This window comes from Pseudomonas sp. GW821-FHT02B10 (assembly GCF_059421865.1).
This window is the reverse complement of record NZ_JBWKVU010000015.1, coordinates 112,822-168,541: the sequence shown is the minus strand read 5'-3', so window position 1 is coordinate 168,541 and position 55,720 is coordinate 112,822. Positions and strand designations below refer to the sequence as shown.

Annotated in this window: 53 protein-coding genes and 1 pseudogene (2 of these 54 running past the window's edge); 28 read left to right on the top strand and 26 right to left on the bottom strand. The window is 65.1% G+C overall.

The features are described 5' to 3' along the window. The 6 genes from AC07VU_RS26680 to AC07VU_RS26655 all read left to right on the top strand — a co-directional run. On the top strand, positions 1–1,773 hold the 3' portion of the coding sequence (locus AC07VU_RS26680) for a TonB-dependent receptor (protein WP_277588371.1). Its footprint begins 951 nt before the window's first position; 1,773 of the gene's 2,724 nt are visible here — the last part of the coding sequence; the start codon falls outside the window, past its left edge; it ends in the stop codon at positions 1,771–1,773. Positions 1,774–1,908: 135 nt separating this feature from the next. Continuing rightward, entirely contained in the window at positions 1,909–3,789 is a 1,881-nt protein-coding gene (locus AC07VU_RS26675) for an extracellular solute-binding protein (protein WP_495030798.1), read from the top strand. A gap of 1 nt (position 3,790) precedes the next feature. Next, entirely contained in the window at positions 3,791–4,855 is a 1,065-nt protein-coding gene (locus tag AC07VU_RS26670) for a microcin C ABC transporter permease YejB (RefSeq protein ID WP_009043169.1), read from the top strand. After that, positions 4,855–5,877, top strand: coding sequence for an ABC transporter permease (locus AC07VU_RS26665; protein ID WP_495030797.1), 1,023 nt, complete (start codon positions 4,855–4,857; stop codon positions 5,875–5,877). The genes AC07VU_RS26670 and AC07VU_RS26665 overlap by 1 nt, the downstream gene beginning before the upstream one ends. Before the next feature lies 1 nt (position 5,878). Continuing rightward, on the top strand, positions 5,879–7,489 hold the full coding sequence (locus AC07VU_RS26660) for an ABC transporter ATP-binding protein (protein WP_495030796.1): 1,611 nt from the start codon (positions 5,879–5,881) through the stop codon (positions 7,487–7,489). Positions 7,490–7,622: 133 nt separating this feature from the next. Further along, positions 7,623–8,219, top strand: a complete 597-nt coding sequence (locus AC07VU_RS26655) for a phage infection protein (protein ID WP_495030795.1) — start codon at positions 7,623–7,625, stop codon at positions 8,217–8,219. A gap of 100 nt (positions 8,220–8,319) precedes the next feature. On the opposite strand, the gene AC07VU_RS26650 is transcribed toward AC07VU_RS26655, so the two are convergent. Next, positions 8,320–9,417, bottom strand: coding sequence for a DUF1615 domain-containing protein (locus AC07VU_RS26650; RefSeq protein ID WP_053260519.1), 1,098 nt, complete (start codon positions 9,415–9,417; stop codon positions 8,320–8,322). Between the two features lie 186 nt (positions 9,418–9,603). Here AC07VU_RS26650 and AC07VU_RS26645 point away from each other — a divergent pair, with 186 nt between their 5' ends. From AC07VU_RS26645 to AC07VU_RS26635, 3 genes are read left to right on the top strand one after another with little or no spacing between them, the layout of a single operon-like run. Continuing rightward, complete coding sequence (locus AC07VU_RS26645; protein WP_277588367.1) at positions 9,604–9,972, top strand: VOC family protein; 369 nt, start codon at positions 9,604–9,606, stop codon at positions 9,970–9,972. Positions 9,973–10,005: 33 nt separating this feature from the next. Further along, a complete protein-coding gene (locus AC07VU_RS26640; RefSeq protein ID WP_274306328.1) occupies positions 10,006–10,620 on the top strand; it encodes a LysE family translocator in 615 nt (204 codons plus the stop codon). A 52-nt stretch (positions 10,621–10,672) separates the two neighbouring features. Continuing rightward, positions 10,673–12,193, top strand: coding sequence for an FAD-dependent oxidoreductase (locus AC07VU_RS26635; RefSeq protein WP_087088298.1), 1,521 nt, complete (start codon positions 10,673–10,675; stop codon positions 12,191–12,193). 138 nt (positions 12,194–12,331) lie between these two features. Here AC07VU_RS26635 and hemB read toward each other — a convergent pair whose 3' ends face one another. Further along, positions 12,332–13,306 (bottom strand): porphobilinogen synthase, encoded by a 975-nt coding sequence (hemB, locus tag AC07VU_RS26630; protein WP_053260515.1) that lies wholly within the window; start codon positions 13,304–13,306, stop codon positions 12,332–12,334. Positions 13,307–13,805: 499 nt separating this feature from the next. On the opposite strand from hemB, the gene AC07VU_RS26625 reads away from it, so the two are divergent. Next, on the top strand, positions 13,806–14,348 hold the full coding sequence (locus AC07VU_RS26625; protein WP_495030794.1) for an Hsp20/alpha crystallin family protein: 543 nt from the start codon (positions 13,806–13,808) through the stop codon (positions 14,346–14,348). A 66-nt stretch (positions 14,349–14,414) separates the two neighbouring features. Here AC07VU_RS26625 and AC07VU_RS26620 read toward each other — a convergent pair. After that, positions 14,415–14,819 (bottom strand): annotated as a pseudogene (locus AC07VU_RS26620) (DUF1801 domain-containing protein). Positions 14,820–14,922: 103 nt separating this feature from the next. Here AC07VU_RS26620 and AC07VU_RS26615 point away from each other — a divergent pair. From AC07VU_RS26615 to AC07VU_RS26605, 3 genes are all read left to right on the top strand, one after another. Next, positions 14,923–15,237 (top strand): alpha/beta fold hydrolase, encoded by a 315-nt coding sequence (locus AC07VU_RS26615; RefSeq protein WP_274306324.1) that lies wholly within the window; start codon positions 14,923–14,925, stop codon positions 15,235–15,237. Positions 15,238–15,487: 250 nt separating this feature from the next. After that, the gene (locus tag AC07VU_RS26610; protein WP_495030793.1) at positions 15,488–15,973 is read left to right on the top strand and encodes an Hcp family type VI secretion system effector; all 486 of its coding nucleotides are present in this window, start codon (positions 15,488–15,490) and stop codon (positions 15,971–15,973) included. After that, positions 15,970–16,692, top strand: coding sequence for a DUF4225 domain-containing protein (locus tag AC07VU_RS26605; RefSeq protein ID WP_495030792.1), 723 nt, complete (start codon positions 15,970–15,972; stop codon positions 16,690–16,692). Before AC07VU_RS26610 ends, AC07VU_RS26605 begins: the two co-directional genes overlap by 4 nt. 526 nt (positions 16,693–17,218) lie before the next feature. Here the strand turns inward: AC07VU_RS26605 and AC07VU_RS26600 are convergent. From AC07VU_RS26600 to AC07VU_RS26570, 7 genes are all read right to left on the bottom strand, one after another. Then, complete coding sequence (locus AC07VU_RS26600; protein ID WP_092305147.1) at positions 17,219–18,454, bottom strand: saccharopine dehydrogenase family protein; 1,236 nt, start codon at positions 18,452–18,454, stop codon at positions 17,219–17,221. A 26-nt stretch (positions 18,455–18,480) separates the two neighbouring features. Continuing rightward, positions 18,481–19,578 (bottom strand): carboxynorspermidine decarboxylase, encoded by a 1,098-nt coding sequence (gene nspC, locus AC07VU_RS26595; RefSeq protein ID WP_495030791.1) that lies wholly within the window; start codon positions 19,576–19,578, stop codon positions 18,481–18,483. A gap of 236 nt (positions 19,579–19,814) precedes the next feature. Next, a complete protein-coding gene (locus AC07VU_RS26590) occupies positions 19,815–21,323 on the bottom strand; it encodes a tripartite tricarboxylate transporter permease (protein WP_053260512.1) in 1,509 nt (502 codons plus the stop codon). Between the two features lie 23 nt (positions 21,324–21,346). Next, positions 21,347–21,841, bottom strand: coding sequence for a tripartite tricarboxylate transporter TctB family protein (locus AC07VU_RS26585; RefSeq protein WP_277588361.1), 495 nt, complete (start codon positions 21,839–21,841; stop codon positions 21,347–21,349). Between the two features lies 1 nt (position 21,842). Beyond that, complete coding sequence (locus tag AC07VU_RS26580; protein WP_097136590.1) at positions 21,843–22,814, bottom strand: Bug family tripartite tricarboxylate transporter substrate binding protein; 972 nt, start codon at positions 22,812–22,814, stop codon at positions 21,843–21,845. 255 nt (positions 22,815–23,069) lie between these two features. Further along, positions 23,070–24,005: a Ppx/GppA family phosphatase gene (locus tag AC07VU_RS26575; RefSeq protein ID WP_150050107.1), complete on the bottom strand. Its 936-nt coding sequence runs from the start codon at positions 24,003–24,005 to the stop codon at positions 23,070–23,072. A 338-nt stretch (positions 24,006–24,343) separates the two neighbouring features. Continuing rightward, entirely contained in the window at positions 24,344–26,845 is a 2,502-nt protein-coding gene (locus AC07VU_RS26570) for a flavin-containing monooxygenase (RefSeq protein ID WP_495030790.1), read from the bottom strand. Between the two features lie 195 nt (positions 26,846–27,040). Between AC07VU_RS26570 and AC07VU_RS26565 the strand changes: the two genes are divergently transcribed. Beyond that, positions 27,041–28,072 carry an AraC family transcriptional regulator gene (locus AC07VU_RS26565; RefSeq protein ID WP_495030789.1) on the top strand — a complete coding sequence of 344 codons (1,032 nt, stop codon included), beginning with the start codon at positions 27,041–27,043 and terminating at the stop codon, positions 28,070–28,072. 39 nt (positions 28,073–28,111) lie between these two features. Here AC07VU_RS26565 and AC07VU_RS26560 read toward each other — a convergent pair whose 3' ends face one another. Both AC07VU_RS26560 and AC07VU_RS26555 read right to left on the bottom strand, forming a co-directional pair. After that, entirely contained in the window at positions 28,112–28,954 is an 843-nt protein-coding gene (locus tag AC07VU_RS26560) for a PhzF family phenazine biosynthesis protein (protein WP_495030788.1), read from the bottom strand. Between the two features lie 208 nt (positions 28,955–29,162). After that, positions 29,163–29,867 (bottom strand): glutathione S-transferase family protein, encoded by a 705-nt coding sequence (locus tag AC07VU_RS26555; RefSeq protein WP_087088322.1) that lies wholly within the window; start codon positions 29,865–29,867, stop codon positions 29,163–29,165. A 329-nt stretch (positions 29,868–30,196) separates the two neighbouring features. Between AC07VU_RS26555 and AC07VU_RS26550 the strand changes: the two genes are divergently transcribed. Beyond that, positions 30,197–30,871 carry a hypothetical protein gene (locus tag AC07VU_RS26550; protein WP_062822882.1) on the top strand — a complete coding sequence of 225 codons (675 nt, stop codon included), beginning with the start codon at positions 30,197–30,199 and terminating at the stop codon, positions 30,869–30,871. Between the two features lie 10 nt (positions 30,872–30,881). On the opposite strand, the gene AC07VU_RS26545 is transcribed toward AC07VU_RS26550, so the two are convergent. The 4 genes from AC07VU_RS26545 to AC07VU_RS26530 are packed head-to-tail and all read right to left on the bottom strand — an operon-like array spanning position 30,882 to position 34,389. Continuing rightward, entirely contained in the window at positions 30,882–32,171 is a 1,290-nt protein-coding gene (locus tag AC07VU_RS26545) for an NAD(P)/FAD-dependent oxidoreductase (RefSeq protein ID WP_274306316.1), read from the bottom strand. Further along, a complete protein-coding gene (locus tag AC07VU_RS26540; protein ID WP_210688289.1) occupies positions 32,168–32,914 on the bottom strand; it encodes an amino acid ABC transporter ATP-binding protein in 747 nt (248 codons plus the stop codon). The genes AC07VU_RS26545 and AC07VU_RS26540 overlap by 4 nt, the downstream gene beginning before the upstream one ends. Beyond that, positions 32,911–33,567 (bottom strand): amino acid ABC transporter permease, encoded by a 657-nt coding sequence (locus AC07VU_RS26535; protein ID WP_009043142.1) that lies wholly within the window; start codon positions 33,565–33,567, stop codon positions 32,911–32,913. The genes AC07VU_RS26540 and AC07VU_RS26535 overlap by 4 nt, the downstream gene beginning before the upstream one ends. Positions 33,568–33,627: 60 nt before the next feature. Further along, on the bottom strand, positions 33,628–34,389 hold the full coding sequence (locus tag AC07VU_RS26530; RefSeq protein ID WP_495030787.1) for an ABC transporter substrate-binding protein: 762 nt from the start codon (positions 34,387–34,389) through the stop codon (positions 33,628–33,630). Positions 34,390–34,555: 166 nt separating this feature from the next. On the opposite strand from AC07VU_RS26530, the gene AC07VU_RS26525 reads away from it, so the two are divergent. Both AC07VU_RS26525 and AC07VU_RS26520 read left to right on the top strand, forming a co-directional pair. Beyond that, positions 34,556–35,332 (top strand): IclR family transcriptional regulator, encoded by a 777-nt coding sequence (locus AC07VU_RS26525; RefSeq protein ID WP_495030786.1) that lies wholly within the window; start codon positions 34,556–34,558, stop codon positions 35,330–35,332. Positions 35,333–35,540: 208 nt separating this feature from the next. Then, the gene (locus AC07VU_RS26520) at positions 35,541–36,596 is read left to right on the top strand and encodes a permease (RefSeq protein ID WP_007932609.1); all 1,056 of its coding nucleotides are present in this window, start codon (positions 35,541–35,543) and stop codon (positions 36,594–36,596) included. Positions 36,597–36,719: 123 nt separating this feature from the next. On the opposite strand, the gene mnmH is transcribed toward AC07VU_RS26520, so the two are convergent. Continuing rightward, entirely contained in the window at positions 36,720–37,823 is a 1,104-nt protein-coding gene (gene mnmH / locus AC07VU_RS26515) for a tRNA 2-selenouridine(34) synthase MnmH (protein WP_007932608.1), read from the bottom strand. Further along, positions 37,823–38,857 carry a selenide, water dikinase SelD gene (gene selD / locus AC07VU_RS26510; RefSeq protein WP_495030785.1) on the bottom strand — a complete coding sequence of 345 codons (1,035 nt, stop codon included), beginning with the start codon at positions 38,855–38,857 and terminating at the stop codon, positions 37,823–37,825. The genes mnmH and selD overlap by 1 nt, the downstream gene beginning before the upstream one ends. A gap of 423 nt (positions 38,858–39,280) precedes the next feature. Between selD and AC07VU_RS26505 the strand changes: the two genes are divergently transcribed. Together AC07VU_RS26505 and AC07VU_RS26500 are read left to right on the top strand one after the other, a co-directional pair. Continuing rightward, positions 39,281–40,237 carry a nucleoside-specific channel-forming protein Tsx gene (locus tag AC07VU_RS26505; RefSeq protein ID WP_053260500.1) on the top strand — a complete coding sequence of 319 codons (957 nt, stop codon included), beginning with the start codon at positions 39,281–39,283 and terminating at the stop codon, positions 40,235–40,237. Between the two features lie 23 nt (positions 40,238–40,260). Continuing rightward, complete coding sequence (locus AC07VU_RS26500) at positions 40,261–41,304, top strand: purine-nucleoside phosphorylase (protein WP_277588356.1); 1,044 nt, start codon at positions 40,261–40,263, stop codon at positions 41,302–41,304. Between the two features lie 149 nt (positions 41,305–41,453). Here AC07VU_RS26500 and AC07VU_RS26495 read toward each other — a convergent pair whose 3' ends face one another. The 3 genes from AC07VU_RS26495 to AC07VU_RS26485 form a co-directional block, all read right to left on the bottom strand. Continuing rightward, on the bottom strand, positions 41,454–42,410 hold the full coding sequence (locus AC07VU_RS26495) for a quinone oxidoreductase family protein (RefSeq protein WP_495030784.1): 957 nt from the start codon (positions 42,408–42,410) through the stop codon (positions 41,454–41,456). A gap of 43 nt (positions 42,411–42,453) precedes the next feature. Beyond that, positions 42,454–42,627: a DUF1427 family protein gene (locus AC07VU_RS26490; protein WP_007930748.1), complete on the bottom strand. Its 174-nt coding sequence runs from the start codon at positions 42,625–42,627 to the stop codon at positions 42,454–42,456. Between the two features lie 400 nt (positions 42,628–43,027). After that, positions 43,028–43,807: an AraC family transcriptional regulator gene (locus AC07VU_RS26485; RefSeq protein ID WP_495030783.1), complete on the bottom strand. Its 780-nt coding sequence runs from the start codon at positions 43,805–43,807 to the stop codon at positions 43,028–43,030. A 236-nt stretch (positions 43,808–44,043) separates the two neighbouring features. On the opposite strand from AC07VU_RS26485, the gene AC07VU_RS26480 reads away from it, so the two are divergent. After that, complete coding sequence (locus AC07VU_RS26480) at positions 44,044–44,271, top strand: DUF6555 family protein (protein ID WP_007930743.1); 228 nt, start codon at positions 44,044–44,046, stop codon at positions 44,269–44,271. A 149-nt stretch (positions 44,272–44,420) separates the two neighbouring features. Here the strand turns inward: AC07VU_RS26480 and AC07VU_RS26475 are convergent, their stop codons facing one another. Next, positions 44,421–44,591, bottom strand: a complete 171-nt coding sequence (locus tag AC07VU_RS26475) for a metallothionein (RefSeq protein WP_007930741.1) — start codon at positions 44,589–44,591, stop codon at positions 44,421–44,423. Positions 44,592–44,694: 103 nt separating this feature from the next. Further along, entirely contained in the window at positions 44,695–45,459 is a 765-nt protein-coding gene (gene glcC / locus AC07VU_RS26470; protein WP_277588353.1) for a transcriptional regulator GlcC, read from the bottom strand. Positions 45,460–45,484: 25 nt separating this feature from the next. Between glcC and AC07VU_RS26465 the strand changes: the two genes are divergently transcribed. Genes AC07VU_RS26465 through AC07VU_RS26445 form a run of 5 tightly spaced genes read left to right on the top strand, consistent with a single transcriptional unit; the run spans position 45,485 to position 49,937 of the window. Next, positions 45,485–45,664: a hypothetical protein gene (locus AC07VU_RS26465; RefSeq protein WP_053260495.1), complete on the top strand. Its 180-nt coding sequence runs from the start codon at positions 45,485–45,487 to the stop codon at positions 45,662–45,664. A gap of 29 nt (positions 45,665–45,693) precedes the next feature. Further along, complete coding sequence (glcD, locus tag AC07VU_RS26460) at positions 45,694–47,193, top strand: glycolate oxidase subunit GlcD (RefSeq protein WP_495030782.1); 1,500 nt, start codon at positions 45,694–45,696, stop codon at positions 47,191–47,193. Further along, entirely contained in the window at positions 47,193–48,257 is a 1,065-nt protein-coding gene (gene glcE / locus AC07VU_RS26455) for a glycolate oxidase subunit GlcE (protein WP_274306308.1), read from the top strand. Before glcD ends, glcE begins: the two co-directional genes overlap by 1 nt. Positions 48,258–48,272: 15 nt before the next feature. Continuing rightward, a complete protein-coding gene (gene glcF / locus AC07VU_RS26450; protein WP_495030781.1) occupies positions 48,273–49,523 on the top strand; it encodes a glycolate oxidase subunit GlcF in 1,251 nt (416 codons plus the stop codon). A 12-nt stretch (positions 49,524–49,535) separates the two neighbouring features. After that, complete coding sequence (locus AC07VU_RS26445) at positions 49,536–49,937, top strand: heme-binding protein (protein ID WP_053260491.1); 402 nt, start codon at positions 49,536–49,538, stop codon at positions 49,935–49,937. 100 nt (positions 49,938–50,037) lie between these two features. Here AC07VU_RS26445 and AC07VU_RS26440 read toward each other — a convergent pair whose 3' ends face one another. Further along, positions 50,038–51,357 carry an Nramp family divalent metal transporter gene (locus AC07VU_RS26440; RefSeq protein WP_053260490.1) on the bottom strand — a complete coding sequence of 440 codons (1,320 nt, stop codon included), beginning with the start codon at positions 51,355–51,357 and terminating at the stop codon, positions 50,038–50,040. A gap of 254 nt (positions 51,358–51,611) precedes the next feature. Between AC07VU_RS26440 and AC07VU_RS26435 the strand changes: the two genes are divergently transcribed. The 3 genes from AC07VU_RS26435 to AC07VU_RS26425 all read left to right on the top strand — a co-directional run bounded on the left by AC07VU_RS26435 (position 51,612) and on the right by AC07VU_RS26425 (position 54,079). After that, positions 51,612–52,388, top strand: coding sequence for an AraC family transcriptional regulator (locus AC07VU_RS26435; RefSeq protein ID WP_150050081.1), 777 nt, complete (start codon positions 51,612–51,614; stop codon positions 52,386–52,388). A 60-nt stretch (positions 52,389–52,448) separates the two neighbouring features. Then, on the top strand, positions 52,449–53,378 hold the full coding sequence (gene yddG, locus AC07VU_RS26430) for an aromatic amino acid exporter YddG (protein WP_495030780.1): 930 nt from the start codon (positions 52,449–52,451) through the stop codon (positions 53,376–53,378). Between the two features lie 125 nt (positions 53,379–53,503). After that, positions 53,504–54,079 carry a DcrB/PsbP domain-containing protein gene (locus AC07VU_RS26425; protein ID WP_097138983.1) on the top strand — a complete coding sequence of 192 codons (576 nt, stop codon included), beginning with the start codon at positions 53,504–53,506 and terminating at the stop codon, positions 54,077–54,079. A 36-nt stretch (positions 54,080–54,115) separates the two neighbouring features. Here the strand turns inward: AC07VU_RS26425 and AC07VU_RS26420 are convergent, their stop codons facing one another. Further along, positions 54,116–54,832: an alpha/beta hydrolase gene (locus tag AC07VU_RS26420; RefSeq protein ID WP_495030779.1), complete on the bottom strand. Its 717-nt coding sequence runs from the start codon at positions 54,830–54,832 to the stop codon at positions 54,116–54,118. A gap of 129 nt (positions 54,833–54,961) precedes the next feature. Further along, positions 54,962–55,720, bottom strand: the 3' portion of a protein-coding gene (locus AC07VU_RS26415; protein ID WP_495030778.1) for a succinylglutamate desuccinylase/aspartoacylase family protein. Its footprint extends 354 nt past the window's final position; the window shows 759 of its 1,113 coding nt (coding positions 355–1,113); its start codon lies off the right edge, out of view — the gene reads right to left on this strand; its stop codon occupies positions 54,962–54,964.

Sequence of the window (55,720 nt, the reverse complement as noted above, 5' to 3'; positions counted from 1 at the left end):
CGCGAGTACATCGACCTGGTGCCGGAGACCGAAAAGACCTCGTTCTTCGGCAAGAGCACCGCCAAGCTGGCCGACGACCACAACGTCAACCTGGAGTACTTCTGGTCGCGCAACAACAACGCCACGGCGGTCGGCCCGGCCCCCCTCACCGGCCTGAGCCTGGACGCTTCCTCGCCCTACTACCCGGGCAACGGCATCACCCCGGCGCCGACCGGTTTCAGCCTCGACCCGAGCCAGCCGATCGGCGTGAACTGGCGCGAAACCGCCGCCGGTGCGCGGGAATCCAAGGACCAGAACACCAGCCAGCGCTTCGTCCTGAGTTTCGACGGCCTGGTGGCCGGCTGGGACTACAACCTCGGTGCCTCCTACAACCAGAACAAGGTGGTCTCCAGCGTCACCAACGGCTACGTCAGCGACCGCGCGATGATCGCCGGCCTGGCCAGCGGCCTGCTCAACCCGTTCGGCCCGCAGACCCAGGCCGGCCAGGACTACATCGAGCAGGCGGCCTACCACGGCGCCTACTCCACGGCTGTCGGCCGGGTCGTCGGTTTCGATGGGCGCGTCAGCCGCGAAATCGGCGACTGGTTCGGTGCCGGTCCCTCCGGCCTGGCCCTGGGCGGCGAGTACCGCAAGGAGAAATTCCACCAGGACTACGAAGAGTTCGCCGGTGACATCCAGAGCCTGGGCATCGACCCGTCCGGCAGCGTCGAGGGCAATCGCAGTGTCAGGGCGGCCTACGCCGAACTGAACGTACCGGTGCTCGACAGCCTGGAACTGTCCGTGGCCATCCGCCACGACAAATACAGCGACTTCGGCAGCACCACCAACCCGAAATACTCGTTCCGCTACCAGCCGCTCAAGGAACTGGTGGTGCGCGGTGCCTACAGTGAAGGTTTCCGCGCGCCGTCGCTGTACGAACTGTATGCGCCGCGCAGCATCACCTACACCCAGGGCTACTACAACGACCCGGTGCTCTGTACCGGCGGCGTGGTGCAACCCGGCGGCAACGGCGGGCGTGACTGCGGCCAGCAGTTCCTCAACCAGATCGGCGGCAACACCGACCTGGCCCCGGAAAAGGCCCGCAACGTGACCCTGGGCTTCGTCTATCAGCCGATCCGTGACCTGTCGGTGGGCCTGGACTTCTGGTGGATTCACATCTCCAACCAGATCCAACCGTTCCCCGAATCCACGGTATTCGACCAGTCCGGCGCCTATGCCGACCGCTTCGTGCGCAACGCCGACGGTTCGTTGAACTACATCGTCACCGGCAACGCCAACCTGGGCATAGTCGAAACCAATGGTGTCGACGTGTCCCTGGACTATCGTTTCCCCAATACCCCCTACGGCCAGTTCGGCCTCGGGCTGCAAGGCACCTACGTCAAGAGCTACGACTTCCAGAGCACCATCAAGGGGCCGTTCACCGACAAGGTCGGCGACTTCGAGGGCGATGGCGTGATCGCCCGCTGGAAACACAACCTCACCGGCACCTGGACCCTGGGCGCCGCGCGGGCCTCGCTGAGCAACCGCTTCACCACCGGCTACAACGACTACGACCGCAGCACCAACGCCCGCGTGGCCTCGTACTCGGTGTGGGACCTGGCGGCCGGCTACACCTTCGACAAGGTGCTGGACGTCGACGCCGGGGTGAAGAACGTCTTCGACCGCGACCCACCGTTCTCCAACCAGGCCTACAACTTCCAGAGCGGCTACGACCCTCGTTACACCGACCCGCTGGGCCGCACCCTGTTCGCGCGCATGACGTACCACTTCTGAGTCACCGCCGGGGCCGCGCAAGACTCCGGCCGGCCCCGGCCGCATTGCGAATTCGCGCCCCATGGCGGCCCGCCGCCGTGGGTCTTTTCGCCCTGCCGACCCAGGCTTTCCGGCATCACGAGGAACCTTTCGATCATGTCTGCACTGACCCGCACCCTGGCTGGGCTGGCGCTGGCCGCCGCGCTGCTTGGCGCCGCCGGCGGGGCCCTGGCCGCCGCCCATGGCAGCTATGCCATGACGGTCTATGGCGAACCGCCGAAGTACCCGCCGGGCTTCCAGCACTTCGACTACGTCAACCCCGATGCGCCCAAGGGCGGCTCCCTGAGCCGCGCCTCGATGGAGATCGGCCAGTTCAACTACATCACCCCCTATGCCGACCAGGGCATCGCGGTGGCCCAGGTCAACGACTGGGTGTATTCGCCCCTGGCCTTTCGCTCCCTGGACGAGCCCTACACCGTCTACGGGCTGGTGGCCGAACGCATGGAGCGCGACCCCGACGGCCTGTGGGTGCGCTTCTACCTCGACCCCAGGGCACGCTTCGCCGATGGCACGCCGATCACCGCGCAAGACGTGCGCTACACCTTCGACCTGCTGCTGAGCAAGGGCAGCCTGAGCTATCGCCAGCTGTACGGCGACGTGCGGGACGTGGTGATCGAAGGCCCCGGGCAGGTGCGCTTCGACTTCAAGAACAACCTCAACCGCACCCTGGCCCTGGACCTGGCGACCCTGCGCGTGCTGCCCGAACACTGGTGGAAGAGCCGCGACTTCGCCAACGGCGGCGGTTTCGAGCCGCCCCTGGGCAGCGGGCCATACAAGGTCGGCAAGGTCGACGCCGGGCGCAGCATCAGCTTCGAGCGCGACCCGAACTGGTGGGCCAGGGACCTGCCGGTCAGCCGCGGCCTGTACAACTTCGACCGCCTGACGGTGAATTTCTACGGCGACACCGACGTCGCGCGCCAGTTGCTGCAGGCCGGCGCCTTCGACTACAACCGCGAGTTTTCCTCGTCCGGTTACGTGGTCGGCTACGACAGCCCGGCCCTGCGCGACGGCCGCCTGCAACAGGCGATCCTCGCACCCGACAAGCCCACCGCCGCCCAGGGCTTTGTGTTCAACCTGCAGCAGCCGGTCTTCCACGACCGCCGGGTGCGCCAGGCGCTGACCCTGCTGTGGGATTTCGAGTGGACCAACAAGCAGATGATGCGCGGCTTCTACGTGCGCCAGCAGAGCTACTGGCCGAAAAGCGAGATGGCCGCCACCGCCCTGCCGGACGCCCGCGAACGGGAGATCCTCGAACCCCTGCGCGGACAGATCCCCGACGAAGTCTTCACCCAGGTCTACCGGGCCCCGCAGACCGACGGCAGCGGCCGCATCCGCGACAAGCAGCTGCAGGCCCTGCGCCTGCTGGCCGAGGCCGGCTGGACACCCCGGAACAACCGTTTGGTGAACGCCGCCGGCGAGCCACTGGAGTTCACCTTTCTCGATGGCCAGGGCGGCTTCGACCGCATGCTGCTGCCGTACAAACGCACCCTGGCGCAGATCGGCATCACCCTCAACCTGCGGCGCATCGATTCGGCGCAGTACATCAACCTGCTCAACGCCCGGGACTACGACATGATCGTCACCAGCTTCCCCCGCAGCGGCGACCCCATCGTCTCCCCGGGTCGCGAGCTGTACAGCCTGTACGGTTCGCAAAGCGCGACCCAGGTCGGTAGCTCCAACTCCATGGTGCTGGCCAACCCGGCAGTGGACCGCCTGATCGATGGCCTGGTCCAGGCCAATAGCCGCGACGAGATGGTGCATTACGCCCGGGCCCTGGACCGGGTGCTGCAATGGGGCCAATACATGATTCCCAATTACTACTCCAAGGGCACGCCCACGGTGTTCCAGAACCGCTTCGGTCGGCCGGCCATCGCGCCGATCTACGACGAGGGCCTGAACACCTGGTGGGAGGTCAGCCCCAAGGCCCTGACCAGCCGCCAGATGAGCACCCTGCGCGGCACCGTGGAGGCGCACTGACATGGGCCGTTACCTGAGTCGTCGCCTGCTGCTGATCATCCCCACCCTGCTGTGCATCCTGGTGGTCAACTTCCTGATCGTCCAGGCCGCGCCCGGCGGCCCGGTGGAACAGGCCATCGCCCGCCTGCAAGGCTTCGGCGGGCATGCCATGGGCGGTGGCGCCGAGGTCGCCGCGGTGGGTGGCGGCGGACGCAGCAGCCGTGGCCTGGACCCGGCGCTGATCGAGGAGATCAAGCACCACTACGGCTTCGACAAGCCAATGCACCAGCGCCTGTGGCTGATGCTGAAGAACTACGCGCAACTGGACTTCGGCAACAGCTTCTTCCGCGGGGCCAAGGTCACCGACCTGATCCTGCAGAAACTGCCGACCTCGCTGTCCCTGGGCCTGTGGGCGACCCTGATCACCTACCTGGTGTCGATTCCCCTGGGAGTGCGCAAGGCGATCCGCAATGGCAGCGCCTTCGATGCCTGGACCAGCAGCGCCATCGTCCTCGGCTACGCCATGCCGGCGTTCCTGTTCGCCATCCTGCTGATCGTGGTGTTCGCCGGCGGCAGCTACCTGGACTGGTTCCCGGTGCAGGGCCTGGTCTCGGACAACTTCGCCAGCCTCGGACCCCTGGCCAAGGTCGGCGACTACCTGTGGCACCTGGTGCTGCCGGTGTCGGCGCTGGTGATCGGCGGCTTCGCCACCCTGACCCTGCTGACCAAGAACAGCTTCCTCAACGAGATCAGCCGCCAGTACGTGGTCACCGCCCGGGCCAAGGGCCTGAGCGAGCGTCGGGTGCTCTACGGCCATGTGTTTCGCAACGCCATGCTGCTGGTGATCGCCGGCATTCCCACGGCGCTGATCGAGGTGTTCTTCGCCGGCTCGCTGCTGATCGAGACCCTCTTCAACCTCGACGGCCTCGGCCGCATGAGCTACGAGGCGGCGGTGTCGCGGGACTACCCGGTGGTGTTCGGCGCGCTGTTCCTGTTCACCCTGTTCGGCCTGCTGATCAAGCTGATCGGCGACCTGTGCTACAGCCTGGTCGATCCGCGCATCGACTTCTCGGCGAGGACTGCCTGATGTTCACACTCTCTCCCCTGGGCCGTCGTCGCATCGAGCACTTCAAGGCCAACCGCCGGGGTCGCTGGTCGCTGTGGCTGTTTATCGGCCTGTGCCTGGTCTGCCTGGGCGGCGAGCTGATCGCCAACGACAAGCCCCTGGTCATCCGCTATCACGGCGCCTGGTATTTCCCGATCCTCAGCGACTACGACGAAACCGAGTTCGGCGGCGAACTGCCGTTCCAGCCCGACTATTCCAGCAGCTACGTGCACGAACTGATCGAGGGCCAGGGCGGCTGGATGCTGTTCCCGCCGATCCCCTTCAGCTACGACACGGTCAACTACGACCTCAGCCTGCCGGCCCCCAGCCCGCCCTCGGCGCAGAACTGGCTGGGCACCGACGACCAGGCCCGGGACGTGCTGGCGCGGGTGATCTTCGGCACACGGGTGTCGATCCTGTTCGCCCTGGTGCTGACCGCCATCAGCGCGCTGATCGGCATCACCGCCGGCGCCCTGCAGGGTTATTACGGCGGCTGGGTCGACCTGTTCGGGCAGCGCCTGCTGGAAATCTGGTCGGGGCTGCCGGTGCTGTACCTGCTGATCATTCTCTCGGGGTTCGTCTCGCCGAGCTTCTGGTGGCTGCTGGGGATCATGGCGCTGTTCTCCTGGCTGGCCCTGGTGGACGTGGTGCGCGCCGAGTTCCTGCGCGGGCGCAACCTGGAGTACGTCAAGGCCGCCCGGGCCCTGGGCCTGAGCGACGGCGAGCTGATGCGCCGGCACATCCTGCCCAACGCCATGACCTCCACCCTGACCTACCTGCCGTTCATTCTCACCGGCGCCATCGCCACCCTCACCGCCCTGGATTTTCTCGGCTTCGGCATGCCCGCCGGCACCGCCTCCCTGGGCGAACTGATCGGCCAGGCCAAGCGCAATCTGCAAGCCCCCTGGCTGGGCCTGACGGCGTTTTTCGCCCTGGCGCTGATTCTCTCGTTGCTGGTGTTTATCGGCGAAGCCTGCCGCGACGCCTTCGATCCCCGGAGCTGACATGCACGACAACCTGATTGAAATCCGCAACCTCAAGGTGGCCTTCGCCGGCACCGAAGTGGTCCATGGCCTGGACCTGGATATCCGCCGTGGCGAATGCCTGGCCCTGGTGGGCGAGTCCGGCTCGGGCAAGTCGGTGACCGCCCACTCGATCCTGCGCCTGCTGCCGGCGCAGAAGGTGCAGACCCAGGGCAGCATCCGCTACGCCGGCCTGGACCTGGTGCAGGCCAGTGACGCCCAGTTGCGCACCCTGCGCGGCAACCGCATCGCGATGATCTTCCAGGAACCCATGACCTCGCTGAACCCGCTGCACACCGTGGAGAAACAGATCGGCGAAGTGCTGGACGTGCACAAGGGCCTGCGCGGTCGCGCGGCCCGGGCGCGGACCCTGGAACTGCTGGAGCTGGTGGGTATCGGCGAGCCACACAAACGCCTCAAGGCCTACCCGCACCAGTTGTCCGGCGGCCAGCGCCAGCGGGTGATGATCGCCATGGCCCTGGCCAACGAGCCGGAATTGTTGATCGCCGACGAGCCGACCACGGCGCTGGATGTGACGGTGCAGCGCAAGATCCTCGAACTGCTGATCGCGTTGCAGCAACGCCTGGGCATGTCGCTGCTGCTGATCAGCCACGACCTCAACCTGGTGCGGCGCATCGCCCAGCGGGTGTGCGTGATGCGCCAGGGCGAGATCGTCGAGCAGGCCGAGTGCGAGGCGCTGTTTAGCGCCCCACGGCATCCCTACAGTCGCTTGCTGATCGAAGCCGAGCCCAGCGGCGCCCCGGTGCCCAGCGCCTATTCGCACAATCTGCTGGAAGTGAGTGAACTCAAGGTCTGGTTTCCCCTGCCCAAGGGCCTGTTCAGCCGCCAGCGCGACTACATCAAGGCGGTGGACGGCGTCAGCCTGAGCCTGCACCGGGGCAAGACCCTGGGCATCGTCGGCGAGTCCGGCTCGGGCAAGTCCACCCTCGGCCAGGCGATCCTGCGGCTGGTGGAGTCCGAGGGTGGCGTCCGCTTCGGCAACAAGGAGCTGAGCATCCTCAACCAGCGCCTGATGCGCCCCTTGCGCCGGCAGTTGCAGGTGGTGTTCCAGGATCCGTTCGGCAGCCTCAGCCCGCGCATGTCGGTGCAACAGATCATCGCCGAAGGCCTGCTGACCCACGGTATCGGCACCGCCGAGGAACGCGAGGCGGCGGTGATCCGCGTGCTCGAGGAAGTCGGCCTCGACCCGCGGAGCCGCCACCGCTACCCCCACGAATTTTCCGGCGGCCAGCGCCAGCGCATCGCCATCGCCCGCGCCCTGGTGCTGGAGCCGGCGCTGATCCTGCTGGACGAACCCACCTCGGCCCTCGACCGCACCGTACAGAAGCAGGTGGTCCAGCTGCTGCGGGAGTTGCAGGTGCGCCACGGCCTGACCTACCTGTTTATCAGCCACGACCTGGCGGTGGTCCACGCCCTGGCCCACGACCTGATCGTGATCAAGGACGGCAAGGTGGTGGAACAAGGGCCGTCGCAGGCGATCTTCAGCGCGCCGCAACACCCCTATACCCGGGAGCTGTTGCAGGCTTCGGGGCTGCAATGGAGCCCGCCGCAGGCCTGCGAAGAACCGGCCTGAGGCTCTGTTCCGGGGGTTGGCGCAGCTATCATTGGCGTCGATGGTCACCATCGACCCAATGAAATTCTCAAAAAAAATCCGCCGCGTAACATCTGCTCCATACCAACCAAACAACACCCCGGAGCACACCACCATGAAACGCCAAATTCTTCTCAGCATCGCTTTCTCGGTTCTTGCAGCAAACGCTTTTGCCGCGTCCTCGGCCTACCCGGTGGTCGCCGAAGGTGGCTCGGATCGCCTGATTGAAAAACGTGTCGCCGAAGGTGGCGCCGATCGCTTGATCGAACGTCGCGTTGCCGAAGGTGGTTCCGACCGTCTGATCGAGCGTCGCGTTGCCGAAGGTGGCTCCGATCGCTTGATCGAACGTCGCGTTGCCGAAGGTGGCTCCGATCGTCTGATCGAGCGCCGTGTTGCCGAAGGTGGCTCCGATCGTCTGATCGAACGTCGCGTTGCCGAAGGTGGTTCCGACCGTCTGATCGAGCGTCGCGTTGCCGAAGGTGGTTCCGACCGTCTGATCGAGCGTCGCGTTGCCGAAGGTGGCTCCGATCGTCTGATCGAACGCCGTGTCGCTGAAGGTGGTGCTGATCGTCTGATCGAACGCCGCGTTGCCGAAGGTGGCTCCGACCGTCTGATCGAACGTCGTGTTGCCGAAGGTGGCTCCGACCGTCTGATCGAACGTCGCGTTGCCGAAGGTGGTTCCGACCGTCTGATCGAGCGTCGCGCCGTATGATTGCGCGGTCCGCAGTACTCGAAAAAAAGCCCGGCCTTATCAGCCGGGCTTTTTTCATTTCAGGGCATCGGGATTCCCCGATCGATCGCTTTCACCCTGCTCACTTCGCCATGCAGCGCTGATACCGCTCGTCCACCCGTTTGGCGAACCAGGCGGTGGTCAGTTTGCGGGTGATCTTCGGGCTCTTCAGCTGGATGCCCGGCAGGATCTGCCGCGGCAAAGCCTTGCCCTGGGCCTGATCGGCCAAGGCGAATACCCGCTTGTACAGCTTGGTGTCTTCGAACTCGAGGCTGTTGCCCTTCTCCAGCTGGTTGCGAATGGTCGGGTTGCGCATGTCCAGGGATTTGCCCAGGGCGCGCGCCGCCAGCTCGGTGCTGCCGGGCATGATCGAGTCGTAGCGGATCAGGTCGCCGTCCAGCGCCAGGGAAATCCCCGAGGCCACGCTCAGGGCGTTCTGGAACGCGGCATTGCGGCTGGCGTACCAGCCGGCGTTGAAATCGGCGAAGCGGTACAGCGGCTGCGGGTAATTCACCGGGTAACCGAGCAAGTGGGCGATGCCGAAATACATGCCGCCACGCCGGCTGAACACCTCGCGGCGGATCGAGCCGTCCACGCTGTAGGGGTAATTGCGTGCCTGCTGCTCGGCGAAGTCGATGCTGACCTGCATCGGCCCGCCGGTGTGCACCGGGTTAAAGCCGCCGAACAGGGTCTTGCCCATGGGCACGCTGCCGATGAAGTCGTCGAAGATCGTGCTCAGTTCCTTCTCCGTGCGCGCCCCGGCCAGGCGCTCGCTGTAGGACTTGCCGTTCGGCGAACGCACCTGTAACGCCGCGCTGACCAGCATCGACGGCACATGCACCTTGGCCGCGCGGCGGTCGATTTCGCTGCGGGCGATCTTGCCCAGCCCCGGCACCGGCGGGTCGACCTGATAGGTGGACTCCTGCTCGGCCACCGCCAGCACCGCGCAGAGGTTGCTCTTGCTCGGCTCGATGCCCTGGGCGGTAAAGGCCACCTGGATATCCCGGGCCCAGCCCTGGCGATCGGCGACCTTGGCCGGCAGCAGGCGCGCCACCTGGGCCTGGACCTGGGCCGGGCTGGGCGCCGGCGCCTTTGAACCGAACTGACCGGCACAGCCGGCCAGGGCCAGCGAGGCCGCGACAGCGGCCCAGCGAAGTGAATGCAGAGGTTTTATAGACATGGCTTCCCAGTAATTCCGAAGGTGGCCCGCGCTTGAGGTGCATGCGTCGCCGCGGATATCGACCCTCAAGGCGCCGCGCTGTTCCGTGCCAGCGACAGGCCATTTGAGCATTCCCCGTGACCGACGGCGAATTTCACCTAATCTGAAACCTCATCGCCCACAGAAAAACAACACAGGGGGCCTATCGTGAGCGTGCAACTCAACCACACCATCGTCTGGTGCCGCGACAAGCAACGGTCGACGGATTTTCTCGTGCAGGTGCTCGGCCTGCCGCCACCTGTGCCCTTCGGCCCGATGCTGGTGGTGCAACTGGATAACGGCGTGTCCCTGGATTACTACGACAACGACCCGCCCATCGCCTCCCAGCACTACGCCTTTCTGGTCGCCGCCGACGACTTCGAACCGATACTGCAACGCATTCGCCAGCGCGGCCTGGTGTTCTGGGCCGACCCGGGCAAGCAGCGCCCCAATGAAATCAACCGCCACGAAGGCGGACGCCGGGTGTATTTTGATGACCCCGACGGCCACCTGCTGGAAGTGTTCAGCCAGACCTGAGCGTCCTTTACCTGCCCTGGAGTCCCCTGCGCCATGCTCTCACTGGACTTTCTCATCACCTCGCTGATCGTCGTGCTGATCCCCGGCAGCGGCGTGATCCTGACCATTTCCACGGCACTGGTGGCCGGCAAGCGCGCCAGCCTGTTCACCGCCATCGGCTGCACCGCCGGGATAGTCCCGCACCTGCTGGCCTCGGTGCTGGGCCTGTCGGCCATCCTGCACACCAGCGCGCTGGCCTTCCAGGGCTTGAAGTTCGCCGGGGTCGCCTACCTGTTGTACCTGGCCTACGCCACCTGGCGCGACCGCTCGGCCTTCGCCGTGGACACCCACTTGCCCGCCACCAGCGCCGGCGGCCTGGTGCTCAAGGCCTGCCTGCTGAACATCCTCAACCCCAAGCTGACGATTTTCTTCCTGGCCTTCCTGCCGCAGTTCATCAGCCACGACGGCCCCTCGCCGGCCATGCAGATGCTCGGCCTGAGCGGTGTGTTCATGGCGATGACCTTCGCCGTATTCGTGATCTACGGCCTGCTGGCCAACCTGTTCCGCAAGGCAGTGATCGAATCGCCCCAGGTGCAGAACTGGCTGCGCCGCAGCTTTGCCGCGAGCTTCGCCGCCCTGGGCCTGAACCTGGCGTTCGCCCAGCGCTGAAACCTGCTACACGAAACCGGCATGACATTGATCTCTCGACGAGGGCAAGGACATGAACCGCAGCGACGTACTGATCATTGGCGCCGGCCCCACCGGCCTGGTTCTGGCGCTGTGGCTGAGCCGGCAAGGGGTCAAGGTGCGCATCCTCGACCAGACCGCCGGCCCCGGCACCACCTCCCGGGCCCTGGCGGTGCAGGCCCGGACCCTTGAGCTGTACCGCCAGCTGGACCTGACCCAGGCGATCCTCGACCAGGGTCACCGGGTGCCGGCCGCCAACCTCTGGGTCAAGGGCGAACAGGCCGCCCACCTGCCCCTGAGCAGCATCGGCGCCGACCTGACGCCCTACCCCTTCCTGGAAATCTACCCGCAGGACCAGCACGAACAACTGCTGATCGAGCGTCTGCAGCGTTTCGGCGTAACAGTCGAGCGCCAGACCGAACTGCTGGGCTTCATCGACCACGGCCACCTGGTCAGCGCCCAGCTGCGCGGCCCCGACGGCCAGGAGGAAACCTGCCAGGCCTTCTACCTGGCCGGCTGCGACGGCGCCCATTCGACAGTGCGCAAGACCCTGGGCATCGACTTTCCCGGCGGCACCTATCAGCAGGTGTTTTATGTGGCCGATGTCGACGCCCGCGGGCCGGCGCTCAATGGCGAGTTGCACGCGGACCTCGACGAGGCGGACTTCCTCGCGGTCTTTCCGCTGGCCGGCGAAGGCCGGGCACGGCTGATCGGCACGGTGCGCGACGAACGTGCCGAACAGGCGCAAACCCTCAGGTTCGAGGACGTCAGCCGGCGCGCCATGGACAACCTCAAGGTGCAGGTCGACAAGGTCAACTGGTTCTCCACCTACCGCGTGCATCACCGGGTGGCCGAGCGCTTCTTCAGCGGCCGCGCCTTCCTCCTCGGCGATGCCGCCCATGTGCACAGCCCGGCCGGCGGCCAGGGCATGAACACCGGGATCGGCGACGCCATTAACCTGGCCTGGAAACTCGCCGCGGTGCTCAACGGCAAGGCCGAGGAACACCTGCTGGCGACCTACGAGTTCGAACGCATCGAATTCGCCCGGCGCCTGGTGGCCACCACCGACCGGGTGTTCAGCTTCGTCACCGCCGACGGGCCGATCGCCAACCTGCTGCGCACCCGCCTGGCGCCGCTGCTGATCCCCAAGGTGACTGCGGTGGAAGCGGCGCGCGAGTTCCTGTTTCGCACGGTGTCGCAGATCACCCTCAACTACCGCGACATGCCCCTGAGCTGCGGCAGCGCCGGCCATGTCCACGGCGGCGATCGCCTGCCCTGGGCCCACGGCGCCGTCACCGACAATTTCGCCAGCCTCGACTACCTGGGGTGGCAGGTGCATGTGTACGGCGTCACCAGCGACGCCCTGCGCGCCTGGTGCGCCGAGCGGCAGATGCCGCTGACGGTGTTCGACTGGGAACCGGCGCACCAGGCCGCTGGCCTCGCGCGCAACGGCTTCTACCTGCTGCGGCCGGACACTTATGTGGCATTGGCGGAAAAATCGGCGGACCCGAAGGTGCTGGAACGCTATTTCGAGGAGCGCAAGATTACGCTGTGAGGGGGGGGGGTGGCAGGCGCGATAGTTGAACCGTGCCGGCTGACGTCATCGCCAGACTCGCTCCTGCACAGGACAGCGCCGACCCTGTAGGAGCGAGCTTGCTCGCGATAGAGCCCGCGAGGGCTCAGCCGGGATGCGTCAGATCCCGGCGAGCGCCAGGTCCATGGCGAAGTAGGTGAAGATCAGGTCGGCACCGGCGCGCTTGATCGAGCCCAGGCTTTCACGCACCACCCGCGCTTCGTCGATGGCCCCGGCCTGGGCGCCGAACTTGATCATCGCGTACTCGCCGCTGACCTGGTACGCCGTCACCGGCAGGCGCGAGGCTTCGCGGATGTCGCGGATGATGTCCAGGTAAGCGCCGGCCGGCTTGACCATCAGCGAGTCCGCGCCTTCCTGTTCGTCCAGCAAGGACTCGCGCACCGCTTCGCGGCGGTTCATCGGGTTCATCTGGTAGCTCTTGCGGTCGCCTTTCAAGGCGCTGCCGCCGGCCTCGCGGAACGGACCGTAGAGCGCCGAGGCAAACTTGGTGGAATAAGCCATGATCGCGGTCTGGCTGAAGCCGGCCTCGTCCAGGGCGCGGCGGATGGCCTGGACCTGCCCGTCCATGGCCGCCGACGGCGCGATCACATCGGCGCCGGCGCGGGCCGCGGCCACCGCCTGCTTGCCGAGGTTGACCAGGGTCTGGTCGTTGTCCACTTCATGGCCGTGCAGCACGCCGCAGTGGCCGTGATCGGTGTACTCGCAAAAGCAGGTGTCGGACATCACGATCATCTCCGGCACCGCGTCCTTGGCGATCCGCGACATGCGCGACACCAGGCCGTTGTCGTTCCAGGTGTCGCTGCCGTTGCTGTCCAGGTGGTGCGACACGCCGAAGGTCATCACCGACTTGATCCCGGCGCGGGCGTAACGCTCGATCTCCCCGGCCAGCTTCGATTCCGGAATGCGCATCACCCCCGGCATGCTCTTGATCGGCACGAAATCGTCGATCTCTTCCTCGACGAAAATCGGCAGCACCAGGTCGTTGAGGGTGAACTCGGTTTCCTGGAACAGGCTGCGCATCTGTTCGCTGCGGCGCAGGCGACGGGGACGGGCTTGGGGGAACTGGCTGGACATGGGACTTCCTCAGGGCAGGCCAAGTAAGACGAGGCTGGGCGCGAAAAGACCGCAGCCAAAAGAAGCGAAGCTTATGCCCCAAGCCCCGACCGGCACAAACACCGCGTCGCCAAAACTGTGTTTGCGCGTTGGTAACAATGCCGTGAAAGCAGGGGGTTACGCCTGTCAGACAAATGCTCCACGGCGAAACTGTCGCGTCGATTTTCGATCTAAATAAGACACGCAGAGCTGCGCAGGCCGGCCTTGAAGACCAGTGCCTGCGGCACTTGCTCGCCGCGTGTGCAGGACCTTGCGCCCGATAGAAGCGGGCCCGGGCGAATCATCTGCCGGGGACGACATCGATGACTCCAGTCGAGCTCCCTGGCAGCACGTTCGCGCGATGGCTGTCGCGGGCACAAGAACCGGGCTTGCAGGCAGTGAGCCCGGTTGTCGTTCTGTCGTGGCGGGTCGCCACAGGGACGTTCGCGGCCCGCCCCTTGACCCGGGAGGAGAAGCGAAAATGACCAACTCCGTGAAAAAAATGCCGATCCAGACTGAAGACAAGGCCACCCGGCGCTCGAGCATGAGCGACCTGTGGCAACCCCTGGAAAAACTGCGGCAACAGGTCGATCACCTGTTCGATGACTTCAATCGCGGCTCCGGCCTGTCACCCTTCAGCCGCGGGCTGTTCGATGTGGATCCGTTCTGGCGGCGCGAGCTGATCGGCCGCGGCATGCCTGCCGTCGACATCACCGAGAAAGACGAGAGCTTCGAAATCACTGCCGAATTACCCGGCATGGATCAGAAGAATATCGAGATCAAACTCTCCGACGGCAGCCTGATCATCAAGGGTGAAAAGCGCGAGGAGACCCAAGAAAACAGAAAGGGCTACCACCTGAGCGAACGTCATTACGGCTCCTTCGAGCGGGTGTTCAACCTGCCCAAGGGGGTCGATGCCGAAAAGATCGAGGCGAGCTTCAGCAAAGGCGTGCTGAGTATCTCGCTGCCGAAAAAACCCGCCGCCATGACAGCGGACAAGGTCGTGCAGATCAAAGGCGAATGAGCCAGGCCAGCCAGCCCCTTGCCGGGAAAACGGCAAGGGGCTTTTTTTGCCGGCCGGCACACCCGCTCAGCGCGTCGTATTGAGCGCCACGGCCGCCAGGATCAGCGCCTTCAAGGCGGCCTCGTCAATCTTGTCACCCTCATGCAGATCGATCGCCCGTCGGGTATTGCCCTCGAGGCTGGCATTGAACAGCCCTGCCGGGTCGTCCAGCGCGGCGCCCTTGGCGAAGGTCAGTTTCACCACGTTCTTGTAGGTCTCGCCGGTGCAGAGGATGCCGCCGTGGGACCACACCGGCACCCCGCGCCACTTCCACTCCTCGATCACCTGCGGGTCGGCCTAGCGGATCAACGCCCGGACCCGGGCCAGCGTCTCGCCGCGCCAATCGCCCAGTTCCTCGATGCGCCCGTCTATCCGTTGCGCGGCAGAGAGCCCCTCCTCCGCCGGTTTGCTGCCGGTGCCGTCCTTTTTCATCCTGGTCATCCTCTGGCTGAAGGGCGTTGCCCCGACACCTGAGTATCGCTGACCGGGCATTTCCCTCCAGCCAACCGACGAACAGTTCCAGGCCCTCGGACAAATGCAGCGGCTGCACAAATACCACGGCGCCAAGGCGCCCTGGGTGCTGGCGGCCTGGACCGAGACCTGGCTATCGGAGGCTTTCGCGCCCTGGCCCCTGGAAAGCAGCGCGGCCTCGATCGACTGCCCGCTGCTGGTGCTGCATGGCGCGGAAGACCAATACGGCTCGCTGCTGCATCCCGAACGGATCGCCAGGCTGGCGACGGCGCGCCAGCGCTGCCTGATCCTGGAGAACTGCCATCACGTGCCGCACCTCGAGGCGATGGAGGTGGTTCTCGATGCGGTGGATCAACACTTGCGGATCGATAACGCCTAGCTGTAACGGCTTGCAATCGAAAACGGCCGTGCTCGCAATCAACGCGTTTTTCGGCTCAGATTAATTGCGATTGACGGCCCCTTCTACTCACCTTAAATGCGAGTGAGCTTGCATTGCGCCGCACCGGCTTGCATTCCATTTCCGTTGGCTCACATGATTTGCATCTATCAGAAATGTCTAATACCGCTCAAAGCCTCATGTTGGTTAGATACAGGGTTTACGACCCAAACCATTAAAAGGATGTTCGTATATGCCTAACCACGGATACATGACCATCTCTGGTAAAGCTCAAGGCTTGATTTCAGCAGGCTGCTCAACCCAAGACTCTATCGGCAATAAGTGTCAGACGGGGCATACCGACGAAATCATGGTGCTGTCTTACAGCCACAACATGGTCAACATTGGAAATATTAATAAGCCCACACATAGCCCTATCATTATTACAAAAAGCGTTGATAAATCCTCGCCACTCCTCGCTCAAGCACTTTCAACCAGAGAGAAAATAAACTGCACAATTAGTTTTTATCGCGTGTCGTCCTTTGGCATGCAGGAAAAATTCTATTCAGTATCAATCAATGGCGGGATTATTGCTGATCTAACACTTGAAATGCCTCACGCTATTTTGCAGAACGACGCCGAATCGCAAGAACATGTAGCCATCCGTTACCGAGAGATCACTTGGACCCACCATGCCGCTGGCACCAGCGGATATACCACGTGGGGAAATAACGAATGAAACCGGAAAATGAAAGTTGCATGCCGGGTAGCTGTGATTACTGGATGGTCAGTGCCGCAGCTGGAAAACTTGGAAGCCAAGCCAGCACATTAGCCGTTAGACACATTAAAGACGGCACGCTGCGTTTGCAATTCAACCGCGAAGTCGCTTATTACGCCAAAAGCATTGTTAATGATGTCGCGCAGGGTAACAAAAGCCCTGAGCAGGGGCTGCAAGACCTCAGGAACGAACAGAATAGCCTGCTGAGCCAGTCATTGAAGGTTGCTCAAAAAGGCGTAGGAGTAATCGCCGGAGCATTTCAATTTGCAGCAGGCGCTGGGATTTGCTATGGCTCAGCCGGTACGCTGTGCTTATTCCCAGGCTCACTCATGATGGCCCATGGCGCCAATAACATGTATGAAAACGGACGTAACCTTTTAGAGAATAGCTCTGACACCCAAGGCCCCGTCAGGAAGGTTTATCAGGAGGTGGCTAAACTATTCGGCGGCGGCGCACTTGAAGGAGACATGGCTTATGGGACTGCTGACTTAGGACTCTCTGCATATGGCGTCGGAAAAATGGTATTAAAGCCAGATGCTTGGCGCCTATTCAGATATATCCGGACGGATTATGTTCGCGCCTATAAAGCCACAAGCAATTCAGCATTATCATTCGAAGTGCTATCTGATGGGGTAACTATAAATTCCATGTACCAAGAAGCTAAAGCCAGTGACAAATAATTCGATAATTGCGGCTACTCTGTACTTGTTTTTTTCCTTGACTGTCTTTTTGACGTTTCGCTACACCGTTAAAAAGAAATCAGGGAAAAATTTCAAGACTGGATGGTTCTGGCTTTTATTTTCATGTTCAATACTCTGGGGAATGATTCAGCTGAATGTAGCCAGATATGGCTATATATTATTTATCCCATCAACCAAAGATATAATTTCGACCAATTATTTAATTCGATGGATCGCATTTATAAGTGTGCTCTTTCAAACAATTTGCATTCCAATTAAAGATAAACCAAGACGCTGGTTTTCACGAAAATAACTCTGCAGAAACAGGTTCTCACCAGATAAACACAGCGTTTAAACCCGGCGACAAACACTCGCCTCGAGCCATGTTGGCTTTGGGTGGCCGAATAGATGCGGTCGCCTCATGGCGCTGAATGCGGGACGGAATTATCCGGGCGCAAGAGAGGGCGGGAATCGAGAGCCAGGTGCGCCCCGTGGGCGCACCTGGTTTTTTACAGCGGGGGGTGAATCAGTTCCACGGACGGTCGCCGTTCTCGTCCTTGACCCGGGTCGGCAGGCCCATCACGTCCAGCGCCTTGAGGAACGGCTCGGCCGGCAGCTCCTCGACGTTGACCATGCGCTGCACGTCCCATTCGCCACGGGCCACCAGCAGGGCCGCGGCCACCGGCGGTACGCCCGCGGTGTAGGAAATGCCCTGGCTGTCGGTTTCGGCAAAGGCTTCTTCGTGGCAGGCCACGTTGTAGATGAAGACTTCCCGCGGCTGGCCATCCTTGGTGCCCTTGACCAGGTCGCCGATGCAGGTCTTGCCGGTGTAGCCCGGCGCCAGCGAGGCGGGATCGGGCAGCACGGCCTTGACCACTTTCAGCGGCACCACTTCCAGGCCTTCGGCGGTCTTGACCGGTTGCTCGGAGAGCAGGCCGAGGTTCTTGAGCACGGTGAACACGTTGATGTAGTGCTCGCCGAAGCTCATCCAGAAGCGCACGTTGGGCACATCGAGGTTCTTCGACAGCGAGTGCACTTCATCGTGACCGGTCAGGTACAGGTTCTGCGAACCGACCACCGGCAGGTCGTCGGTACGCTTGACTTCGAACATGGTGTTGCTGGTCCACTGGCTGTCCTGCCAGCTCCACACCTGTCCGGTGAATTCGCGGAAATTGATTTCCGGATCGAAATTGGTGGCGAAATACTTGCCATGGGAACCGGCATTGACGTCGAGAATGTCGATCGAATCAATGCGGTCGAAATACTGTTGCTTGGCCAGGGCCGCATAGGCGTTGACCACGCCCGGATCGAAGCCCACGCCAAGAATGGCGGTGACGTTTTTCTGCTGGCACTCCTCGAGGTGTTTCCACTCGTAGTTGCCATACCAGGGCGGCGTCTCGCAGATCTTGCCCGGTTCTTCGTGAATGGCGGTGTCCAGGTAGGCCACGCCGGTATCGATGCAGGCACGCAGCACCGACATGTTGAGGAAGGCGGAGCCGACGTTGATGACGATCTGCGATTCGGTCTCGCGGATCAGCGCCTTGGTCGCCTCGATATCCAGCGCGTTGAGCGCATAGGCTTTGATTTCAGCGGGCTGTTTGAGGCTGCCCTTGGCCTTGACGCTGTCGATGATGGCCTGGCATTTGGAGATGTTGCGCGACGCGATAGCAATACGACCGAGTTCGTCGTTGTGCTGCGCGCACTTGTGGGCCACCACCTTGGCGACACCTCCTGCACCAATGATAAGAACGTTCTTCTTCAATTTCTTTATCTCTCCTTTCCGCCAGCTTACGAGAGGCTGGACAGGTAGTCTTCGAACCCAAATTCACGAACCACCTCGACACTACCGTCGAGTTGTTTCACTACGATGGACGGCATTTTCAGGCCGTTGAACCAGTTTTTCTTGACCATGGTGTAACCCGCCGCGTCAACGAACGACAGCCGATCGCCGATGGTCAGCGGACGATCGAATTGATACTCGCCGAAGATGTCTCCGGCCAGGCAAGACTTGCCGCACACAATGTAGGTGTGTTCGCCCGCGCTGGGCGCCAGCTTGGCGTTCAGGCGATAGATCAGCAGATCGAGCATGTGCGCCTCGATGGAGCTGTCGACCACCGCCAGATGCTTGCCGTTGTAGAGGGTGTCGAGCACGGTGACTTCCAGCGACGCGCTCTGGGTGATCGCCGCTTCGCCCGGCTCCAGGTAGACCTGCACGCCGTACTGCTCGGAGAACGCCTTGAGGCGCGCGCAGAAGGCGTCCAGGTCGTAGCCTTCGCCGGTGAAGTGGATGCCGCCGCCGAGGCTGACCCATTCGACCTTGTGCAGCAGGTGGCCGAAGCGTTCCTCGATGGTGCCCAGCATCTGGTCGAACAGGCCGAAGTCGGCGTTCTCGCAGTTGTTGTGGAACATGAAGCCGGATATCTGCTCGATGACCGCCTCGACCTTCACCGGGTCCCATTCGCCCAGGCGGCTGAACGGACGCGCCGGGTCGGCCAGCAGGTAATCGGAACTGCTCACCTGAGGGTTGACCCGCAGACCGCGGACCTTGCCCGCGGACGCCTCGGCGAAGCGCTGCAGCTGGCCGATAGAGTTGAAGATGATCTTGTCGCAGTTGTCGAGCATCTCTTCGATTTCGTCGTCGGCCCAGGCCACGCTGTAGGCATGGGTCTCGCCGGCGAACTTCTGCCGGCCGAGCTTGAGCTCGTACAACGACGACGAGGTGGTGCCGTCCATGTACTGCTGCATCAGGTCGAACACCGACCAGGTGGCGAAGCACTTGAGCGCCAGCAGGGCCTTGGCGCCGGACTGCTCGCGCACGTAGGCGATCTTCTGCATGTTGCCGAGCAGTTTCTGTTTGTCGATGAGGTAGTACGGCGTTTTGATCATTTCGAGGCCTCCGGCCAGGCCAGCCAAAAAAAGGATGCGCATTGTGCCTTCACTTGCTGCGTATCGAAAGGGCAGAAAGCACCGCTCGCCGGGTCAGTGCCTCGGCACTGTGTCCGGATCGGCGCCGTCGCAGGCAATGGGCCAGGACGCAAACCGCCTGGCAGCCCCTATCCTAGGGGCCCGCCATGACGTTCTGACGTGGCACGCCGCGGTGGCTGGCGCATCGCACCCGCCGCTCAATCATCCTCGTGCAATTTGATGCCCCGGGCGTGCAGCAGGTGGGGCACCACCAGCACCAGCAGGGTCAAGCCGAGGAAGGCCGCGGCGATGGGTTGGGTGACGAAGATCGACCAGTCGCCCTGGCTGATGGACAAGGCGTTGCGCAGTTGCTTTTCCGCCATCGGCCCCAGCAGCATGCCGACGATCACTGGCGCGACGGGGAAGTCGAAACGCCGCATCAGCACCCCGCCCCAACCGATCGCCAGCATCAGCAACAGGTCGAAGGACGAATGGCGCATGCCGTACACGCCGATGGAGGCGAACACCAGGATCCCGGCATTGAGGTACGGCCGCGGGATCTGCAGCAGTTTCACCCAGAGCCCGACCAACGGCAGGTTCAATACCAGCAGGATAACGTTACCGATATACAACGAGGCCACCAGGGTCCAGACCAGCTCACCGGAAGTCTGGAACAGCAGCGGCCCCGGCTGCAGGTTGTAGTTCTGGAACGCCGCCAACAGGATCGCCGCGGTGGCGGAGGTCGGAATGCCCAGGGTCAGCAGCGGCACCAGGGAACCGGTGGCGCTGGCGTTGTTGGCAGCTTCCGGGCCGGCCACCCCTTCGATGGCGCCCGGCCCTTTGCTGGCGGCAAAGTCCTGCGGATGCTTGCTTAGCTTGCGTTCGGTGGAATAGGACAGGAAGGTCGGGATTTCCGCGCCACCGGCCGGGATCGAGCCGAACGGAAAGCCGATCAGGGTGCCGCGCAGCCAGGCGGGAATCGAGCGTTTCCAGTCCTCGCGGGTCATCCACAAGGACGTCAGGCGATGCCGGCCGGACGCTTCCTCCTTCTGATACAGCAGGCTGTACAAGGCCTCCCCCACGGCAAACAGGCCGACCGCCACCAGCACCACTTCGATGCCATCGACCAGCTCGGGAACGCCCAGGGTGTAGCGGGCAATGCCCGAGGTCGAGTCGAGGCCGATCAGGCCAATGCCCAGGCCGATCCCCAGGGAAGCGAAACCGCGCAGCATGGACGCGCCGAGCACCGCCGACACCGTGGTGAAGGACAGCACCAGGATCGCGAAATACTCCGCGGGGCCGAACTTCAGCGCCAGCATGGCGACGATGGGGGCGAACAGGGTCAGCAGCACCGTGGCGATGGTCCCGGCGAAAAACGAGCCGATCGCCGCGGTGGCCAGGGCCGGCCCGGCGCGGCCGTTGCGGGCCATGAGATTGCCCTCCAGGGCGGTGACCATCGAGGACGACTCGCCCGGGGTATTGAGCAGGATCGAGGTGGTCGAACCACCGAACTGCGCCCCGTAATAGATGCCGGCGAACATGATCAGCGCGCCGGTGGGATCGACCTTGGCGGTGATCGGCAACAGCAGCGCCACGGTCAGCGCCGGGCCGATCCCCGGCAACACGCCGATCGCCGTGCCCAGCAGGCAGCCGATAAACCCCCAGAGCAGATTGATCGGCGCCAGCGCCGCGGAGAAACCTGTCGCCAGGCTCAAGAGAATGTCCACCGTGTGACCTCCTTCGGCCCGGTTCAGATCCAGGCGTTGACCAGGGGTGGCAGGGCCACGCCCAGCCCGGCGTTGAACAGCCAGTAGATCGGCAGGGTCAGGGCGATGCCGATAGCCAGGTCACGCAGCGGCCGCCGGCTGCCGAAACCCCGGGCCGAGCAGGCAAACAGCAAGCCGGCGGCCAGGACGAAACCGATCAGGTCGATCAGCACGGCAAGCGCCACCAGGCCGACGGTGACCCAGGCCACGCCCAGCCTGCCACCGGGCAGGGCCTGGGCGGTTTCGTCGTCGTGGACGGCCAGTTCGCGGAAGCCGCCGGTACAGGCCTGGTAGCTCAGCAACAGGCCCACGGCGCCGAGGAAGGCGGCGACCGCGCTGGGATAGACATGGGCACCGAGGATGACGAAGCCCATCTCGGGCGGAAAGCGCAAGGCGCCGATGACCAGCACCAGGCTGATGGCGATCAGCCCCAGGCCAATCGCCAGCTGCGACAGTACGACCCTGCTGCGCCCGACCATCTCAAAGCAGCCCGACCTTGACCAGCATCGCTCGCAGGCGCAGGTGTTCCTCGTCGACGAACTGGCCGAACTCGTCACCGGTGAGGACGCTCGGCGACCAGGCGTTGGCTTTCACATTGTCCTGCCAGACCTTGCTGTTGGTGGCGGCCAGCACTGCGTCGGTGACTTGCTTGCGCTGCTCGGCGCTGAGGTTGGCCGCGCCATAGACACCGCGCCAGTTGCCGATGATCACGTCGTAGCCCTTCTCCTTGAGGGTCGGCGCATCGATGCCGGGAACGCGCTCCGGAGCGCCGATGGCGAGCAGGCGGAACTGCTTGGACTGCACGTATTTGGCCAGCTCGGCATAACCGCCGGTGATCACCGTGATGTGGCCGCCCAGGGTCGCGGCCACCACTTCGCCGCCGCCGGCGTAGGCGACGTAGTTCACCTTGTTCACCGGCACGTCCATCTTGCTCGCCAGCTCGGCGATGCCGATATGGTCGATGGAACCCTTGGAGCCGCCGCCCCACTTGATGCTGGCCGGGTTGGCCTTGAAGTCCTTGAGCAGGTCTTCGAGGGTCTTGTAGGGCGAATCCTCACGCACCGCCAGCACGTTGTATTCGGTGAACAGCCGGGCGATCGGCGTCACGTCCTTGAGGCTGATCTGCGGCTTGTTCTGCTCCACCGCCGTGACCATGATCGCCCCCACCACCAGCAGCGCATTCGGGTCGCCCTTGGTGCTGTTGGCGAACTGCGCCAGCCCCAGGGTGCCGCCGGCTCCGCCCTTGTTCTCGAAGGTCACGGACTTGGCCGTGCCGGCCTCGAGCAAGGCCTTGCCCAAAACCCGCGCGGTCTGGTCATAACCGCCGCCCACGGAGCCCGGGGCCATGAACTTGACCGTATCCAGGGCAAACGCCGGGGTTGCGAGGGTGAGCGTGGCGAGGCTGGCGGCAAGGGCCATGCCGCGGCTGAATCGACGCAGTGCTGTAAACATCAGGTTTCTCCCGAGACTATTGTTTTTGTTGATACCGGTTGAATGCGCCCAGGGCTGCCGCCCTGTGTGGCCTGCGGATAAGTGTAGACGGCCGGCGCTTCGTGGCCGCCAGAGCAGCCTAGCTGAACAAAGCCCCCAGGGCCGGGCGCCGCCGCCAAGGGGCCGCCTGGGGAGGCTTGATTGGGAGGGGTTGGCCGGCATGAAGCCCGGCCGGCTGGAGGAAGGCCAGCCGCTTGTGCGGATAAAGCTAGGTAATCAGTTATTACATATCAGGCCATGCAGCACGCCGAAACGCAGCCCCGGTTCGGAAGGCGTCATATGGGTGACGCCAAACACCTTGAACGCCGCCAGCATCACCGCCAGGCCGCCGGGCAGGATGCCCAGGCGATGGGATTGCAGCCCGGCCAGCCGCAGACGCTTGACATGCCCGGCCTCCAGCAGGCGCAACGACAGGCGCAACAGCCCGCCGTAGGTGATGCCGTCCTGGCCATAGTCGTTCAGGCCGTTGGCCTTGAGCACCTTGGCCAGGAACCGGGCGGTGCCCGAGGAGCCTATGGCCTGCTGCCAACCGAGCTGGCGATAACGCCGGGCGACTTTCTCGAACTTCAGGCTGGCCAGGTGTTCGGCTTCCTGCAGGGCATGAGCCGAAACCGCGCCTCCCGGAAAGTAGCGCGCGCCGAAGCTCCCGCTGCCAATGGCGATGCTCTCGGTCAGCAAGGGCTGGGCGCCCTGCCCGAGGATCAACTCGGTGGAACCGCCGCCGATGTCCACCACCAGCCGCATGCTTTCGCTGCCCGGCACGGTATGGGCGACGCCGGCATACACCAGCCGCGCCTCCTCATGCCCGGAAATGACATCGATGCGAAACCCCAGGTGACGCTCCGCGCTGGCCAGGAACAGCGGCGCATTGTCGGCTTCGCGCACGGCGCTGGTGGCCACCGCCCGCACCCGACCGGCCTCGAAACCGCGCAGCTTCTTGCCAAAGCGCGCCAGTGCCTGCCAGCCCCGGTCCAGCGCCAGCTCGTCCAGGGTGCCCTCCTGAAAACCCTCCGCCAAGCGCACCGGCTCACGCAGGGTCTTCACTTCCTGGATCATGAACCCCTGGCTGCGCCGGACCGGCTGGCCGATCATCAGGCGAAACGCATTGGACCCAAGATCAATGGCTGCGAACAGAGAGGCGTCGCCTTTCATGGGGGGATTCCTGGCAGGTTCATCGACCGGCAGGCCGCGGCCTGTCGAGCACTCAAGACGGCTTGCGGCGATCTTGCCATGGCGTCGATGACGCCAAGATGACAGCCGCCCGCCTTGATCCGCCCGGCAACCCAACTGGCGCCCACCCGCGACGGCCCCTGCCGCAGCCCGGTAACGAAAGGCTTTTCGGCGGCAAGGGGACTGTCATCATTTGGTCATTTCCCGTGGCGATACTCGCGTTATCAGCAACGCGTGCTCTCCTTTAACGCTGCCATCTTGGGCGGCTTTTTTTTGCCCGAAAATCCTCGCGACCACCTTGCCGGATCGAGACAGCCTGCCTACCCATCAAGGGCTGCGACATCCACCGCCGCTGCTGCGACCGCGTCGGCACAAGGCTCGCCGCGATCGTCCAGGCGGCGGCGAGCGAACAGGGCCGCTGAACGCAGGGCTTGCCTGGCCGAACGCAAGTAGAACGCCTGCAACTGAAACACATGCCACCTCGCGGCATGCACTTCCAGGTGACAGGCCACGCCGCAGTGCAGCGCGTGCTCGGCCAGGCGTGTGGCGTCCGCCAGCAGCAGTTCCTGGTCGCCCACCTGGATCAGCATCGGCGGCAGCCCGCGCAAGTCGGCGCTCAATGGACTGTGCAACGGGCTCTGGGCAGGCGCTGCATAGGCGCGCAGCCCTTGCTCGAGCCAATCGCGCCGCAGCATGGGATCGGCGTACTGGCGGGTAATGAGGGTTGGCCCGCTCAACGTCGTATCCGTCACCGGGGACAACAACAGCAGGCCCGCGGCAAAGGGCTCGCCCCGCTGTTGCAGCGTCAGCGCCAGGGCCAGGACGAGAGAGCCACCCGCGGAGTCGCCGGCCAGCAGGATCTGCCGCGCCGGATAGCCTTGCGCCCGGATCGCCTGGTAGCAGGCCAACGCATCTTCCAGGGCCGCGGGAAACGGCTGTTCCGGCGCCAGCCGATAGTCCGGGACCCAGACGGCCATCCCCGCGTCCCGGGCCAGGCGGCTGGTAACGCTGCGGTGAGTGGCAGGACCGCCCAGGCAGAAGGCACCGCCATGCAGATAAAGAATCACCCCACCCGCCTCGGCATGGCCCGGGGTCAGGATTCGCAGCGGTACGCCCGAGACCTGCGCCCGTGCCTGGGTCACGCCAGCGCAGCCCGGCATCAACCAGGACAGGCCGTTGACGATACGCCGCTGGGTGGCAATGCTTCGCGGCGGACCGATCAGCGCCCGGAAGCTCACCCGCAAGAGTTGGCGCAACACGCCGGCACTGAGGACTTCGAGGCCATCGCGGGGCTCGGCAATCACCCGCCCGTAGACCTGCCCCGACTCACTGGCCAACGCCCTGGAAAAACCATAGGCGCGCAATGCCGAATAACGGGTCAGCCAGCGATAGGACAAGGTGAAGCCCGGCCAGTTGGTGCTGTTGTTGCCCGCTGCATCGACATACCAACTCTTGCAACCGCTCCACACGGAACCGGCCAGGCGGCGCTGTATCCGTTGATGAAAACGCTGCTCAGCCTGGTCATCGACCTCGACGGTGGTGGCCGCAGCCTTCTGCATCGCGCGCCAGCAGCGCATGACATGGGATATCTGGCTTTCCAGCATGTAGACGATCGAGTTGTGCCCCAGGTTGGTATTGGGGCCATACAACATGAAGAAGTTGGGAAAGCCCGGCACCGCCAGCCCCAGATATGCGCGTGCGCCCTGCTCCCAGGCATGCTGCAGCTCCACCCCGCCGCGCCCGACGATCGTCATCGGTGCAAGGAACTGCGTCGCCGCGAACCCCGTGCCGTAGATGATCGTATCGACCGGGTGATGTTGCCCGTCCAGCGTCTCGATGCCCTGCTCGGTGATGCGCCCGATACCCTCGGTGATCAACTGCACATTGGGCCGGGCCAGGGTCTTGAGGTAATCGCTGGACAGCAGGATGCGCTTGCAGCCGATGGGGTAATCCGGGATCAGTTGCCGGCGCAGCTGCGGGTCACTGACCGACTGGTTCAACAAGCGGCGAAACGGCAGGCCGACCGCCCACTTCATCAGCCCCTTGAAGCGGGTAAAACCCAGGGCCCTGGATTCGTAGCGCAGATAAATGGCGGCACGATGCAGCGCCATGCGCCACGGTCTACTGGCGAACAGCTGCTTTTCTTCGTCGCTGTAGGCGCGATCGGGCCGGGGCAAGATGTAGGCCGGCGAGCGCTGGAATACCTTGAGCTGCGCCACCGGGTCGGCGATGGCCGGCACGAACTGGATCGCCGAAGCGCCCGTCCCTATCACCGCCACCCGTTTTCCCGCCAACGAGTAGCCGTGATCCCAGCTTGCGGAATGGAACACATGCCCTTTGAACGCCTGCATGCCTTCGAGCGTCGGCAGCGCCGGCCGGCTGAGCTGGCCAGTGGCGCTGATCAGCAAAGCGGCGCGATGCTCCCGCCCACCGACTTCGGTGATGCACCACAGCGCGCTGGCCTCGTCGAATCGCGCCGCCCGCACTTCAGCGCCGAAGCGGATGTGCCGCTGCACCTCATACTTGCCTACGCAATGTTGCAGATACCCCTGTATTTCGGCTTGCGGGGCAAACATCCGCGTCCAGCCGGGGTTGGGTTCGAATGAAAACGAATACAGGTGCGACGGCACATCGCAGGCAGCGCCCGGGTAACTGTTGTCCCGCCAGACGCCGCCGACATCCTGCTGTTTTTCCAGAATGATGAAGTCCGTGACGCCGGCCTTGCGCAGTGCGATGGCCATGCCGATGCCGGCAAAACCGCTGCCGATGATCACGGCGGTGAGTGGCGCCGTCGATTGCAGGTCAGGTTCGAGTTGGGGCATGCAGCACCTCTTTTGTTGTTGTTTTCATGGGCAGGCACAGGTCTTCGCATGATCAGGTCCCAGGGCTTCCCGCTAATCCCGATCAGCGTAGCCTGCGCGCCCATGATGCTTGCCCGCCCTCGCCAGTCCCATGACGTAACGGGACAGATACTTTAGTATTCAGGCCAATTCCTTTCCCTGACCCGGGTAGCGAGCATGAACATGCTGGAGTTGTCGCGGGGACCGGCCAGTGCCCTGCTGATGGTGGATTTCGGTCGCGAAAGAGGCTTCTCGCCTGCGCAATTGCTGGCCGGTTCGGGCCTGTCGCTGGCCCGGCTGGCAGATCCCAACTTCGAGCTGTCATGCGCCCAGGAACTGCGCCTGATCCATAACCTGCTCAACCTGTCGGGACACCCGCAGGGGCTGGGCTATCAAGTGGGCGAGCGCTATCACTTCTCGACCTACGGGCTGTTCGGTTATGGCCTGATCAGCAGTGCGACCGCGGGTGACGCCTTGAAGCTGGCCCTGCGCTTCTTGCCGCTGACCTACGCGTTCACCCGGATCGCCTACCATGAGCAACCCCCGCTCGGCATCCTGACGTTCACCGAACCGGCGCTGGTGGACGAGTCGCTCAGAGACTTTGTGATCGAACGCGACATGGCCGCCGCCGCGGTGCTGCTCAAGGAAATAGCTGGCCGCGAGTTCTCGCTGGCGGTTTTTACCCTGAGGAAGAAACGCCCGGTCGATCAGGCGGCGGCCAGTGCCGGCAGTATTCTTGGCGTGCGCCCCACCTACCTCGCCGACCGCAACAGCCTGGCCTTCGATCGTTCGGTGCTGAGCCGCCCGCTCCCCCAGGCAAACACTGTCACCGTCGCGATGTGCGAGCAGATGTGCGCGCAATTGATGGAGCGCCGCAGCCCCCGCACGGGCACCGCCGAGCTGGTCCGCCAGTACCTGAACATCGCCCCCCTGGGCGTACCGCCAGACCTGCCGGGCATGGCCAGCCTGATCAATCTCAGCGAGCGGACCTTGAAACGACGCCTGCACGAGGAAGGCACCTGTTACCGGCACCTGCTGGAGCAGTCACGCAGCGCCGCGGCCCTGGAGTTGCTCGGCGACCCGACGCTGAAACTGACAGACATCGCCGAAAAGCTGGGCTACAGCGACCTGTCGAGTTTCTCCCAGACCTTCAAACGCTGGTACGGCGTATCCCCCAGAAGCTATCGCCACGCGTCCAAGGCCACTTAGGCAACAGACAGGTCGGACCTGACTGCAAAGCGCCCTCGCCTACAACCGCAGGCTGCCCTCGATACAGGTCACCGCCGAGCCGCCGATCCAGATTTCATCGCCGACCTGCTCGACCTGGATGCGCCCGGCCCGGCCCATGCTCAAACCCTGGCTGACCACGTAGGACGCCGGCGCCAACCCCGCGCCCAGCAGCCATTGGGCGATGCCGGCGTTGAGGCTGCCGGTGGCCGGGTCTTCCGGCATGCCATCGCCGGCGATAAAGGCCCGCACTTCGAACTGCGCCGCGTCGCCATCGTGCTCGGGGTTCCAGGGGGCGATCACTCCGACCGCAAGGCCCTTGAGCTGCGCATAGTCAGGTTGCAGGTCGAGCACCTGGCCGCGCTCGGCCAGCAGCACCGCCAGCCAGCCGGCACCGTTGTCCACCCATTGCGCGTCGACGATGGCATCGGGCGCCAGCCTCAGGCCCTGGCGCACCTGCTCCAGCAACCCGGCCTCCACCGGGCCGGACTTGAGCAGGGGCGGCGCGAGAAACGCCAGCTCGGCGCCGTTGCGGCGAATGCGCACCAGGCCGACCGCGCACTCCTGGACGATCTCCTCGCCCTTGGGCACGCCGCCGGCTTCCAGCCAGGCATGACAGCTACCGAGGGTCGGATGGCCGGCGAACGGCAGCTCCTGCAGGGTGGTGAAAATCCGCAGGCGATAGTCGGCCCGCGGGTCTTGGGGTTCGAGGATAAAGGTGGTTTCGCTGAGGTTGGTCCAGTTGGCGAACGCCGCCATGCGCGCGTCGCTCAACTCATCGGCGCCGAACACCACCGCCAGCGGGTTGCCCTTGAGCGGCTGATTGCTGAAGACATCCACCTGCTTGAAATCGAATCGGCTCATTGCGGGTCCTTGTCTGAATGAACGCGGCCAGGCCTGGAACCGGCCTGACCTGCAAAAAAACATACCTGTAGCCGCTGGCGAAGCCTGCGATCGATGACGCAGTCATCGCAAAAGGACCCACGCGTTATGCCAGACAGAACGCGTCGTCAGGTTCTACGACGACTTCGTCGCCGATCGCAGCCTGCGGCAGCGGCTACAGAGAGGGCAGTCAGACGGGCTTGGGAATTTCCAGGCCGCGGATCACCGCCGGGCGCGCGAGGAAACGCTCGAGCACGCGCTGCACATTGGGGAAGTCCTTGAAGCCCACCAGGTCGCCCGCTTCATAGAAGCCGATCAGGTTGCGCACCCAGGGGAAGGTGGCGATATCGGCGATGGTGTAGCGCTCGCCCATGATCCAGTCGCGGCCTTGCAGGCGGCCCTCGAGCACGCTCAGCAGGCGGCGGGATTCGGCGACGTAACGGTCGCGCGGACGCTTGTCCTCGTAGTCCTTGCCGGCGAATTTATTGAAGAAGCCCAGCTGGCCGAACATCGGGCCGATGCCGCCCATCTGGAACATCAGCCACTGGATCGTCTCGTAGCGCGCCGCGGATTCCTGGGCCAGCAGTTGCCCGCTCTTGTCCGCCAGGTAGATCAGGATCGCCCCCGACTCGAACAGTGCCAGCGGCTGGTCGCCCGGGCCGTGGGGGTCGAGGATCGCCGGGATCTTGTTGTTCGGGTTCAGCGAGAGGAACTCGGGGGACATCTGGTCGTTGGTTTCGAAACTGACGCGATGCGGCTCGTAGGGTAGCCCGATCTCTTCGAGCATGATCGAGACCTTGACGCCGTTGGGGGTCGGCAAGGAATACAGCTGAATCCAGTCGGCGTACTGCGCCGGCCATTTCTGGGTGATGGGGAATGCACAGAGATCGGTCATGACAGGCTTCCAATGACAGTCAGATGAAAGGCCGTGGCCCGGGGCCGGGCGCGACGGCGCTAGATTACAGGCATCGGTCCGCGGCGCGCATTCTTAAATTCGAAACATCCGGTGGTTAAGCTTCCCGGCAGCCAGACAGCGGTGCGGATAAAGTAACGGGCCCACGCTCGCAGCCCCACGCCCGGATCGAACCAAAAGGCGTCCTGGGACTCTGAGCACTACCTCCGGGTAGAACACTCGTTCAACGACAGGGAAAACCACGCGAAGCGGGAGCTCGCCGTGGAAAGGTTTGTCAGCCTTAACCGATTGCGCTGAAGTACCGACGATCCATGAAGAATCTGCTGAGTTTCACCCAACGCCTGCAACGCCGGTCCTACGTGTTCTTCCCGGCGCTGCTGCTGACCAGTGGGCTGCTGCTGTCGCTGGAGTCCAGCGAAAGTCGCGCCCAGCCGGTGGACGGCACCCAGACCCTGGTCTTTTTGCGCCACGCGGAAAAACCCGCCGGCGGCCTCGGCCAGCTCAACTGCCAGGGCCTGAACCGCGCCATCGACCTGGCGTCTTTGCTGCCGGAAAAATTCGGCAAGGCCAATTACGTGTTCGCCGCCAACCCGACGCGCAATGTCGAGGAAGGCGAGCTCGACAACTCCTACAGCTACATCCGCCCGCTGATGACCATCAGCCCCAGCGCCATCAAGCTCGGCCTGCCAGTGAACATCGAATTCTCGGCCAACGACACCAGCGAACTGGCCGACGAGCTGCTGCATGACCGCTACCACAACTCGATCATCTACACCGCCTGGTCCCACGGCTACCTGCCGGAATTGATCAACAAGGTGGCGCGCGAAGCCGTCGGCGAAAAACGCACCATCACCGACGACTGGGCCTCCAACGACTTCGACTCGCTCTACGTGCTGACCCTGACCTGGCACAACGGCAAGGCCACCCTCGACAGCCGCAGCTACAAGCAGGGCCTGGATAACGGCGAGGAAAACTGCCCGACCTGATGCGCCGCCCTCAGCGCAGGGCGTCCAGCAGGCGGTACCAGGCGATCCCCGCCCCCAGGTACAGACGCTGCAAGCCATGCAGCGGAATCGGCCGGATCGGCGTCACTGGAAACGGAAATTCACTGCTCGCCCCCGACAGCCGCGCCGCCAGGTGCTTGCCCAGGGCCGTGGACAAGGCGATGCCGCGACCGTTGTAGCCGAGCAGGATCGACAACCCCGGCTGTGGCTCATGCAGCTGCGGCAGGAAGCTCTGATTCAACGCCACTCGCCCGCTCCAGCGATACTCGATGGGCGTGCCCGCCAACTGCGGAAACAAGCCCAGCAACGAACGCTCCAGATGGTGCCAGTCGCCGCTGTGGCTCGGCTCGGAAAACGGCCCGCGGCCCCCCAGCAACAAGCGCCCCTGGGCATCCTGCTTGAAATACAGCAGCAGGCGCCGGGCGTCGGAACAGACCTCGCCATTGGGCAGGATGCCCTGGCGCAGCTCGGCCGACAGCGGGCGGGTGGCGATGATGAAGCTGTTGGCGGCGATCACCGTCTGCCGCAGCCGTGGCCACAGGTCGTCGGTGTAGCCATTGGTCGCCAGCACCACGCGCTGGGCCTGGACCCGATGGCCCTGGGCGGTGCGCAGCTGCCACTGCCCGCCTTCGCGCTGCAAAGCCTCGACCCGAGTCTGCCCATGGATCCGCACGCCCTGTTGCTGCGCCACCCGGGCCAGGCCGCGCGCATAGTTCAGCGGGTGCAAGCTGCCGGCGCGCGGATCGACCCAGCCGCCGAGGTAGTTCTGGCTGCCGATGCGCCGACCGACAGCGGCGCGATCGAGCAACTCCACCGCCACCCCGCGCCGACGCCACTGCTCGGCGCGCTGTTCGATGGCCTGCAGGGAACTGGCGGAAAACGCCGGCTGAATCCAACCCTTGCGCGTCGCATCGCAAGCGATGCGATGCTGATCGATCAGGGCGAACACTTCGTCGGCCGCCGAGCCGGCCGCCTCCAGCATGGCCTCGGCGCGGGCCGCGCCGAACTTGGCCAGCAACTGATCCGGGTCGTATTTGAGCCCGGGAATCACCTGCCCGCCGTTGCGTCCGGAGGCACCCCAACCCGGCTCCCCGGCGTCCAGCACACAGACGCTGACCCCGGCCTCGGCCAGGCGCAGCGCGGTCACCAGCCCGGTGTAGCCGGCGCCGACTATGGCCACGTCGGCCCGCAAGTCTTCGGCCAGCGCCGGGGTATCGACCGCCGCAGTCGCCGTGGCGGCCCACAGGGAGGGCGGCAGGCGCAAGGTTTCGGCGGCCTTCATGCCTGCACCTCCGTGCCCTGGTTGAGCAGGCGCTTGAGGAAGTCCTGGGTGCGCGGATGGCGCGGCGTGCTCAGCACCTGCTTCGCCGGCCCGGCCTCGACGATCTTGCCGCTGTGGAGGAAACACACCTTGTCCGCCACGTCCTGGGCAAAGCCCATTTCGTGGGTGACGACGATCATGGTCATGCCTTCGTCGGCGAGCTTGCGCATCACCGCCAGCACCTCGCCCACCAGCTCCGGGTCCAGCGCCGAGGTCGGCTCGTCGAACAGGATCGCCTGCGGGTCCATGGCCAGGGCCCGGGCGATCGCCACCCGCTGCTGCTGGCCGCCGGACAGCTCGTCCGGATAGGCGTGCATGCGATGGGCCAGGCCGACTTTTTCCAGCAGCGCCTCGGCCCGCTCCCGGGCCTGCTGCGGGTTCTGCTTCTTCACGTAGATCGGCCCTTCGGTGACGTTCTGCAACGCGGTGCGATGGGGGAACAGGTTGAAGCGCTGGAACACCATGGCCACCTGGGTGCGCAGCTGGTGAATGGTCTTGCCATGGCGGTCGACCCGCTCGCCGCTGACCAGGATGTCGCCCTGCTCGTAGCTTTCCAGGCCGTTGATGCAGCGCAGCAGGGTCGACTTGCCGGACCCCGAGGGGCCGATCAGGCACACCACTTCACCGCTCTGCACGCTCAGGTCAATGCCTTCGAGCACCGCCACGTTGCCGAAACTCTTGTGTACGCCCTTGATCTCGATCATGACTTTCTCCGGGTGCTGAAGCGCGCCTCCAGGCGACGCAGGGCAAAGGACAACGGCAGGCTCAGGGCCAGGTAGAGCAAGGCCACCAGGGTGTAGACGGTCATGTTCTCGAAGGTCGAGGACGCGATGAGCTGACCGGCGCGGGTCATCTCGGCCACGGTGATGGTGGACACCAGCGAGGAGTCCTTGAGCATCATCACCAGGGTGTTGCCATAGGGCGGCAAGGCAATGCGAAAGGCCTGGGGCAGGACCACCCGGCGCATGATCATGCCGCCGCGCATGCCGATGGATTCGGCCGCCTCGATCTGCCCCTGGTGAATGGCCTGGATGCCGGCGCGGAAGTTCTCCGCCTGGTACGCCGAGTAGGCGATGCCCAGGCCAATCACCCCGGCCTGCATGGCCGTGAGCTGGATGCCGAAATCCGGCAGCACGAAGTAGATGTAGAACAGCTGCACGATGATCGGCAGGCCGCGAATGACGTTGACCACGCCAATCGCGAACAGGGAGATCGAGCGCACCTTGGACACCATCATCAAGGCGAATACCAGGCCGATCAGCGAGCTGAGCACAAAGGAGCCGGCCGTGACCTGCAAGGTGACCACCGCCCCTTTCAGCAGAATGGGAAGGAAGTCCAGAGCGTTCTGGAGAAACATAGGAGGACCTGCGCAATCAGGAGTGAAGCGACCCCGCCGGACGGCCGGGCCGCGGGGTGGTCAGTTGAGCTTCCACTTCTCGATGATCCGCTCCAGGGAACCGTCGGCCTTGATCGCCGCGATGCCGCGGTTGACCTCGTCCAGGGTCTGCGCATCGCCCTTGCGCACGATCAGGCAGACATCGCCCATCACCACCGGTTGGTAGCTTTTCACCAGTTGCACTTTGTTCTGGGTGCCCTGGGCCAGTTGGTAGGCGACGATCGGCCGATCGGCGAAACCGGCCTTGATCCGCCCCAGCGCCAGGTCGCGCAGCAGGTCGGGGATCGAGTCGTAGCCGCGCACTTCCTTGAAGATCCCGCGCTTGTTCAACTCATCGATGAACACCGTGCCGACCTGGGCGCCGACCACCTGGTCCTTGAAGTCCTCCATGCGGATGTAGGCGGTGTTGTCGTCGGCGCGCACGATCAGCCCCTCGCCGTAGCTGAACACCGGGTTGGAGTACTGCACCACCTTCTCCCGCGCCGGGGTGCGCAGCATGGCGGCGGAGATGATGTCGATCTTGTTCGAGGTCAGCGAAGGGATCAGCGCGGCGAAGGTGGTCTGCTGGATATCCACCTCGAAGCCGCCGGCCTGGCCCACCGCCCGGGCGGCGTCGATCATCATGCCTTCGATGCTCTGGCTCTTGACGTCGAGAAAGGTGAAGGGAATGCCGGTGGCGGTGGCGCCGACCTTGTACACCGGCGCGGCGCCGGCACTGACGGAACCGACGAGGCCGGCGGTGAGTGCGCAGCACAATGCAAGGACACGAAAACGCTTTTGCATGGCGAATCTCCCATTGGACGATTTTATTGTTTGAAGTCCGTGATGGTTGGCCTCTGATAGTGGGGCAGGAGGCATGGACCGACTATAAACAATTTACAAAAATCGTAAAGAGATTTATAAATATCGAATATCGATATTTAAAACACAAAAAACCAAAGGAACCGCCATGAGCGACACCCCCAATAGCCTGTTCAATCAGTCGCTGGAAAAAGGCCTGGCGGTCCTGCGCGCCTTCAACGCCGCCCAACGGACCATGAACCTGGCGGAAATCGCCGAGGCCGCCGAGATCAACAAAAGCTCGGCGCAACGCATGATCCACACCCTGGAGCAGCTCGGTTACGTGCGTAAGCACCCGCAGACCAAACGCTTCCAGCTGACCCCGCGGGTGATGGAGATCGGCTACAACTACCTCGCCGCCGACACCTTGGTGGACGTGGCCAACCCGTTCCTTGCCGAACTGGCCCAGGTCACCGGCGAAACCACCAACCTCACCGAGCCCGACGGCCTGGACATGGTCTATGTCGCGCGCTTCGTGGCGCCCAAGTTCATTCCGATCCACATGCCCATCGGCAGCCGCATCCCGATGTACTGCACCGGTTCCGGCCGCGCCTACCTCAGCGCCCTGCCCGACCAGGAAGCCCTGGCGATGCTCCAGGCCAGCGACCGCCAGGCCCATACCCGGCACACCCTGACCGGGATCGACGCGATCCATGGGGAAATCGTCACCACCCGCCAGCGCGGTTACGCCCTGAACCAGGAAGAACTGTTTCTCGGCGACATGAGCATCGCCGCGCCGATCATCGGCAGCCAGGGCTTGCCGGTGGCCGCCGTGCACGTGGTGATCCCCAGCAGCCGCTGGACCCTGGAAGAAGCCGAACGCAAGCTGGCGCCTTCGGTGATCGAGTGCGCCCGGGCGATTCGCACCTCGATTCGTACCCTCTGAGCGCCCATGACCCTTTTGTAGTCGCCGGCGATCGACTGCGCAGCAGTCGCAGGCATGGGTTCCGGGATTTGGCCCGGCACTCAGCGTTGCGAGGTTTTACCACCGCTGCGCGGTCGATCGCAGCCTTCGGCAGCGGCTACACAGGCGCGCAAGGTGCGCGAGTAGGCTAAGATTCGCGACCTAACGTCATTGCCCGGAATCACTGTTCATGTCCAGCCTTGCCCCTGCCAGCCCCGTCCGGGGCTGGTCGTTCTGGTGGAAACCCGCCCTGTTCGTCCTGGTGGCGTGTGTCGGCCTCTACTTCGTCAAGTGGTCGCCCTACTACGCCAAGGCCTTTATCGCCGCCGACAGCCACAGCATCGGCGCCTCGATCATCAACGATCAGCCCTCCTCGCCTCTGAACGCCGCCCTGGCCTACGCCCAGGTGTATTTCCTGGCGATCTGGAAGGCCGCGGTGCTGGCGGTGATCCTCGGTTCGCTGCTGCAAGTGCTGATCCCGCGGGACTGGCTGCTGCGCCTGTTCGGCCGCGCCGGTTTCGGCTCGACCTTGCGCGGCGGCCTGTTCGCCCTGCCCGGCATGATGTGTTCCTGCTGCGCCGCGCCCGTGGCGGCGAGCATGCGCCGGCAGAATGTCTCGGTGGGCGCGGCGCTGGCCTTCTGGATCGCCAACCCGGTGCTCAACCCGGCGACCCTGGTGTTCATGGGTTTTGTCCTGGGCTGGGGTTTCACCGCGCTGCGGCTGGTGGCGGGCATCGTGCTGGTGCTGGGAGTGTCGCTGGTGGCCCAGCGCATCGCCCGTCCCGAACAACTGCCGGAAGCGGCGGTGGAGGCCGTGGTCGAGGCCAGCACGGGCAATGAAGGTGCGTTCTTCAGCCGCTGGGCACGCAGCCTGTGGCAACTGTTCTGGAGCACCATTCCGATCTATGTGCTGGCGGTGCTGGTGCTGGGCGCGGCGCGGGTCTGGCTGTTCCCCCATGTCGAGGGCGCGATTGGCGACAGCCTTTTGTGGCTGGTGCCGCTGGCGATTGTCGGCACGCTGTTCGTGATTCCCACCGCCGCGGAAATCCCTATCGTGCAGACCATGATGACCCTGGGCATGGGCACCGGCCCGGCGGTGGCCTTGCTGATGACCCTGCCGAGCATCAGCCTGCCGTCGCTTTTGATGCTGCGCAAGGATTTCGACGCGCGGGTGCTGATGACCGTCGCCGGCCTGACCATGCTGATTGGCGTGGTGTGCGGGTTGATTGGCGCGGCGCTGTTGTAACCAGAAGTTCGATGGCGTCCGCCCGGACGCCATCGCGAGCAAGCTTCGCTCCTACAGAAGCATCTGCAGGAGCGGCCGGTCGATTGCCCGCGATGGGGCCAAAGGCCCCGCCCTTCTACCGACTCAACCGCGCTGACGAGCCCGTTCGCGCAAATACTCCAGCACCGCCGCCTGCTCGCCGACGAACTCGATGCGCGCGCCCTTGCTTTCGCGCTGGAAGGCATACATCGGGTCGTAATATTCCTTGAGCAAGCCTTCGATCCAGGCCCGGTGCAGGTCCACGCTGCCGCTGCGGGCCTGCTCGGCCAGGGCGGCCTCCAGCAGCTGGTACAGGCGCTGGTGACGCTCGCCCCCCAGGCGTTTGCGGATGTTGTTCAGGCTTTCCAGCAGGCGCTCGGAAAACCGCGCGAAACCGTCCTCGCCATGCACCGCGACGAACTCCGCGCACAGGTCGATCACGTAGTCGCGCAGGATCCGCTCGACTCGCCCCTCCAGGCCATCCTCCAGCCAGACCATGGGGAAGCGCTGCATGCCCTGGTACAGCGGCAACGGCAAGGCGCAGCTGCCGATCATGCGGTTCTCGTCTTCCAGCACGAACCCGCCGATGCCGCGCTCGCGCTTTTTCAGGATGTCCACCGCCAGGCGGTTCTCGAAGTCGATGTTCGACGGCTGGCCGCTGGCGCGCTTGCCGAAACTGGAGCCGCGATGGTTGGCGTGGCCTTCCAGGTCCAGGCCGTTGGCCAGTTGGTTGAGCACTTCGGTCTTGCCGATGCCGGTCATGCCGCCGAGCAGGACAAAATCACACTCGGCCACCGCTCCTTCGAGGGTGTCGAGCAGGAAGGTACGCATGGCCTTGTAGCCGCCGCCGACCCGCGGGTAGTCGATGCCGGCCTCGTCCTTGAGCCACTGCTGGACGATCTGCGAACGCAGGCCGCCGCGGAAGCAGTACAGGTAGCCATCGGGGTGGGCCCGGGCGAAGTCGGCCCAGGCCTGGATGCGCTCGGCCTTGATCGCCCCGGACACCAGCTGGTGCCCGAGGACGATCGCCGCCTGCTGGCCCTGCTGCTTGTAGCAGGTGCCGACCCGCTGCCGTTCGTGGTCGGTCATCAGCGGCAGGTTGACCACGCCGGGAAAGGCGCCCTTGCTGAATTCGACCGGCGCGCGGGTATCCATCATCGGCCGGTCGTTGAGGAAGATTTCGCGGTAGTCGGTGATATCGATGGGCATCAGATCACCTCGACCGCGTTGCTCTGTCGTTCCACCAGCTCACCGATCGGCGCCAGTTCCAGGCCCAGTTCGGCGGCCAGCGCCAGAAAGGCCGCATTGCCTTCCGGGGTGACGGCGATCAACAGCCCGCCGCTGGTCTGCGGGTCGCACAGCACCAGCTTGTGCAGGGCCTGGATACGCCCGAGCTTGTCGGCGTAGCTGTCGAAATTGCGCTGGGTGCCGCCCGGTATGCAGCCCTGGTCCAGGTAGTACTCGACCCCGGGCAGGCGCGGCACGCGATCGTAGTGAATACGCGCGGTCAGGCCGCTGCCGTCGGCCATTTCCACCAGGTGCCCGAGCAGGCCGAAACCGGTGACGTCGGTCATCGCGGTCACGCCGTCGAGCTTGCCGAAGCGGCTGCCGGGCTTGTTCAGGGTGCACATCCAGTCGCGGGCCAGGCCGACGTCGGCGCTGCGCAACTTGCCCTTCTTCTCGGCGGTGGTCAGCACGCCGATGCCCAGGGGCTTGGTCAGGTACAGCAGGCAACCGGCGGTGGCGGTGTCGTTGCGCTTCATATGGCGCTTTTCCACCAGGCCGGTGACGGCCAGGCCGAAGATCGGTTCCGGAGCGTCGATCGAATGGCCGCCGGCCAGGGGGATGCCGGCCGCGTCGCACATCGCGCGGCCGCCGCGAATCACCTCGCGGGCGATTTCCGGCGCCAGCACGTTCACCGGCCAGCCAAGGATGGCGATGGCCATCAACGGGTCGCCGCCCATGGCGTAGATGTCGCTGATGGCATTGGTCGCGGCGATGCGCCCGAAGTCGAACGGGTCGTCGACGATCGGCATGAAAAAGTCGGTGGTCGAGACCACGCCGCGCTCTTCGTCGATGGCGTACACCGCCGCGTCGTCGCGCGAGGCGTTGCCGACCCAGAGTTTCGGGTCGAGGTTCTGCGCGCCGCTGCCGGCCAGAATCACCTCCAGGACCTGGGGAGAAATCTTGCAACCGCAACCCGCGCCGTGGCTGTACTGGGTCAGGCGAATCGGCTCGCTCATGGGGCACCTCTGGAAGTCGTGGAGCGGCGATTCTAGCAGAGCGACCCGAGCAGAACGTCAAGCACCCTTTCCCTGCACTGCAGAACCAGCATCGAACGAACGCAGCCAGATAGTCAGCGAATACTCGACCCGAGGCCGCGAAGGTCGTTGGTTGCCATCACCTCGATGATTGAACGAGGGCGCATCAGCCCTGTGCCAGGCGCCAGCGCCTTCGCCCTTTCTTCGCGCACAACGCCCAGGCGCTGTGCAACGTCCTGACCGAAAAGACAGCTTATGGGTAGGTTTCACCTTTATTTCAATCAGATACTTCAAGTTGGTACAGCATATGCAAACGTTTGCGAGGTCAGCCTTCGAGAGCTTTCGCCGCCAGTTCGGCCAGGCCGGGCTACTCGGGCTTCAGAACCGCACGAACAGGGATTTTCAATGCACGTACCTTTCACCCCCTCCGCGTCCCGCCACACCTTGGTTGTTTCCTTGCTACTAAGCGCCGTTACAGGACTACTCAGCGCTACCGCCCAGGCCGAGGAAAAAACCCTCGACGACTCGGCCCAGGGCGAGAGCCTGAGCCCCGCCGCCGCGCCAGCGAAACCAGGCCCCTACCTGTCGGACTGGTACAACCAGGACCTGACCCTGATCGGCAGCAAGGACATCAGTTTCGGCCCGCAGCCGGCCGACGATATCTACCTGGAGTACGAGTACTTCGGTCGCAAGGGGCCGTTCGAGCTGTACGGCTACATCGACATCCCGAAGATCTTCAACATCGGCAACAGCCACGACAAAGGCGTGTGGGACCACGGCTCGCCGGTGTTCATGGAGCACGAGCCGCGGATCTCCATCGACTACCTGGCCGGACGCAGCCTGGCCATCGGCCCGTTCAAGGAGTGGTATGTGGCCTTCGACTGGATCTACGACCACGGCAGCAACAGCGCCAACCGCGCCAATACCCTGTACAGCGGCCTGGGCACCGACATCGACACCCATTCGCGGGTCAACCTGTCGGCCAACTTCTACGGGCGCTACCAGTGGGAAAACTACGGCGCCAGCAATGAATATTCCTGGGACGGCTACCGCGCCCAGCTCAAGTACATCGTGCCCATCAGCAAGTTCGGCAACGGCGCGTCGCTGACCTATATCGGCTTCACCAACTTCGATTTCGGCTCTGACCTGCACAAGGACAACCCGGCCCGCACGGCCAACGCCACGGTGGCCACCAACGTATTGCTGTATTCCTTTACCCACCTGCGGTTCACCCTGGTCGGCCGTTACTTCCACAATGGCGGCAACTGGCAGGACGGCAGCGAGTTGAATTTCGGCGATGGCGATTTCCGCGCCCGGTCCAATGGCTGGGGTTACTACGCCGGCATCGGTTACCAGTTCTGATCACTCAAGCAATGGAGGCTTTCATGCACGCGATGACCCGTCTTTCCCTTTCCGTGGGCCTGGCCTGCGGCGCCCTGCTCGCTTCGACGGCCTGGGCCGCCGAGGCCCCGGCGACCCCGATCAAACCCAAGGTGATGCTGATCACCATGTTCGCCCCCGAGGCCCAGCACTGGATCGAGCGCCTGGAGCTGAAGCAGGAAGTGCGCGTACCCGGCCTGTCAGCGGAGTACCCGGCGATCCGTTGCAATACCAGGGACGTCTGCCTGCTGGTCACCGGCATGGGCCAGACCAACGCCGCGGCCTCGACCCTGGCACTGGCGCTGTCGCCGAAATTCGACCTGCGCAAAAGCTACTTCCTGGTCGCCGGGATCGCCGGCATCAGCCCTAAACACGGGACCATCGGCACCACCGCCTGGGCGCATTACCTGGTGGAATTCGGTACCCAGTGGGAACTGGATTCGCGGGACGCGCCCAAGGACTGGCCGACCGGCTACCTGGGCATCAATACCAAAGGCCCGAACGAGAAACCGCCGTTGGACTACAAGACCGAAGTCTTCGAACTCAACCCGAAACTCCAGGCCAAGGCCTTCGCCCTGTCGCGTCGGGTAAGCCTGAGCGAAAGCAAGGAATCGGCGGCCTGGCGCCTCAAGTACCCGGCGGCCCCGGCCAACCAGCCGCCGGTGGTGACCCAGTGCGACACCCTGGCGGGCAATACCTGGTTCTCCGGCACGCGCCTGAGCGAGCGGGCCGAGGTCTGGACCCGCCTGCTGACCGACAACAAGGGCGAGTACTGCACCACCCAGCAGGAAGACAACTCGACCTACGAGGCCCTGCTGCGCGCCAGCCGCGAAGGCCGGGTGGACGTGCAGCGGTTGGCGGTGGTCCGCGCCGGCTCCGACTTCGACCGCCCCGAGCCGGGCGGCAGCGAGGTCGACAACCTGCTCAAGTACGCCGACCAGGGCGGTTTTGTCCCGGCCCTGGAAAACCTCTATCGCACCGGCAACCCGCTGGTGCAGGACATCCTGAAGAACTGGTCGGCGTGGGAGAAAGGCGTGCCGGGGGCGTAAACCAACCTGTAGCCGCTGCCGCAGGCTGCGATCGACCCGAAGGGGCGTGGCGATCTTGCGATTGCCGAGGTCCTGCGGACCTATCGCAGCCTTCGGCAGCGGCTACATAAAGCCGTGCCAGCCTGCCGATTCAGGCAGGTTGGCCACCCTTACGGCAGCAGAATCACCTTCTCGCCGCTGCCCTTGTTCACCTCGTGATAACGCTCGACGCCCTGCGCCAGCGGCGATTCGAACAGCCCCTGCGGCAATGGCAACAGCCCCTCATCGAAGAACCGGCCGAACTGCTCGAGCATGGCCGCACAGGCCTGCACGCCGTACAGCAACGAGTTGATCCCGACCACCGAACCGCCCTTGCGATACAGGCCCAGGGCCGGCAGTTGCACATGACCGTCCACCGGCGCGGCGATGATGGCGATCCGGCCGAACGGCGCCAGGGCCGCGACCGAGGCCGGCAGCCAGAAACCGGTGGTGTCGAAGATCACCTCGGCGCCGCCGGCGAACACCTCGTTGACCTGCGCCCCGAGGTCTTCCGGCTGGTCCAGTTGCAAGGTCTGGAACCCTTGCGCCTGCAAGGCCTTGACCTGTTCCGGGCGCCGCGCGGCGGCCAGCACCCTGGCCCCGCGAACCTTCGCCAGGGCCAGAGCGGCGCTGCCCACCGCCCCACCGCCAATCACCAGCAACGTGGTGCCGGCGCTTACCCCGCTGCGTTCCAGGGCATCCCAGGCGGTGGTGTAAGGCACGCCCAGGCTGGCGGCCTGGGCGAAGCTCAGCTGCGCCGGCTTGTGCGCCACGCCCTTGGCCGACAGCGCCACGTACTGGGCATGGGAGCCGTCCGCGTAGAACCCCAGCTCCTTGCCGGTGCCCCAGACCTCCTGTCCCACCCACTCCTGCGGCCCGTCCACCACCACTCCGGCAAAGTCCCGCCCGGGAATGCGCGGCAAGGTGGTGTAGGGAAAACGCCCGAGCACATTTTTCACATCGCTGGGGTTGAGGCCCGCAGCCTTGATCCGCACCAGTACCTGATCGGCGGCCGGCACCGGGGTCGGCACCTCGACGTAGTGCAGCGACGAGAGATCGCCGGTCTTGGAAAATTGCAGGGCGTGCATAAGCACCTCCATAAACAGGAATACATAAAAGAATCGAAAGGCCTCAGGACAACCAGTTGCTCACCAGCTGCCGACCCATGGGCCACAGCTGTTCGCCGGCGAGCATGCCGAGCAGCCCGACCAGGGCGATGGCCGGCGGCGCCGGCGAGCGAAAATTCAAGGCGCCGTAGAGCAATCCGACGCCGAGGCCGATGGCCAGGGAGATGAGGTAATGCATGACGAACTCCAGGCAGTGCGCCGCGCCAGAGCGGCGACGATTGGGCATGCCGGGAGTCTAGGGAACGCCGAACCGGGCAACCGGCCAAGCACTTCAGGATTTCGGCCAATCTGTGGGTATGAACGAGTAAGAGCGAAGCCTGGCTGCGATGGCCCCGACGTGGAATGTCTGGCATACCGCGTTATCGTTCATCGCGAGCAAGCTTCGCTCCTACGGGATTGCAGCGCCCACACACAATGGATGCCTGTACGCAAAGCCCCGTAGCCGCTGCCGAGCCGCGCGAGGCTGCGATCGACTGCGCAGCAGGCGCAAAGCCTGAGAATGCAGTGGGTCTGGATAAACGCGGTGGCCCGGTCGCAGCCTCGCAGAGCTCGGCAGCGGCTACAGGGATGACAGGCACTCAGGTGCTGGCTTCCCCGGCCGCGTATTGCGACGGGGCCAGCCCCAGCTCGCGGCGGAACATGTCGCTGAAGCTGCCGGGGGAATACCCCAGCTCACGGGCGATGGTGCCGACCGGCACGCCCTGGATCAGCTCGGCGGCGGCCGTGGCCAGCTGCACCTGGCGGCGCCACTCGGCGAAGCCCATGCCCAAACTGTCCTTGAACAGCCGCGCCAGGGTGCGCACGCTGGCGCCCGCCGCCTCGGCGTGGCGTTCGAAGGGAATGTCCAGGGAAGGCGCGGCCATCACCGCCTGGCAGAGGCTGATCAGGCGCCGGTCGGAACTGTCCGGCAGGACGATCTTCAGCTGCGAGCGCCGGGCGCGCTTGAGCTCCAGCAGGGCCAGGCCCACCAGCGCGTCGTAGTACTCCGGCTGCGGCGCGCCGTCATGCTCCACCAGGCGCACGATCAGCTCGCGCAGCAGGTTGTCCACCTGCAACACCTGCACCTGGCTGTCGAGGGTCGCCGCCAGGCACGGGCGCAGATAGATATTGCGCATCTGCAGGTCGGTGACCACACGGATCCCGTGGGGCACGCCCGGCGGCAGCCACACCGCCCGTTGCGGCGGCACCACCAGCGCCTCGTTCGGCGTCTCGACCCACATCACCCCGCTCATGGCGTACAGCAGCTGCCCCCAGGCGTGTTCGTGGGGCTCGATGAACAGGCCACGCGGATAGGTGCGCGCCAGGGGTTGCACCGGTACGTCGGTGTCGCTGAGGTCGGGAGGTGCGGCAAGGGCCATGGCCGGGCATCGTCGTCAAGCAAGGGGGGGGCCATGGTAACCCCGCCGATCCGCCTGGAAAACCGCGAGAAAGCATCCGAACGGGCGCCGCAGCGACAGGCAATAAGCCGTTCGAATGCTTGCCCGACCACTGCCCGACCACTGCCCGACCGCTGATACCCTTGCTCGACAATCCGAGTGAATTTTTCCCTGCCCGCGCGGGTCACTAAACCATCACAGGGAGGATTGATAGCTTTATGAACAACGCAAAACTTTTCGTCATCGAATACACCCTGCACGGCACCCCCAAGTCCTTCATCATCCGCTCGGAGAAGATGGACAACGCCGAGGCGTGGCACTGGGCAAGCTGCGACGCCGGTGTCGGCCGCATCGGCCGCTTTGGCCTGGAACGGGTGAAAAAGACCAGCAAGCCCCTGGCGGAAAAATTCGGTATCGAAAACGTCACCTGGCGACCGTCGACCTGAGCCAAGCGAGGTCGATGCCTTGCGGCGTGCGCTGCCAAAGCCGCCGGCCAGCCGCCTTGCCAGCGAAACCGGTACCTGCACCTGCGCAATTGAAAGTGGAGCCACGACAGGCTCCACTGTTTTTTTCGCCCCGCCACTGTTGCAGCACGTCAGTGATGCGCGCCCTTGGCGCAATCGCAGCCTTCGGTGGAGGCGCAGGGTTCGCCGTTGGCGTGGTGGCTGGCGCAGGCCTGGCAGCAGTAGTGCTTGCCGTGACGCACGATGGCATGGGCGCCGACCTTGCAGGTGCAGCCCGGACAGGCACAAGTCTCATTGGACATAAGGTGACTCCTTGGTGGTGGTCGTCGACGACGCGGATGTTGCCGCGTCTCTAGCAGTGTAGTAACTGCCCATCGCCGCCATTGGCCCCTGGTCGCGGCGGCTTCAGTTCCAGCCTTCCAGGCGCAAGGTCGCCCGCACCAGGCGCTGCTCTTCGTTTTCGATCTCCCGCAGGTTGTCGCAGAGGCCCTGGATATGCGCGATGGCGGCCTTGCGCGCCTGCTCCGGCAGGCGTCCGGTGACGGCGTTGTAGAGCCGCGCGTGCTGGCGGTCGATCTGGCGCTTCTGCGCCTGGCGGTGGTAGAGGTTGTTGACCGAGGCGAACACCGAATTGAGCAGCAGGTCGGTCAGCGAGCGCAGGGTCTGCACCAGCACCGGGTTGTGCGAAGCCTCGCAGATCGCCAGGTGGAAAGCGTGATCCAGGCGCGCGTGGGTCGAGGCATCAAGGGCCTGGTCGTGGGCGTCCAGCAGCGCCTGGTAAGCACGGCCGATCAGCACAAAATCGGCCTCGGTGCCGCGCAACGCCGCCAGCCGCGCCGACTCGCCTTCCAGCAGGCTGCGCACTTCGAACAGGTCGTAGAGGGTGCGCGGCTGGGAGCTGAACAGATGCATCAGCGCCGAGGTCGCGCCCTGCCCCGACAGTTGGGCGACAAACGAGCCCTTGCCCTGTTCGGTTTCGATGATACCCCGCGCCCGCAGCAGCTTCAGGCCCTCGCGCAACGCCGTGCGCGATACGCCGAGTTTTTCCGTGAGGCGCCGCTCCGAGGGCAGCAGTTGGCCGGTCTTGAGTACGCCGTCGACGATCAGGCGCTCGATGCGTTCACACACCACATCCGCCACCTGGTGCCGGCCCGAATCGCTCCTGTGCATGCGCCCTCCACTGGTATGACCAGCTGTGAAGAAAAAACCCGATCAAACGGACCGCCAGGCCATCCTGCTGATATACCTGGCTTTTTATAAAAAACCCGGCATCGACGACAAAACAAACTGGTTCGACCAGCGTTCGGCCCCGTGGACAGTAAGGCCAGCCGGGCCAATGATGCAACTGAGCGGCCTGCCCCTGCCGGCCGCCTAATAAAAACAACTCAGGGTCGTCAGCCACCCATGAATATCCTCTACGACGAACGCGTCGACGGCGCGCTGCCCAGCGTCGATAAAGCGGCATTGCTCCAAGCGCTGCACCAGCGCCTGCCCGACCTCGACCTGCTGCACCAGACGGAAGACCTCAAGCCCTACGAATGCGACGGCCTCTCGGCCTATCGCACCACGCCGATGCTGGTGGCCCTGCCGCGGCATATCGAGCAGGTGCAGGAACTGCTGCGGATCTGCCATGAACGGCGCGTGCCGGTGGTCGCCCGCGGTGCCGGCACCGGCCTCTCCGGTGGCGCCCTGCCCCTGGAACAAGGCGTGCTGCTGGTGATGGCGCGCTTCAACCAGATCCTGCATATCGACCCCGCCGCCCGCAGCGCGCGGGTCCAGCCCGGGGTGCGCAACCTGGCGATCTCCCAGGCCGCCGCGCCGTTCGGCCTGTACTACGCCCCCGACCCGTCCTCGCAGATCGCCTGCTCGATCGGCGGCAACGTCGCGGAAAACGCCGGCGGCGTGCACTGCCTGAAATACGGCCTGACCGTGCACAACCTGCTCAAGGTGGAGATCCTCAGCGTCGAAGGCGAACGCCTGACCCTGGGCAGCGACGCCCTGGACGCGCCGGGCTTCGACCTGCTGGCGCTGTTCACCGGCTCCGAAGGCCTGCTCGGGATCATCACCGAAGTCACGGTCAAGCTGCTGCCCAAGCCGCAACTGGCCAAGGTGCTGCTGGCGGCCTTCGACTCGGTGGAAAAAGCCGGCCGCGCGGTGGCCGATATCATCGCCGCCGGCATCATCCCCGGCGGCCTGGAAATGATGGACAACCTGGCGCTCCGCGCCGCCGAGGACTTCATTCACGCCGGTTACCCGGTGGACGCCGAGGCCATCCTGCTGTGCGAGCTGGACGGTGTCGAAGCCGATGTCCACGACGACTGCGACCGGGTCCGCGCGGTGCTCGAACGGGCCGGCGCCACCGAGGTCCGCCAGGCCCGCGACGAAGCCGAACGGGTGCGTTTCTGGGCCGGGCGCAAGAACGCCTTCCCGGCGGTGGGCCGGCTGTCGCCGGACTATTACTGCATGGACGGCACCATTCCGCGCCGCGCACTGCCGGGGGTGCTCAAGGCCATCGCCGCGCTGGCCGCCGAATACCAGCTGCGGGTGGCCAATGTGTTTCATGCCGGCGACGGCAACATGCACCCGTTGATCCTGTTCGACGCCAACCAGCCCGGCGAACTGGACCGCGCCGAAGCCCTGGGCGGCAGGATCCTCGAGCTGTGCGTGGCGGTCGGCGGCAGCATCACCGGCGAACACGGGGTCGGCCGGGAGAAAATCAACCAGATGTGCGCCCAGTTCAACAGCGACGAGTTGACCCTGTTCCACGCGGTCAAGGCGGCCTTCGACCCCGGTGGCCTGCTCAACCCCGGCAAGAACATCCCGACCCTGCACCGCTGCGCCGAATTCGGCGCCATGCATGTGCACGCCGGGCAATTGCCCTTCCCCGAGCTGGAGCGTTTCTGATGACGGCACACGCGGATAACGACGCCAGCGGCGAACTGCTGGAACAGGTCGGGCAGGCGCTGGCCGGCAATACCCCGCTGCTGATCCAGGGCGGCAACAGCAAGGCCTTTCTCGGGCGGATGAGCGCTGGAGAAGTGCTCGACACCCGCGCCCATCGCGGCATCGTCAGCTACGACCCCACCGAGCTGGTGGTGACCGTCCGCGCCGGCACGCCGCTTGCGGAACTGCTGGCCACGCTGGACGCCGCCGGGCAAATGCTGGCCTGCGAACCGCCGGCCTTCGGCGACGGCGCCACCGTCGGCGGCATGGTCGCCACCGGTTTGTCCGGCCCGCGGCGGCCCTGGGCCGGCTCGGTGCGCGACTTCGTCCTCGGCAGCCGGGTGATCACCGGCACCGGCAAGCTTCTGCGCTTTGGCGGCGAGGTGATGAAAAACGTCGCCGGCTACGACCTCTCGCGCTTGCTGGTGGGCAGTTACGGTTGCCTTGGGGTGCTCACCGAGGTGTCACTCAAGGTCCTGCCCAAACCGCGCCAGTGCCTCAGCCTGAGCCTGGAAATGGACAGCGCCAAGGCCCTGGCCCGGCTCGCCGACTGGGGCCAGCAACCGCTGCCCATCAGCGCCGCCAGCCATGACGGCCAGCGCCTGCACCTGCGCCTGGAGGGCGGCGAAGGCTCGGTGGCCGCGGCCCGCGACCGCCTGGGTGGCGAGCCGTTGGCGGCCGATTACTGGGCCAACCTCAACGAACAACGCCTGGCATTCTTCGACGAAGGCCTGCCGCTGTGGCGCCTGTCGCTGCCCAACAATACGGGGCCCCTGGAGCTGCCCGGCCAGCAGTTAATAGATTGGGCCGGCGCCCAGCGCTGGTTGAAATCCGCGGCGCCCGCGGAGCGCATCCGCAGCCTGGTGGAGCGCGTCGGCGGCCATGCCACCTGCTACAGCCACGGCCTGGTGGACAGCCCGTTCCAGCCGCTGCCGGCGGTGCTGCTGCGCTACCACCGCCAGCTCAAGGCGCAACTGGACCCGCAAGGGATCTTCAACCCCGGCCGGCTCTACGCCGAGCTCTGAACGCAGACCCCAAGCATGCAAACCACCTTGAGCGAACAAGCGCGCCAGCTGCCCCGCGCCGCGGAGGCCGAGAGCATCCTGCGCACCTGTGTGCACTGCGGTTTCTGCAACGCCACCTGCCCCACCTATCAGTTGCTGGGCGATGAGCTGGACGGACCGCGGGGGCGCATCTACCTGATCAAGCAGGTGCTGGAAGGTCACGAGGCCACGGCCAAGACCCAGCTGCACCTGGACCGCTGCCTGTCGTGCCGCAACTGCGAAACCACCTGCCCGTCCGGGGTGGATTACCACAACCTGCTGGACATCGGCCGCGCCGTGGTCGATGCCGCCGTGCCCCGGCCCCTCGGCCAGCGCCTGCTGCGCCAGGGCCTGCGTGCCCTGGCGCCGAACCCGGCGCTGTTCAAGGCACTGCTCGGCACCGGCGCCACCTTGCGTCCGTGGCTGCCCGAGACCGTGCAAGGCAAGCTGCCGCGCCAGGTGCCGCCGGCCAAGGCGCGTCCGACCACGGCCCACGTGCGGCGTGTCTTGCTGCTGGAAGGCTGCGTGCAGGCGAGCCTGTCACCCAACACCAATGCGGCGACGGCGCGAGTCCTCGACCGCCTGGGCATCGCCGTGCAAGCCGTGAGCGAAGCCGGCTGCTGTGGCGCCGTGGATTACCACCTGGACGCCCAGGAGGCCGGCCTGGAGCGGGCCCGGCGCAATATCGACGCCTGGTGGCCGCACCTGGAAAACGGCGCCGAAGCCCTGGTGCAGACCGCCAGCGGCTGCGGCGCCTTTATCAAGGATTACGGCCACCTGCTGGCCCACGACCCGCGTTATGCCGCCCGCGCCGAGCGGGTCAGCGCCCTGGCCAGGGACCTGGTGGAAGTGCTGCGCGACGAACCGCTGGAACAGTTGCACGCCCACAGCGACCAGCGCCTGGCCTTCCACTGCCCGTGCAGCCTGCAGCACGCGCAGAAACTCGGCGGCGCGGTGGAGGCAGTGCTCAAGCGCCTGGGTTTCGAACTCACCGAGGTGCCCGACAGCCACCTGTGCTGCGGTTCGGCGGGCACCTACTCGCTGACCCAGCCCGAGCTGGCGCGGCAACTGCGCGACAACAAGCTCAATGCCCTGGAAAGCGGCCGGCCCGAGGTCATAGCCACCGCCAATATCGGCTGCCAGACCCACCTCGACGGCGCCGGGCGCACCCCGGTGCGGCACTGGATCGAGCTGGTCGAGGCCGCCCTGCCGCCCCTGAATGCTTCCCATCAATCAGCTACGCCCTGAAAGGAGCACGCCATGCACAGCAAAGCCGTACTGGGTCAGCGCGAAGTCCAGCGCATTCTGATCGCCGCGCGGGACGAGGCCGAGCGCAACCAATGGGCGGTGAGCATCGCCATCGTCGACGACGGCGGCCATCCGCTGGCCCTCGAACGCCTGGACGGCTGCGCGCCGGTCAGCGCCTACATCGCCATGGAAAAAGCCCGCACCGCGGCCCTCGGCCGACGCGAGTCCAAGGGTTATGAAGAGATGGTCAATGGCGGGCGCACCGCGTTTCTCTCCGCGCCCCTGCTGACCTCGCTGGAAGGCGGCGTGCCCGTGGTGTTCGACGGCCAGGTGATCGGCGCGGTCGGGGTGTCCGGGGTCAAGTCCGGGGAGGATGCCCTGGTGGCGCGGTTCGCCGCCCAGGCGTTGGATTGAAGCTTGGGCCGGTCAGCCTGGGTTTGAGGACCGCTGCGCGGTCCATCGCGAGCAAGCTTCGCTCCTACAGAAGCAGGAGCGGGCCGGCCAATCCTTCGGCTCACACCACCAACTGCGCAATCAGCCAGGCATTGGCGCCGCTGATAACGGCGAACAGGCTCCAGGCGAGGATGCGGGTCGGCCAGCGGTTGACGAACACGCCCATCAACCGCGGGTCGCTGGTCATGCGGATCAGCGGGTAGAGGGCGAACGGCAGTTGCAGGCTGAGCACCACCTGGCTCAGCACCAGCAGTTGGCCGACCGCGCCGTCGCCCATCAGCCACACGCCGACGAACGCCGGCACCAGCGCCAGGCCGCGGGTGATCAGGCGCCTCTGCCAGCACGGCAGGCGCAGGTTCAGGTAGCCCTCCATGATCACCTGGCCGGCGATGGTGCCGGTGAAGGTCGAGCTCTGCCCCGAGGCCAGCAAGGCCACGCCGAACAGCACGCTGGCCAGCGCCCCGCCCACCAGCGGATCGAGCAGGTGATAGGCGTCCTGCAACTCCACCACCTCGGTGTGCCCGGTGCCGTGGAAGGCCGCGGCGGCGAGGATCAGGATCGCCGCGTTGACCAGCAGCGCCAGGGCCAGGGAGCCGATGGTATCGATGCGCGCCAGCTTGATCGCATCCCGCCGGCTGGCCTCGTCCCGGCCCACCAGGCGGGTCTGCACGATGGAGGTGTGCAGGTACAGGTTATGCGGCATCACGGTGGCGCCGAGGATGCCGATCGCCAGGTACAGCGGCGCGGCTTCACTGATTGCCGCCAGCGACGGCGTGAAGCCCCGCGCCACGTCCGGCCAGTAGGGCTTGATCAACAGCAACTCGACGAAAAAGCACAGGCCGATGGTGCCCACCAGCACCAGCATGATCGCCTCCAGGCGGCGGAAGCCGCGGTTCTGCAGGGCGAGAATCAACAGGGTGTCGAAGGCGGTGATGACAATCCCGGTGGTCAGCGAAACGCCGAGCAACAGGTGGAACGCCAGGGCGCACCCCAGGACCTCGGCCAGGTCGGTGGCGATGATCGACACCTCCGCCAGCAGCCACTGGGTGCGCGCCGTGCGGGTGCTGTAGCGTTGCCGGCAAAGCTGCGCCAGGTCGCGCCCGGTGGCGATGCCCAGGCGCGAACACAGGCACTGCACGGCCATGCCCGCAAGGCTCGCCAGCAGCACCACGAACAGCAGGTTGTAGCCATAGCGCGAACCGGCCTCGATGGCGGTGGCCCAGTTGCCCGGGTCCATGTAGCCGATGGAAATCAGCAGGCCGGGGCCGGCGAAGCGCAGGATGCGCTTGAACAGTGGTGCCTTGGGATCGACGACGATGGTGCCGGCGACTTCCGGCGGGCAAAAGGGGGCGGTACCGACTTTGGGGAGAGTGAATTTCACGCGGGCATCCGGAAGGCTGGAACGGTGGCCCAGCTTAGACGTTTCAGCGAACCGGCCCAAGCCTTGATAGCGCCCTGCCCCGGCCTTTTGCAGCCTGCCTCTGTAGGAGCGAAGCTGGCTCGCGATAGCGGCATATCAGTCACCACCACAGATGAGCCGCCCCCTTTTCCCAAACCACCCTGCACCGACCGGCCGCTCCTACAGCGCCCGTATTTTCAGGCATGATGCGGGGCAGCCATCCGCGGAGCAGCGCCATGAACACTCCAGCCCAACCCACTGTCGCCCTGGCGATGCGTTCGTATTCCGGGCAGGTCGAGCTGCACCATCACGATTTTCCGCAGATCGTGCTGCCGCAGTCGGGGGCGATGGAAATCGAGGTGGACGGCCGTGGCGGCAAGGTCGATGCCAGCCAGGGCGTGGTGATTGCGCCGGGAGCCCGGCATAGCTTCCTGGCCGAGCGCCGTAACACCTTTCTGGTGCTCGACCTGGATAGCCCCGGCAACGAGGCGCCTCTGGCCGATAGCCGCTTCTTCGCCATCGACCCGCAGATCCGCCACCTGCTCGGCTATGCCAGCCACAGCGGCGCGTTGCTCAGCTCCTCCAGCCCGGTCGCCAGCGCCTGGAGCGCCCTGCTGCTGGCCTGCCTGGCCCGCCCGACGCCAAGCGCGCCGCAACGCCAGACGCTGGTGCGGGCCCTGACCTACATCGAGCAGCACCTGGGCAGCCCGCTGAGCGCCCGCGCCATCGCCCAGGCCGCGGGGGTCAGCGAGCGCAGCCTGTACCTGCTGTTCGAGCGGGACATGCACAGCACGCCTTTCGCCTACATTTCGACCCTGCGCCTGGACCGCGCCATCGACCTGCTCGGCCGTACCCTGCTGCCCATCAGCGAGATCGCCCAGCGGGTCGGCTACGCCGATCAGAGTGCCCTGACCCACGCCTTGAAGAAGGCGCGCAACCAGACCCCGGCCGCCCTGCGCAAGGCCGCTCGCGACGCCCAGGCGCAGGCTGCGACAAGAGTTCGGCAGGCCTGATCAATACCGCCGTCGCGGCGGCTTCTATGCTGGCCACACCGCCCTTGCCTCGGTGTGTCTATGACCGCAATCCACTCAACCCGCCTTGCCCCCTCCCGCAGCGGCGCCGCCACCGCCATCGGCGTGATCGCGGTGTTCCTCTGGTCATGCCTGGCGCTGCTGACCACCCTCACCGCCGGCATTCCCCCCTTCCAGTTGCTAGCCCTGAGCTTTGCCGTGGCCTGCGGCGCCAGCCTGGTATTGCTCGGCTTGCGGGGGCGCGCCGGTTTTCGTGGCTGGCGCCAGCCCTGGCCGGTCTGGGCCCTGGGGTTCGGCGGGATCTTTGCCTACCACGCGCTGTATTTCTTCGCCCTGAAAGCCGCGCCGGCCGCCGAGGCCAGCCTGATCGCCTACCTCTGGCCGTTGCTGATCGTGTTACTGGCGGCCCGGGCCGGCGGCGAACCGCTGCGCGGCCGGCAACTGACCGGTGCCTTGCTGGGGCTGGCCGGCACCGCGTTCATCATGCAGCAGCGCGCTTCCAGCCAGGTCGGCGCGATGCCGGTGGCGGGTTACCTGGCGGCGTTCGGCTGCGCCCTGGTGTGGTCCGGCTACTCGGTGCTCAACCGCCGTTTCAGCAGCGTGCCCAGCAGCCTGATCGGCGGCATCTGCGGGCTGGTGGCGCTGGCCGGGCTGCTCTGCCACCTGATGTTCGAAAGCGCGGTGCAACCGGACCTCAAGCAATGGCTGGCGATCCTCGGCCTGGGGCTGGGCCCGGTCGGCCTGGCCTTCTTCGCCTGGGACCACGCCACCAAACACGGCAACCTGGCCACGCTCGGCGCGCTGTCGTACCTGGCGCCGTTGATCTCCACCCTGCTGCTGATCGTCATCGGGCAAAGCCCGGCCAGTGCATGGCTGCTGGTGCCGGCGCTGCTGATCATCGCCGGGGCGGTGCTGGCGACTTCGGGGGCCCGTTCTGCCCAGGGCGATGAGCAAAAACTGTCACACCGATAAGCGCCGCGAAGGCCGCTCCCGCGCCCTTTTATCCGAAATTTCGCGCCACCGCATATCCCGCTGGAGTGCCCCGCGACAGCCGTGGGAAGATGCGCGCCCCAACGCGCTCACTCTGGAGAATCTGCATGTCCCTGTTCGGTAAACACGCCGCGGTCCTGGTCCTGGCGGCGCTGGCCGGCTTCAGTGCCCTGGAGGTGTCCGCGGCCCAGCCGACGAACAACAAGGCCAAGGTCGAGACCGTCTCGATGCTCGGCGGCAAGTTCAAGTTCAGCCTGCCCAAGGGTTTCATCGCCAACCCGCTGCCGGCCGGCGACGAAGCCAGCGGCACCGCCGGCGCCACCGGCACTATGTACACCAACGCCAGCACCAAGACCGTGGTCATCGCCGCGCAGAACCTGATCCCCGATGCGGTGCAGGCCAAGGACAACGACGCACAGTTCCTCGACAGCGCGGTGTCGGGTTTCCTCTCGCAACAGGCGGCGGCCCTGCCGGACTTCAGCAAGCAGAGCGAAAAAAGCATGACCCGCGGCGGCCTCGGCCTGCGCCAGATCGACAGCACCGCGACCCAGGGCGGCGGCATGACCCAGAGCTCCACCCTGCTGGCCGGCTCGGGTAACCGCATGGCGGTGGTGCAGGTGATTTCGCGGATCGGCGACAAGACCAATCACGACAAGCTGGTCAGCCAGATCGTCGGCAAGTAAGCGCAGCGGCACAGCGGCCGCGGCGGGTTCACGGCTTCAAGGGTTGAGGCTGAGCAACCAGCGGTTCAGGTCCTGGAGCTCGGTGTCGCTGATGGTATGGCCGATGCCCGGGTAGGCATGGAATTGCGGAGCCAGGCCCAGGCCGCGCAACAGGCTGTCGGCGTCGGAGCCGTCGCTGTAAGGCAGGCGCATGTCCGCGGTGCCATGGGCGATGAAGATCGCCAGCCGCTCCAGGCCCGCGCCGCTCTTGAGCTGCGAGCGCAGCACCGGCAGGATCTTCCCGCTCAGGGCGGCGATCCCGCGGACCGCCTGGGGATGGCGCAGGCCCAGCTCGTAGGCCATGATCGCGCCCTGGCTGAAGCCCACCAGGAACACTCGGTCGGCGCGGGTGTGGTACTTGGCGAGCGCCTGCCGCACGAACTCGTCGATCAGCTTGGCACTGTCGGCCAGCTCGGCGGTCACGCCGTCGTAAGCGCCTTCGCCCTGCTTGTGAAACCACTGGTAACTGCCCTCTTCCACGGTCTGCGGTGCCCGTACCGAGAGGTAGGTGTAATCCGCCGGCAACCCATCCTTGAGGCCGAACAGGTCCTCTTCGTTGCTGCCGTAGCCATGGAGAAAAATCACCAAAGGCCGGTCGCGGGAATCGGCCGGGGCCTGTTCCAGGTAGAGCAGCGGCAGGTCGTCGTGCAGCACCGTCTGCGCCTGGGCAGTGGCGCAAACACTTAGCAGCAACAGGGCCAGGAACTTGAACATGGGACGTCCTTGCGGGTGAGAGGGGCTCGCGGTCACCAAGGGCAAAAGCGTTGCCTGATGGTCTGGCCGCGGAGCGGCCATCGCGAGCCAGCTCGCTCCTACAGTGAAGAGCAGTGAGGAGCGGTTCGCTCAATCGTTGGTCAGCTTGCCGCTACGGATCGGCTCGCGGCCGGCGACCTTGGCCTGCCAGATGCCCGGCTCGGTGTAGCGGCTGCGGTCCAGGGCAAACAGCACGCCACTGGTGGCGGCGCGTACCACGCTGACGATGTCGTTCAGCGGGTCGACCACCTCGAAGATCGCATCGCCCTGCTCCACCCATTCGCCAGCCTCGCGCAGGAAGCTGACCACCCCATGGTGCGGGGCGAACAGGTATTGGGTGCCTTCGAACGGCATGCCCTCGCAGCAGGCATCCGGGGTCGCCGGCCATTGGCCGTCGATAAACCCCTGCTCGGCGAGAAAACCGAGGATCGCTTCACAATTGGCCTGGGCCTGTTCGACCCGGGTGTCGCCCATGCTGCCCAGCTCCAGGGTGGTGGCGAGGTTGGCCGGGGGAATCGCCGCCCGCGGGAAGTCGCGGGCCAGGCGCAGCCACGGCGTGGAGCAGGATTCGTCGAACGAGCTGCCGCCGGAGTCTTCGCAGAGCAGCGCCACCCCGGCCTTCAGCCGCGCGGCCAGGGATTGCCAGCGTGGCCAGTGCTGGGGCAGTGCGTAGAGGTGGATCGCCGCTTCGAAATCACAGTGCAGGTCGAGGGTGATCTCGGCGTCGCAGGCATGGCGCAGCAGCAGGCGTTGCAGGGCCTGGAGTTGCGAGGTCGGGGCCGGCAGAGCGTCGAGGACGTCGCCCATGGTCTGGCGGATCAAGGCGACGTTGGCCGCCGCATCGCTGCC

Bases quoted from the DNA above. Each gene is read 5' to 3' on its own strand.
- AC07VU_RS26625 (WP_495030794.1), top strand. From the start codon at position 13,806: ATGACCAACTCCGTGAAAAAAATGCCGATCCAGACTGAAGACAAGGCC.
- yddG (WP_495030780.1), top strand. From the start codon at position 52,449: ATGACCGCAATCCACTCAACCCGCCTTGCCCCCTCCCGCAGCGGCGCC.
- AC07VU_RS26485 (WP_495030783.1), bottom strand. From the start codon at position 43,807: ATGGCCCTTGCCGCACCTCCCGACCTCAGCGACACCGACGTACCGGTG.
- AC07VU_RS26605 (WP_495030792.1), top strand. From the start codon at position 15,970: ATGAAACCGGAAAATGAAAGTTGCATGCCGGGTAGCTGTGATTACTGG.
- AC07VU_RS26490 (WP_007930748.1), bottom strand. From the start codon at position 42,627: ATGCATTACCTCATCTCCCTGGCCATCGGCCTCGGCGTCGGATTGCTC.
- nspC (WP_495030791.1), bottom strand. From the start codon at position 19,578: ATGATCAAAACGCCGTACTACCTCATCGACAAACAGAAACTGCTCGGC.
- AC07VU_RS26660 (WP_495030796.1), top strand. From the start codon at position 5,879: ATGCACGACAACCTGATTGAAATCCGCAACCTCAAGGTGGCCTTCGCC.
- AC07VU_RS26655 (WP_495030795.1), top strand. From the start codon at position 7,623: ATGAAACGCCAAATTCTTCTCAGCATCGCTTTCTCGGTTCTTGCAGCA.
- AC07VU_RS26535 (WP_009043142.1), bottom strand. From the start codon at position 33,567: ATGTTTCTCCAGAACGCTCTGGACTTCCTTCCCATTCTGCTGAAAGGG.
- AC07VU_RS26580 (WP_097136590.1), bottom strand. From the start codon at position 22,814: ATGTTTACAGCACTGCGTCGATTCAGCCGCGGCATGGCCCTTGCCGCC.
- AC07VU_RS26540 (WP_210688289.1), bottom strand. From the start codon at position 32,914: ATGATCGAGATCAAGGGCGTACACAAGAGTTTCGGCAACGTGGCGGTG.
- AC07VU_RS26495 (WP_495030784.1), bottom strand. From the start codon at position 42,410: ATGCACGCCCTGCAATTTTCCAAGACCGGCGATCTCTCGTCGCTGCAC.
- AC07VU_RS26435 (WP_150050081.1), top strand. From the start codon at position 51,612: ATGAACACTCCAGCCCAACCCACTGTCGCCCTGGCGATGCGTTCGTAT.
- AC07VU_RS26505 (WP_053260500.1), top strand. From the start codon at position 39,281: ATGCACGTACCTTTCACCCCCTCCGCGTCCCGCCACACCTTGGTTGTT.
- AC07VU_RS26475 (WP_007930741.1), bottom strand. From the start codon at position 44,591: ATGTCCAATGAGACTTGTGCCTGTCCGGGCTGCACCTGCAAGGTCGGC.
- AC07VU_RS26555 (WP_087088322.1), bottom strand. From the start codon at position 29,867: ATGACCGATCTCTGTGCATTCCCCATCACCCAGAAATGGCCGGCGCAG.
- glcD (WP_495030782.1), top strand. From the start codon at position 45,694: ATGAATATCCTCTACGACGAACGCGTCGACGGCGCGCTGCCCAGCGTC.
- AC07VU_RS26560 (WP_495030788.1), bottom strand. From the start codon at position 28,954: ATGAGCCGATTCGATTTCAAGCAGGTGGATGTCTTCAGCAATCAGCCG.
- AC07VU_RS26610 (WP_495030793.1), top strand. From the start codon at position 15,488: ATGCCTAACCACGGATACATGACCATCTCTGGTAAAGCTCAAGGCTTG.
- AC07VU_RS26615 (WP_274306324.1), top strand. From the start codon at position 14,923: ATGCAGCGGCTGCACAAATACCACGGCGCCAAGGCGCCCTGGGTGCTG.
- AC07VU_RS26640 (WP_274306328.1), top strand. From the start codon at position 10,006: ATGCTCTCACTGGACTTTCTCATCACCTCGCTGATCGTCGTGCTGATC.
- AC07VU_RS26500 (WP_277588356.1), top strand. From the start codon at position 40,261: ATGCACGCGATGACCCGTCTTTCCCTTTCCGTGGGCCTGGCCTGCGGC.
- AC07VU_RS26525 (WP_495030786.1), top strand. From the start codon at position 34,556: ATGAGCGACACCCCCAATAGCCTGTTCAATCAGTCGCTGGAAAAAGGC.
- AC07VU_RS26545 (WP_274306316.1), bottom strand. From the start codon at position 32,171: ATGAAGGCCGCCGAAACCTTGCGCCTGCCGCCCTCCCTGTGGGCCGCC.
- hemB (WP_053260515.1), bottom strand. From the start codon at position 13,306: ATGTCCAGCCAGTTCCCCCAAGCCCGTCCCCGTCGCCTGCGCCGCAGC.
- AC07VU_RS26670 (WP_009043169.1), top strand. From the start codon at position 3,791: ATGGGCCGTTACCTGAGTCGTCGCCTGCTGCTGATCATCCCCACCCTG.
- glcC (WP_277588353.1), bottom strand. From the start codon at position 45,459: ATGCACAGGAGCGATTCGGGCCGGCACCAGGTGGCGGATGTGGTGTGT.
- glcE (WP_274306308.1), top strand. From the start codon at position 47,193: ATGACGGCACACGCGGATAACGACGCCAGCGGCGAACTGCTGGAACAG.
- AC07VU_RS26480 (WP_007930743.1), top strand. From the start codon at position 44,044: ATGAACAACGCAAAACTTTTCGTCATCGAATACACCCTGCACGGCACC.
- AC07VU_RS26635 (WP_087088298.1), top strand. From the start codon at position 10,673: ATGAACCGCAGCGACGTACTGATCATTGGCGCCGGCCCCACCGGCCTG.
- AC07VU_RS26575 (WP_150050107.1), bottom strand. From the start codon at position 24,005: ATGAAAGGCGACGCCTCTCTGTTCGCAGCCATTGATCTTGGGTCCAAT.
- AC07VU_RS26675 (WP_495030798.1), top strand. From the start codon at position 1,909: ATGTCTGCACTGACCCGCACCCTGGCTGGGCTGGCGCTGGCCGCCGCG.
- AC07VU_RS26520 (WP_007932609.1), top strand. From the start codon at position 35,541: ATGTCCAGCCTTGCCCCTGCCAGCCCCGTCCGGGGCTGGTCGTTCTGG.
- AC07VU_RS26445 (WP_053260491.1), top strand. From the start codon at position 49,536: ATGCACAGCAAAGCCGTACTGGGTCAGCGCGAAGTCCAGCGCATTCTG.
- AC07VU_RS26425 (WP_097138983.1), top strand. From the start codon at position 53,504: ATGTCCCTGTTCGGTAAACACGCCGCGGTCCTGGTCCTGGCGGCGCTG.
- AC07VU_RS26420 (WP_495030779.1), bottom strand. From the start codon at position 54,832: ATGTTCAAGTTCCTGGCCCTGTTGCTGCTAAGTGTTTGCGCCACTGCC.
- AC07VU_RS26530 (WP_495030787.1), bottom strand. From the start codon at position 34,389: ATGCAAAAGCGTTTTCGTGTCCTTGCATTGTGCTGCGCACTCACCGCC.
- AC07VU_RS26565 (WP_495030789.1), top strand. From the start codon at position 27,041: ATGAACATGCTGGAGTTGTCGCGGGGACCGGCCAGTGCCCTGCTGATG.
- AC07VU_RS26585 (WP_277588361.1), bottom strand. From the start codon at position 21,841: ATGGTCGGGCGCAGCAGGGTCGTACTGTCGCAGCTGGCGATTGGCCTG.
- mnmH (WP_007932608.1), bottom strand. From the start codon at position 37,823: ATGCCCATCGATATCACCGACTACCGCGAAATCTTCCTCAACGACCGG.
- AC07VU_RS26550 (WP_062822882.1), top strand. From the start codon at position 30,197: ATGAAGAATCTGCTGAGTTTCACCCAACGCCTGCAACGCCGGTCCTAC.
- AC07VU_RS26665 (WP_495030797.1), top strand. From the start codon at position 4,855: ATGTTCACACTCTCTCCCCTGGGCCGTCGTCGCATCGAGCACTTCAAG.
- selD (WP_495030785.1), bottom strand. From the start codon at position 38,857: ATGAGCGAGCCGATTCGCCTGACCCAGTACAGCCACGGCGCGGGTTGC.
- AC07VU_RS26570 (WP_495030790.1), bottom strand. From the start codon at position 26,845: ATGCCCCAACTCGAACCTGACCTGCAATCGACGGCGCCACTCACCGCC.
- glcF (WP_495030781.1), top strand. From the start codon at position 48,273: ATGCAAACCACCTTGAGCGAACAAGCGCGCCAGCTGCCCCGCGCCGCG.
- AC07VU_RS26650 (WP_053260519.1), bottom strand. From the start codon at position 9,417: ATGTCTATAAAACCTCTGCATTCACTTCGCTGGGCCGCTGTCGCGGCC.